Below are 57196 nucleotides of genomic sequence, written 5' to 3'. Positions count from 1 at the left end.
CATATTTTGTTAAAGATTAAAAATATCGAGTTAAAAATAAACAGCCTGTAAAACCCCGATTGGTTCAACTAACCATTAGCGGAAGGTCACCGCTAAAGGAAGTTTCACTTTATCCCGGTTTAACAGGCTGTAACATCATCACACATATTTTGTTAAAGATTAAAAATATCGAGTTAAAAATAAACAGCCTGTAAAACCCCGATTGGTTCAACTAACCATTAGCGGAAGGTCACCGCTAATGGAAGTTTCACTTTATTCGTAAATACTCATTTTTTTTCATTGAAAAGCTATCCAAAAACGGATAGCTTTTATTTTTGCCCTGAGTTATAAATGCTTGCTGTGAGGGCTACATTAAAGGTGTAGCCATTTAGGATTTGGAGCAAAAACGAGGGGAGTGAAAAAGATGTACCAACAATGGATTAAAAGAATCATCGGTGGAATTCTCCTTGTTTCGCTATTAATGTTAGGATTGTATCAACCATTACGCGAGTATTTTTTAATTCCTAAAAAAATCGTCCTTTTCGAAGGTGAACAATATAGCATCCGTAATAATTTGGCTGTTCATGCGACGACTTATTCAAATGAAAATGGGGTAACGGTTCAAGATGAACCAGGTTTGTTAACACTTGGTGCAGATAAACCTGGAACGAGCGAGTTACTTTTAGATGTTGCTGGCTTCCCGGTCAAGAAAGTGGATGTTCATATATTAAAGGATTTTAAGGTGACTCCAGGAGGACAATCTATAGGTGTCAAATTAAATACGCTCGGAGTATTAGTGGTTGGACATCATCTAGTAGAAACAGGACAAGGTAAGAAATCACCTGGTGAAACAGCGCATGTTATGATAGGTGATATCATTACGAAAATAAATGGCCAAACAATTAAGAAAATGTCTGATGTAACCCCTTATGTACAACAAGCAGGTGAAAAAGGCGAACCCCTTCAACTTGTGATATCACGTGAGAAAGAAATAATTGAGACAAAACTTTTACCATTAAAAGATGAAAATGAAGGCACGTACAAGCTTGGTCTTTATATACGCGACTCAGCCGCTGGAATTGGTACATTGACGTTTTATCATCCTGAAACAAAAAAATATGGCGCACTCGGTCATGTTATTTCAGATATGGATACGAAAAAACCAATTGTTGTAAAAGACGGACAAATTGTTCAATCAACTGTAACATCCATTGAAAAAGGAAGCAACGGAGATCCGGGTGAAAAATTAGCTCGTTTCTCGTCAAATAAAGAAGTGATCGGTAATATTAACAGAAATAGTCCATTTGGAATTTTCGGACAAATGAAAAAAGAAGTCGGTAATGGGATTGCTGATCAACCACTGCCAATCACTTTATCGCATGAAGTAAAAGAAGGACCGGCAAAGATATTAACTGTACTAGAAGGATCAAAAGTAGAGGAATTCGATGTTGAAATCGTTAGTACGATACCACAGAAATTCCCAGCCATTAAAGGGATTGTTTTAAAGGTAACTGATAAGAAGTTGTTAGAGAAGACTGGTGGGATTGTTCAAGGAATGAGTGGCAGCCCTATAATTCAAAATGGAAAATTAGTTGGTGCTGTAACCCATGTTTTCGTCAATGATCCAACAAGTGGATATGGGGTCCATATTGAATGGATGTTGAATGAGGCGGGCATTGATATATATGAAAAATCTGGTGCAAAGGAGAAAGCGAGTTGAACAAAGGAGCCTTAAAACCGGCTCCTTTTCCTATTTATTAAAAGATTGTCAAATATTTTGCCCGTTTTATTCATGTACTATGATAGAATAAAAGAAGAAATAAAGAATATTCGACAAAGTTGATGCTATATAGCGAACATGGTCGAAAATAAGAGAATTTATGAGAAAAATATTGATTTTGTATAAATTTTATAAAATTAAAAGGAATTTAGTTTCCTGTGTCGAAAATTTCAATTACAATGTTTTTAGAAATATAGAAAAAATGACCAATTGTAGTTGAGGAGGAATTTAAGCGTGAAGAAAATTAAAGTATGTATTGTGGATGATAATAAAGAACTGGTTACCTTATTGGACGAGTATATTTCTTCTCAGGAAGATATGGAAGTGATTGGTGTAGCATACAACGGACAAGACTGTTTAAACCTTTTAGAAAATATCAATCCTGATATACTTATATTAGATATTATCATGCCGCATTTAGATGGTCTTGCGGTTTTGGGGAAATTACGTGAAATGAAGCGCGGTTCGATGCCAAATGTCATTATGTTAACTGCCTTTGGTCAAGAAGATGTAACGAAAAAAGCGGTTGATCTTGGGGCTGCCTATTTCATCCTCAAGCCGTTTGATATGGAAAACTTAGGTGGTCATATTCGTCAAGTTGGTGGAAAAAGTAATCAAGTTACGAATACGTCTTCTCAACCAGCATATCGTCCTGTTGAGCCAAAGCCAAGAAATCTGGATGCAAACATCACCAGTATTATTCATGAGATTGGTGTTCCTGCTCAAATTAAAGGATATATGTATTTAAGAGAAGCTATATCAATGGTTTATAATGATATTGAGTTACTTGGGTCAATTACAAAAGTACTGTATCCCGATATTGCTAAAAAATATAATACAACTGCAAGTAGAGTAGAACGCGCAATTCGCCACGCTATTGAGGTTGCTTGGAGTCGGGGAAATATCGAATCCATATCATCCTTATTTGGCTATACAGTGTCCATGTCCAAAGCAAAACCAACGAATTCAGAATTCATCGCCATGGTAGCTGATAAATTACGGTTAGAACATAAGGCTTCTTGACAGGGTTAGAATTTTATTATTCTTGCCCTTAAGAAGTAATCCTGATAATAATAGGCAATTTCGAGTTATCGGGCTTATCCGATATTGGCGAAGCTGCTTTTTTTATTAGTACTAGGTGACTCAAAAAACTTTATACAATTAAAGCGAACCATTATTCTATTGGGGTGGATGGTGGTAGTAATGAGAAATATTTATTATAAAAAAGCAAGCGGTTGCAAAAAAATGTCTAAAAAGATTCATGGATGGTCCCTGATAAAATTTTTGCCTCATCCGTAGCTCATGTGCGGAAGATCTTCTCCTTTTGTGAATACCCCCCGTTTTGTCGCCGTGATTCTAGCTAAAGGTGCATATCAAAATTTTATAAAGTTGGAATTATGACAGGTATGTGAAAGTCAACGAGGTGGTTGTTGTCTTTACGATGTCAATGATATTTTGTAATGTAAAAATTCGTCTGATTTTAGAATTTAAGATTGGAAAACATTAACTATTTTAATGAAAGATACCTTCTAAAGTGGTAGCATTAACTTGCATGATAAATGAATTTAACTTGGGAGGAAATAGGCATGACTCAAATATTTGCTCATCGGGGAGCCGCTGGAACGCATCCTGAGAATACAATGATTTCCTTTTACGAGGCATACAGAGTAGGAGCTGATGGAATTGAGTTAGATGTACAACTTTCTAAAGATGGTGAAGTGGTCGTAATTCACGATGAATTATTGGATCGTACAACGAATGGTAAAGGAAATGTAAAAGATCATACGTGGAATGATCTGCAATTATTAAGTGCAGGGTATAAGTTTCGGAAGCAGTTCGCAAACGCAGCGATCCCTAATTTAGAGGAAGTGCTTGCCTGGATTCAAGGGACGAATATGATTTTGAATATAGAGTTGAAGAATAGCGTTTATTCATACCCGGGCCTTGAAGAGAAAGTGATCGCTTTGGTGAGGACGTACTCAATGGAAAGTCGGGTCATTTTGTCTTCTTTTAATCATTATAGTCTTGTCCACGCATACCGAATTGCCCCAGACATTGAAACAGCGCCTCTTTATCGAGACGGTTTATATATGCCGTGGGTATATGCTACTTCAATTGGTGCAAGAGCAATTCACCCTTCCATTCATATGGCATCTGATGCAATCGTTGTAGCTTCAATGAAAGAAGGTGTAGCGGTTCGTCCTTATACGATCAATAAAGAAGATAAAATGAGACATCTTTTCGAAATTGGCATCAGTGCATTTATTACTGATTTTCCAGAGCGAGCAGTAAAATTACGAGGTACGATCGAAGTACAATAACTTAACATGTACAAAGAAAGAGGATGTCCTAAAAAGTAAGGATTAGACCGACAACTAGTGCATACAGTTTGAATGAAGTGTAAAAATCACGATAAACTGTAGGTTAATAGTTGGGTCAGCCCGTTTTTTAGGACAGCCTCTTTTTCATACTTTAAATCTTGTTTGCACCTTTTCTTTCTTTCGGTCACGATGAAGCACAAATCCTGCGATAAACCCAATCCCGCCAATGGTTAGAAGCAACCCAACTAAAAATTGAACCCAAAGGGCTGGGAAGGGGAATTGAGAGATTCCAAACACCATGTCTCTCATTATTTTAATTCCGTAGGCGGCGAGTGCGCCGGGTATGAAAAGGATAAGAAAAGCAATGGCTCGTTTCATAAGTAAAAACCCCTCAAATTGAGAAATTTGGAACTAGGCTTGTGTCTTTTGTGATTTATGTCTTATTTTATATGATAAGGGAAGCATTAGATTTGTCAAGTGACAACTAATTCATTAAAATAAGAGAGTATTTGAAAAAAATTGCGTTTTTTATTGAAGTATTGTGAAGAAAATTGCAGATATAGCCGAGGTGGATATTCATGCAGCGAGTAATGATCGTTGGGGCAGGACCAAGTGGAACAGCAATTTTGCGAATGCTACATGAAAGTCAGTTGTTTATAGTGGCTTATGTAGTTGATATCAATGTAAATGCTGTAGGGATGGTTTATGCAAAAAAACTGTCTATTCCAACCGCTACTGATTGGACATCTGTAGATCTGGAATCGATTGATATTATTATCGAAGCAACAGGACATGAGCAGGTATTTCAAGAGATCAGGCAAGCTGGGCGGGGGAACTTTTTGTTAATTCCTAGTAAATTCGCAAATCTCTTATCTGAGCTTTTTCAAGAAAAAGAATTACGAATCGAAAAGCTTGAAAAACAATCATACAAGCATGACCTCATTTTCAATACGACAAATGATGGGATGATCGTTATTGATAAGCATGGCTATATCATTTTGTTTAACCGAAGTGCCGAACGAATGACAGAAAAGGTAAGGAATGACGTAATTGGCAAGCATATTCATGAGGTAATCCAAAATAGCAGGCTCCCAAAGATACTTCAGACAAATCGAACCGAGATAAATAAGGAACAAGTACTTGAAAATGGCCTAAAGATTATTACGACAAGAATTCCATTGCTCGATGAACAAAACGAAGTCATCGGGGCATTTGCAGTATTTAAGGATATTACCGAAGCTGTTGATTTAGCGGAGCAAATAACGGACCTTAAGGAAGTACAGACATTGCTTGAAGCAATTATCCTGTCTAGTAATGATGCTATATCGGTCGTTGATGAGGAAGGACGAGGGCTAATCATAAATCCGGCTTACACTAGAATTACTGGATTAAGCCGTGAAGAAATTATTGGTAAGCCTGCAACTGCGGATATTTATGAAGGCGATAGCGTGCATATGCGCGTTTTACAAACGAGAAGACCTGTCAGAGGCGTAAACATGAGATTGGGTCCCAAGCGGAAAGAAGTGATTGTCAATGTTGCGCCAATTATTGTCGATGGACGTCTGAAAGGAAGTGTCGGGGTCGTCCATGATGTCACAGAAATTCAGCAGTTAACGGCTGAATTATCCCGAGCAAGGCAAATAATTCGAACTCTGGAAGCGAAATATACCTTTGCTGATATTATTGGAAAATCAGAGGAGATGAATTTACCAATCGAACAGGCAAAGCTTTGTGCGAAAACGCCGGCGACCGTGCTCCTTCGTGGTGAATCGGGAACAGGGAAAGAATTGTTTGCTCATGCGATACATAATGCAAGTGACAGAAAGTATAATAAGTTCGTTCGCGTGAACTGTGCTGCGATTTCAGAATCACTTCTTGAAAGCGAGTTATTCGGATATGATGACGGGGCTTTTACTGGAGCTAAACGCGGTGGGAAAAAAGGCTTTTTTGAAGAAGCGAATAATGGCAGTATTTTTCTCGATGAAATTGGTGAACTGAAAACACATATGCAAGTGAAATTATTACGAGTGCTTCAAGAGAATGAAATTGTTAGGGTAGGAGGCACAACACCTATTCCGATAAATGTCCGTGTGATTGCAGCGACAAATATTAATTTGGAAAAAGCAATATCTGATGGTAGCTTTCGTGAAGATTTGTACTTTAGAATGAACCGGATGCCGATTCATATCTCGCCGTTAAGAAATCGGAAGGAAGATATTAAAGAATTGGCCATCCACTTAATTCAAAAAATCAATCAAGAATATGGTCGGACGATCGAGGATATTAGTGTAGGTGCGATTGAACGATTAAAACAATATCATTGGCCTGGAAATGTAAGAGAACTAGAGAATATTCTTGGACGTACGATTATCTTTATGAAATTAAATGAAACAATCATCGAGGAGCATCATATTCCTGATTTTATCGAATCCTATGAGAAAGCTATCCCGTTAAAAAATGAACATATCCAGTCTGAGAGTCAGTCACTTAGCGAACAGATGGATCGCTATGAGCATCAGCTCATTAAACAAGCTCTGATGAAAAACTCAGGAAATAAAACAAATACTGCAAAGATGTTAGGCGTTTCGGTCCGTAATCTTTATTATAAAATGGAAAAGCATGGACTTGAAAATATTGACGCGCAATAAATTTCATGTTATGCAATGATTTGCATATTATTTTATAATGACCGTCGTCCAAATAAGATATTAACACTCATATGAAGTTGGCATGCTTCTTGCAACTATATTGTGTTGAAATCAAGTGGAGTGTATGCGATGCGGTGAAAGTTACCCTTGCTTGCTTTAACTTATCGTTGGAAAATTCATTACGTTAGCACTTTCTATATATCAAATTCAGCTGGGAAAACCCCGTTTATTAGGAGGAACTATCATGGAAATATTTACTTACCTAGAGAAATATGACTACGAACAGCTTTTATTCTGTCAGGATAAACAATCGGGATTAAAAGCAATCATTGCGATCCACGATACTACACTTGGACCTGCTCTTGGTGGTACAAGAATGTGGACGTATGAATCTGAAGAAGCAGCTATTGAGGATGCTCTGAGACTTGCCAAAGGTATGACATACAAAAATGCAGCGGCAGGTTTAAATCTTGGAGGCGGTAAAACCGTTATTATTGGTGATCCAAAGAAAGATAAGAACGATGAAATGTTCAGAGCGTTTGGTCGCTATATTCAAGGATTGAATGGGCGTTATATTACGGCAGAAGATGTTGGCACAACAGTGGCTGACATGGACTTGATTCACGAAGAGACCGATTTTGTAACGGGTATTTCACCAGCATTCGGATCCTCGGGGAATCCTTCACCAGTAACGGCATTCGGGGTTTATCAAGGAATGAAAGCAGCGGCGAAGGAAGCTTTTGGCTCAGATTCATTGGAGGGGAAAACAGTCGCTGTACAAGGTGTTGGAAATGTGGCCTATACTTTACTGAAATACTTACATGAAGAAGGCGCAAATTTGATCGTAACGGATATTAATAAAGATGCGGTACAACGTGCAGTTGAGAATTTTGGTGCTCGTGTTGTTAATACGGATGAGATATACGGTGTAGAGTGTGATATTTATGCACCATGTGCGCTTGGTGCTGTGATAAATGATCAAACGATTCCACAAATTAAAGCAAAAGTTATTGCTGGATCTGCGAATAACCAATTGAAAGATCCTCGTCATGGTGATCAAATTCACGAAATGGGTATTGTTTATGCACCAGATTACGTGATCAATGCAGGCGGAGTCATAAATGTTGCTGATGAATTATACGGCTATAACCGCGAGCGTGCTATGAAAAAAGTAGAGGGCGTCTATAACACAATTGAGAAAGTTATTGAAATCGCTAAACGAGATGGCATTCCGACTTATCTTGCTGCAGATCGCATGGCAGAAGAACGAATTGAGAGAATGAGAAATTCTAGAAGCCAATTTCTTCAAAATGAAAAACATATATTAAATCGTAGAAAATAAACAGCGATTCGTTTGCTGAAGTTCATACTTCTTAAATTGAGCAATCGGTTTCGATGACTAGCGAAGACAGACTAACCCTTCTATTCATGAGCTTAGCAATCTGATGGGGAAAGAACACTCCCCATACAGTTTGCTCGCTTCATGTTAGTTAATAGCTTGAATAAGTTGTTTTTTGTTTTTCTTAGGAGGTTCATGATTTTGCAAGTATCTAGATATCGAATCCTTGTGATTAATCCTGCTTATACATCGACTAAATTTGGCGTATATGAAAATAATCTTCCTGTTATGGAACGAACCATTACGCATGATAAGGATAAAATCGCTGAATTTAAAACAATTAATGAGCAAGATCATTTTAGAAAACAAATGATACTTGCTGCTTTAGAAAAAGAAGAAATCAATCTTTCAAGAATAGATGCTGTATGTGGAAGAGGTGGATTATTAAGACCAATCGAAGGCGGCACCTACACGGTTAATCAAGAGATGCTAGAAGATTTAAGGAACGGCTATAATGGCCAGCACGTCTCTAATTTAGGAGGAATCCTTGCTTATGAAATCGCTAGTGGATTGAATATCCCTGCCTATATTGTCGATCCGGTCGTTGTGGATGAGTTAGAACCGATTGCGAGAATATCAGGAACTCCATTGTTTGAACGTAAAAGTATTTTCCATGCACTAAATCAAAAAGCTGTAGCAAGGAAAGCAGCTACTGAATTAGGAAAAAGCTATGAAGAACTAAACGTCATTGTTGTCCATATGGGCGGTGGAATCACAGTGGGTGTTCATAAATATGGTAAAGTGATTGATGTAAACAATGGTCTTGATGGAGAAGGACCTTTTAGTCCAGCACGTGCTGGGACCGTACCAATGGGCGATCTTGTACGACTTTGTTTCTCAGGAGGTTATTTCCATGAAGAAGTAATGGATAAATTAGTCGGACAAAGCGGACTTGTTGGTTATCTTGGTACGAATAACGCCATAATGGTTGAGGAAATGATTGATAAAGGCGATGAGCATGCAGAGCTGATCTATGAAGCCATGGCTTATCAAATCGCTAAGGAAATTGGTTCAGCTGCAACCGTGCTTTACGGAAAAGTTGATTGTATAGTCTTAACAGGAGGTCTTGCCTATGGGAGACGTTTTGTTAACAGCATTTCCAAGAAAGTTGGCTGGATTGCAGATGTATCCGTTCATCCAGGAGAAAATGAATTACAAGCGTTAGCAGAAGGTGCCCTAAGAGTACTCGATGGCAGGGAAACTGCAAAAGAGTATGTAGGAAAGAACCAAAATACGGTTAATATGCATAGATGAAATGAAGGAGGACTATTATGGCCAAAGAGTATGATCTCGTCATCCTAGGAGGCGGTACAGGAGGTTACGTCGCAGCAATTCGTGCAGCACAGCTTGGCTTAACAACTGCTGTAGTTGAAAAAGGAAAGCTTGGCGGAACTTGCCTTCACAAAGGCTGTATCCCTTCTAAGGCATTATTACGAAGTGCTGAAGTATTTTCAGTCGTGAAAAAAAGTGAAGAATACGGAATAATGACAGGTGAAGTGAAACTAGACTTCCTGAAAATACAAGAACGAAAGTCTAAAATAGTCGATCAGTTATATCGTGGTGTCCAACATTTAATGAAACAAGGAAAAATTGATATATATGAAGGGATCGGTCGTATTCTTGGCCCTTCTATTTTTTCACCTATACCAGGAACGATTTCTGTAGAAATGAATGATGGTTCTGAGAATGAGATGCTGCTTCCTAAAAACGTAATAATCGCAACCGGTTCAAGACCTAGAACTCTTCCAGGTCTTGAAATTGATGGGCAATATGTCCTTACTTCTGATGAAGCACTTCATCTCGAACAAGTCCCTCAATCAATCATCATTGTTGGTGGTGGAGTGATTGGCATCGAGTGGGCTTCGATGCTCTGTGATTTCGGCGCTGATGTTACAGTATTAGAATATGCTGATCGAATTATCCCAACTGAAGATGATGATGTTTCTAATGAAATGAAGCGCCTGTTAAAGAAGAAAGGTATAAAAATTGTTACAGGAGCAAAAGTGTTACCAGAAACGTTAACAAGATCAGAGACAGCATCCATTTCTGCAGAAATCAATGGTGAGACTACGGAATTTTCAGCTGAAAAAATCCTAGTATCTGTAGGTAGAGCTGGAAATGTTGAAGGGATTGGGATTGAGAATACAGATATTAATGTGGAAAAAGGATTCATCACAACGAATTCATATTATCAAACAAAGGAATCACATATTTATGCGATTGGTGATTGTATCGGCGGCCTACAGCTTGCCCATGCAGCGAGTCATGAAGGTATAACAGCTGTAGAGCATATCAAGGGGGAAAATCCAGCGTCGATTGACTATTCCCTTGTATCCAAATGTATCTATTCAAGTCCAGAAGCTGCTAGTGTCGGCTATACAGAAGCCTTGGCAAAGGAAAAAGGATTTGAAGTTAAAATAGGCAAGTTTCCTTTTAAAGCAATTGGCAAAGCGCTTGTATATGGCGAATCTGATGGATTTGTCAAAATTATTGCAGATAAAGCTACGAATGATATTCTTGGCGTGCATATGATTGGTCCCCATGTAACCGATATGATCTCTGAAGCTGGGTTAGCTCGAGTTCTTGATGCGACACCTTGGGAAGTCGCGAAAACAATTCATCCACATCCAACTTTATCAGAGGCAATTGGCGAAGCAGCTTTAGCGGTAGATGGCATAGCCCTTCATCTATAATAAGTAGCCTACATCTAGTTATAAGTGAATTAATTAATGGAGAGAAAAAAATCACACCCAAACAGATCGCTGTCTGCTGCCTGCTTATTGGTTAATCAATAATAGTGGTAATGAAACTGCGAGTAAATAATTTAAGTGTAACTAATCACCTGGCACGCTCGGACTATCACAGGATGTGAAGGACCTTAGTAGATGTTCGATTAAAGTCACCCTTTCGCAAATCAGTGAAGGTCCGTAAGACAAAATGCGTGTCTTTGGCTCATAAGTTAAAGTGAGAATAATATCTTTGGGTAGCCAAGAACAGGTGACGGTTTTTCTAATGAGGAGGTAAAATTATGGTTGAAAATCGTCATAAAGAGTTAGGTCTTAGTGATGAAAAAGTACTTGAAATGTATAAGGTTATGTTATTATCACGGCGTATTGATGAGCGAATGTGGTTATTAAACCGTTCTGGAAAAATTCCATTTGTTGTATCGTGTCAAGGGCAAGAAGCGGCCCAAGTCGGTGCAGCGTTTGCTCTCGATCGTGAAAATGATTATATATTGCCCTATTACAGAGATGTTGGCGTTGTCCTTACTTTTGGTATGACTGCAAAAGAATTGATGTTATCAGGCTTTGCTAAGGCAGAAGATCCAAATTCAGGGGGCAGACAAATGCCTGGGCATTTCGGACAAAAGAAGAATAGAATTGTAACAGGATCATCACCTGTTACGACCCAAGTTCCACATGCTGTTGGAATTGCCTTAGCTGGCAAGATGGAAGGTAAGGACTTCGTTACGTTTACAACTTTTGGTGAAGGTTCTTCCAATCAAGGGGATTTCCATGAAGGAGCAAACTTCGCAGGTGTACATAAACTTCCTGTAATTTTCATGTGTGAAAATAACAAGTATGCCATTTCTGTGCCGATTGAAAAGCAACTCGCTTGCGAAAATGTCTCAGATCGTGCTATTGGCTATGGAATGCCAGGGGTTACCGTTGATGGAAATGATCCATTAGCAGTATATCGTGCTGTTAAAGAAGCAGCCGATCGCGGTCGAAGAGGGGAAGGGCCTACCCTTGTTGAGACGGTTTCATATCGGTTAACTCCGCATTCAAGTGATGATGATGATATGAGTTACCGTACTTCCGATGAAGTAGCACAAGCAAAAACGAAAGATGCAATCATTACATTTGGTGCCTATCTAAAGGAAAACGGCATATTGAATGACGATCTTGAGAAGCAAATGAATGATGACATAATGAAAACGGTCAATGAAGCAACCGATTATGCCGAAAATGCACCATATGCAAAAGCAGAAAGTTTACTAGAATACGTATACGAAAAGTAAGGTAAGGGGGAAACAAGATGCCGGTAATATCATATATTGATGCTGTAACAACAGCAATACGTGAAGAGATGGAGCGTGATTCACGCGTATTCGTCCTCGGAGAAGATGTAGGGAAAAAAGGTGGCGTTTTTAAAGCTACGAATGGTTTATATGAACAATTTGGTGAAGAACGAGTGATCGATACCCCACTTGCTGAATCGGCTATAGCAGGTGTCGGAATTGGTGCGGCCATGTACGGAATGCGCCCGATTGCGGAAATGCAATTTGCTGATTTCATTATGCCCGCTGTCAATCAAATCATTTCTGAAGCGGCTAAAATTCGCTATCGTTCTAATAATGATTGGGATTGTCCCATCGTAATCCGTGCCCCTTATGGCGGAGGCGTTCACGGAGCATTGTATCACTCACAATCCGTTGAGGCCATTTTTGCCAATCAGCCTGGGTTAAAAATTGTCATGCCTTCTACACCGTATGATGTGAAAGGATTATTAAAAGCAGCAATTAGGGATAATGACCCAGTTCTTTTCTTTGAACATAAACGTGCCTACCGCCTTATCAAAGGTGAAGTCCCTAATGATGACTATGTATTACCAATTGGAAAAGCGGATGTGAAGCGGCAAGGTGAAGATATCACAGTTATTACATACGGGCTTTGCGTTCATTTTGCGCTTCAAGCTGCTGAAAAATTAGCAAGTGATGGCATATCAGTCCATGTACTAGACTTGCGAACAGTTTATCCATTAGATAAAGAAGCAATAATAGAAGCAGCTGCGAAAACAGGAAAAGTACTGCTTATTACAGAGGATACAAAAGAAGGCAGTATAATTAGCGAGGTGAGTGCGATCATTGCAGAAAACTGTTTATTTGACCTTGATGCACCGATAATGAGACTCGCAGGTCCAGATGTTCCAGCTATGCCATATGCTCCAACGATGGAAAAATATTTTATGGTCAATCCGGATAAAGTAGAAAAAGCGATGAGAGAGCTGGCTGAATATTAAAGGACATCGGTAAGGAGGTAAGGACTATGACAATTGAGCAAATGAAAATGCCTCAGCTTGGTGAAAGTGTGACAGAGGGAACGATCAGTAAATGGCTAGTTAAGCCAGGAGATACTGTAAGTAAATATGAGGCTATTGCCGAAGTGATAACAGACAAAGTGAATGCGGAAATCCCATCTTCTTTTACAGGTGTGATTAAAGAATTAAAGGCTTCTGAAGATGAAACATTAGCAGTTGGCGAAGTGATATGTTTAATTGAAGTTGAAGGCTGCGAACCAGACAAAGCACGAGAAAATGAACCAATCCAAAGTGTAGATAAAAATATAGGCACATCACAAGTAGCTGCTGCTGATGTAACTATCTCAAAAGCCAGATATTCTCCAGCTGTTTTAAAAATATCACAGGAAAATGACATTGATTTGGAGCAAGTTAAAGGAACTGGAAAAGAAGGCCGCATCACAAGGAAAGACCTATTAAAGCTGATTGAATCAGGTAATATTCCTAAAGCAGATGCAAGAAAGCCAGCTTCAAATCAAGTGCTAAATCCTGTACCAGATTTAAAGAAAGAGCAGCTAAACACTATGCAAGCAAAAGCAATTCAATCAGCTGTAGGAGACATTGAAATTCCTGTAACAGGTGTCAGAAAAGCTATAGCGGCAAATATGCAAAAAAGTAAGCACGAGGCACCGCATGCTTGGATGATGGTAGAAGTCGACGCAACAAACCTCGTTCGTTATCGTGAATCAATTAAGCAAGAGTTTAAGCAAACAGAAGGTTATAACTTAACGTACTTTGCATTCTTTGTAAAAGCGGTAGCACAAGGTTTGAAGGAATTCCCGGAAATCAACTCGATGTGGGCAGGAGATAAGATTATTCAGAAAAAGGATATTAATATCTCGATAGCTGTTGCGACAGATACAGCTTTATTCGTACCTGTTATTAAACATGCTGATGAAAAAACAATCAAAGGCATTGCCCGGGAAATCGCAGAGCTTGCTCAAAAAGTTAGAACAGGTAAGATAAAATCAGATGAAATGCAAGATGGTACGTTCACAGTCAATAATACTGGCTCATTTGGCTCGATTCAATCAATGGGTATTATTAACCACCCGCAAGCAGCGATTCTTCAAGTTGAGTCAATCGTTAAACGACCTGTTATTATTGATGGGATGATTGCCGTTCGAGATATGGTAAACCTTTGCTTATCATTGGATCATCGTATTCTCGATGGACTCGTTTGTGGAAGATTCCTTGCACGAGTGAAGGAAATTATTGAAACTACGACACCGCAAAATACAACTATTTATTAATAAATAGGCTTTATTAAAACCGGTTGTTGATTTTGGCACTATGTTGATTGGAGCGGAAGGCGTGAGGCTCATGCGGTGTCGAGGAAGTTACCGGACCGCCCGTGGAAAGCGAACGCTTGAAGTTGAAATAAACAGGCAAGCTATACAGAGCCAATAAATAAAGAGGATGTCCTATTAACAAAGAGTCAGATTCACATTTACGATAAAATACAAATTATGTATGGGCAATACAATAATCTATGTATCACGTAGTGGTCAGACCATGTGGGATATCCTCTTTTTATAGCGGACGGTTTTAAACAATTTCATGTACAATGACCAAATTTGTATTCGACGGAACTTTTTACTTATTGCGTGATAAACGGAAACAAAAGTAGTTCATACTGCGTATCAATCCTTTTTATTGAGATAATTTCATCTTTCAAAAAAAACGGATAGCAGAAGTTCTGCTATCCAAACAGGGAATAGGGAGTGGGTCTAGATTACTTATATGTTTCCCCGTTTGAAACAGTTTGAAACCACTTTATTATGCTGCATTAACACTCAAGGCTTAGAGGTAATGAAGAAGCATAAATGGTAAGAGCGTATGAAACCAATTGGTGAGATCTACTGAAACTTATTGATGCGTGAGCAGAGGTTTATATGAACCAATCGGTTTCTTACTTTTAATTGATCGAAGCGAAGACCTTAGCGATAGTAGAACTGGACTAACGAGAGCAAGGTGATGGATAATCCCACACTGATTTAAGTCTCGTATACATTTGAACACTTACCATAGGTATAAGACCTTCTCTAATTTTTGCTTTTCCATTTCATGCTTGTCTTTTGGTTTGAGTAGGTAAAAAGATTGAAACACTACCGTGCACTTGATATGATGGAAGAGTAGTTGAATAATGGAAGGGGAATGAAACATGAGCATGGATTTTAACTTATTTATGAATGATGTTGTCAGCCAAGCGAGAACTGAAATAAAGGCTGCTGGATATACAGAATTAAAGACACCTGAAGAGGTTGAAGAAGCGTTTGCCAAAAAGGGTACGACATTGGTGATGGTTAACTCAGTTTGTGGATGTGCTGGCGGAATTGCGAGACCGGCAGCAGCTCATTCGGTTCACTTTGATAAACGTCCAGACCAATTAGTTACCGTTTTCGCCGGACAAGATAAAGCAGCAACGGAAAAAGCACGTGATTATTTTGAAGGATATCCGCCGTCATCACCTTCCTTTGCTCTATTGAAAGATGGAGAACTCCTTACAATGGTTGAACGTCATGAAATTGAAGGACATGATCCAATGTCTGTCGTAAATAAGCTACAAGGCTACTTTGATCAATATTGTGAAGAAGTTTAATATTTTATGAAAAGACTCGTTTATCGGGTCTTTTTTTGAAAGCAAGTGTATTTATTAATGTATTTTGGCAAGAGCAGGCAGCCCATCTTCTAAAATTTTTTATTCTTGTCGGATTGCGTAGAGTGTATTTGATATTTGTCGAAGTTTTGTTTTGGTCAGATAAATGTTGCACCAGTTAATATAGGTCCTGCTTCTGATTCCAAACTATTGGAGTAACCTCCATTTCAAATATTGTTTGGCTGGAATAATTTTCAAAAAATATTAATCAATAGTTGTTCTGAATACCTCTCCTAAGTTTTGTTTCATTAAGATGGACAACCCCTTTTTATTGATTTAACCTTCACTACAAGTTTACTAGCACAATCATTTGCAAAGCCCGATAAAGAAAATGTATGGAATATCCGAACTATTTAAATTGGAGAGGTAGGTAGTGGCTTCCGTATATAAGCTACAAGTTTTAGTTTTAGTTTTACCAAAATAAAATTGGACCAGCTAGAGAAATAATAGTGGCTAGATGTTGATAGAAATTTGTCACACTAAAATTTTGAAATTACCTAAATATTCTAAGAATACTGTTGACTTTGAAAAAATGAAAGTGTATTATACTTAAAAGTGGTACTAACGTCAGTACGTCACGATGTTAGTTTTGCTCAGATGTTCAAAATAAACTCAATGGAGGAGGAAAAAAATAGGACAACATAAGGGCTGGATAATCGATACAGCTCTTTCAAAGAAATAAAATGAACACTATCTATCATTGTTGACTCTGGAAACATTGCTTGAATATTTAGTTTAATGGCGATTAGAAATTTAATGATTATTAGAAATAATTATGGATCTATAGGTAAGGAAAAAATCAGATTAATTATTTGTGAAATGTGTTCTTAGCTTAAGTGCCCACCTAATGTAAACGCTTACTTAATGGTAATTCCAAAAAAATACTGAAAGTTGGTGGAAGTTTGGAACATCAACAGGAAGAATTAAAACCTGGTCTTAAACAAAGACATTTAACAATGATATCTTTGAGTGGAGTCATTGGTGCTGGTTTATTCGTAGGAAGTGGTATTATCATTAGCCAAACTGGTCCTGGAGCTATTTTGTCTTACGTATTTGCAGGTTTAATTGTTGTTTTAGTAATGAGGATGCTTGGGGAGATGGCTACAGTAAACCCAAATACGGGATCCTTTGCTGTATATGCAAGGGAAGGGATTGGGGAGTGGGCAGGCTTTGCTACAGGTTGGTTATATTGGTTTTTTTGGGTAATTGTCATTGCACTTGAAGCAACAGCTGGAGCAGCAATCATACATGAGTGGCTACCTTTAGTTCCAGTTTGGTTAATAAGCCTCACATTAATTATTCTACTAACACTTACAAATATTTTTTCCGTTAAGTCATTTGGTGAATTTGAGTATTGGTTCTCTATAATAAAAATAGGGAGTATTATTGTCTTTTTATGCTTAGGAGTAGCAGTGATTTTAGGGATAATACCAACTTTAGAGTCACCAGGTACTACTAATCTTATAAATATTGGAGGTTTTATTCCTAACGGGATAGGCTCAGTTCTTGTTGGTATAGCGATTGTTTTTCATGCTTTTGTGGGAGTCGAGATCCCCGCTATTGCAGCTGGGGAGACAAGTGATCCAGTGAAGTCAGTAAGAGGAGCTTTAAATAGTGTAGTTTGGCGGATTCTCATTTTTTATATCGGCTCAATTGCTATAGTTGTGACTATTTTACCGTGGAATTCAGCATCCTTGCTAAAAAGTCCATTTGTTGCTGTTCTTGAAATACTAGGAATCCCCTTCGCTGCTCTTATCATGAATATAGTGGTACTGACAGCGTTGCTTTCTTGCTTGAATTCAGGACTTTACACGAGCTCTCGGATGCTATATTCTCTTGCCCAAAAGGGTGATGCGCCCAAGCTGATTTCAAAGGTGAGTAAAAAAGGCGTCCCTGTTTTTGCTGTAATAGCGAGTACGATATTTGCCTTTATCAGCACGATTTTTAGTTATACCTCTCCTGACAAAATATTTTTCTTTTTAGTAAATTCTTCTGGTGGAGTTGGAATTCTTGTCTATTTAGCCATTGCGATTTCTCATCTACGATTAAGAAGAAAAATGGAAAAAGAGAATCCTGGTGTTTTCAAAATTAAAATGTGGTTATTTCCGTATTTAACGTATGCAACCATCATCGGTATGGTATCGGTATTAACATTAATGGCTTTTATTGACTCACAACGTCCGCAGTTTATTTTCACAATGCTATTTAGTTTTATCGTTATTTGTTCTTACTTTTTCATTCGACGAAAAAAAGAGAAATATATAGAGAAAGAATTAAATATTGTTACTAGTCCTCCAAATTCTGAGAAGTTCTAACTTGAATAATACACTATCAAAATCTAATTAAGAAGTCTACACGTTTGCCATTCACCCAACTACATTGAACTAACTCCTTCAGAAACACTACTTCATCACAACAAAAAATCACATCATGCCATAGGTCTGTTTTATAAAATAAGGCTCTTTTCGTAAAGATTGTTGTTTTTAGCAAGAAACCAATTCGAACAGATGTTGATCTTCGTTACAGGTGCGAGACTCCTGCGGGAAAAGCGTGTTGAGGGAGACCCCGCAAGTGTAAAGCACTGAGGAGGCTTCTGAGACCGCCCGTGGAAAGCGAGTACCTGCAACGGAAATCAACCCGGGTTATTAGTGTAAAAATGATTGAAAAGCAACAAAGTATGTGAAAACAGCCTAAAATAAAAACGGGAATGAAAAAAGTAATTTTTAAGCCAATCATTTGAGGGTGTACGAATTTCATAAGTGAGGAGCCATACTCTTAAAATAGGATCGACAACTTTAAGTCTCTACCAAGTTGTATCAAGGGCTCATTAGGGTTGTTATGTGCGAAAGTTGAGTGAAACTATAATTGCAACATTATTTGTATTCAATCTTTTGTGTGGTTCTTGCATAAGTAAATTTAAATCTATAGTGATATAAAACCTATACTTTTGAGATGGATAAAAAACGAAGTGATTTTCATTCAAAAAAATTAGAAATGGGGGAGTACAATGGCTGTACTTGATTTGCCACGGAATATTTTGATTGAAAATGGTGCCATTAATCATTTGGCTAAAATCGTAGCTTCAAAAGGTGGTAGAAAAATATTTATACTTATGGATTCTTTCTTAGCTAAATCTCCTATAAACCTTCATCAAAAAGTAAAACAAATCTTGATGAATAGCGGTTTGGAAAGTAAGGTGTTCACAGAATTTTCAGGAGAACCAACAACAAAAAATGTGGCAGATGCCCTATTTCAACTAAATGCCTTTCAGGGTGACTGTGTCATTGGGATAGGGGGTGGAAGTGCTATTGACTTGGCAAAAGCATTGTCTGTTTTTGGTGAAAATAAGGATATGGAATGGGATACCATAACGCAATATCAAAAGTTGGATCGACTGCCACTATTTGCAGTACCTACAACATCAGGAACTGGTTCAGAAGTGACAAAAGTTATGGTGATTACCAATCTTGATACAAATATAAAAATGAATCCTAGTCATCCGAACCTTGTCCCAGATGTGGCAATTCTAGATCCAGAATTAACTTTAAGTCTTCCACCCAGTTTTACGGTCTACACAGGGCTTGATGCTTTGTCCCATGCTATTGAAGGATTTCTATCGAACAAAGCGTCAATAATGACCAATCTATTTTCCCTTGAGGCGATTAAAAAAATCGGTAATGCACTCCCTAAAGTTTATGAAAATGGCGCTGATATTGAATCAAGAAGAGATATGATATTGGCCAGTTGTTATGCAGGTATCGCTTTTTCGAATGCTTCCACAAATTTAGCGCATGCAACTGGAAGAGCGTTAGGCGCTCGTTTTCACATCCCTCATGGGCTAAGCGTAGCCTTACTAATGCCTTTTGTCATGAGATTCAGTCTAGATTCCTGCAGGGATCAGTTGGCAGAAATAGCAATGGCTTTAGGCGCAAACCCTTCATTGGGGGAAAATGATAAGGCATTATACGTAATTAGAACCCTTGAAGATTTTAATGAACAGTTTGGAATATGGCGTGATGGACTTAAATATATGGATTCCCAACAGTTGATTGTTGAAATACCAACTTTGGTTACCGATTCGTTATCAGGAAATGGTATAGCGACAAATAGGAAAGTTCCAACAGAACATGACATTCAGGTGATTTATTACTTATTGGCTGAAAAACTTTCTAAAATGGATTCGCAAACTGAACCAGAAATTATTAATAAATAAACGAATCCCAAAAGCTTTCACTAGAAGGAGAATTAAACGAATGATACTACAATAATAATACAAAGTTTATAATGACATCAACGAAATGAAGCAATTGTTGAAATTTTGTATGAAGGACATGGGGACGGGGGGCCGCGACTTACTAATATAGCCCCAATCTACTTAGCAGGTATCCTTTTTTATCGGAAAAGCATCCGAAATCCGGCTCCGCACCACCACCATTGGGATTAGGTGGGTGTAGCGTGCTACAGGATTAATCCTGCATGGAAAATGGTGGCGATTTAACGCCATACAGGTTTTGTATGTAGAGGGCATCAATCTAAGTTATGGAATTTTAGATTTTAGGTACCGCTTTTATGAAAATGCTCGATCTTACCCCACTAAAATAATTAAATGTAACCTTGTCAAGTATGACCTAAATGAAATTCAAAAGGGAGAAACTTGTATACGAGTGAAGGGGGAAGCTAAAGTAGTTCCCAAATATGCCAAAATGGATATTAGAAACAGCTAAATAAACGTTATATTTCTAGATAGGGAGGTCAACCACCTGGTTGGCCTACTCCTTCTTAAGATAAATAAAAATTACATTTGGTATCTCCTACAAGTATATTAATCATTTATGTTTGAAATTCGAATCTCTTATTTGATTAAATCACGATATCGGGGAGGGGAAATATTGAAAAAAGTAAAAGGAAATATGCTCTCACGTGCGGTAGGAGCTAGTCTCATTGGATCTACGATCGAATGGTATGATTTCTTTTTATACGGTGTAGTAGCTGGAATTGTATTTAATAAACTATACTTTCCTGCAGAGGACCCGATTGTATCTACCTTGTTAGCCTATATCACCTTCGCGGTAGGATTTGTGGCTCGTCCAATAGGTGGCATTATATTTGGACATTTCGGCGACAAAATTGGTCGAAAAAGCATGTTGATAATGACCTTAAGTATTATGGGAGGAAGTACGGTATTAATTGCTGTAATCCCTACTTATAACCAAATTGGCATTTGGGCTCCTATCTGTTTGCTTTTTTTGCGTATCTTACAAGGGATTGGGCTTGGTGGTGAATGGGGTGGAGCGGTATTAATGGCCTTTGAGCATGCTCCCCATAAAAAAAGAGGTTTATATGCAAGTTTTCCACAAATTGGACTGTCGATTGGTCTTTTGCTTTCATCAGGTATAGTAGGACTTCTTTCTTCTACATTATCTGATAGCCAGTTCATGGCATGGGGATGGCGTATTGCCTTCGGACTAAGTGCCATTTTGATATTCCTAGGTTTATGGATTCGCCTAAATGTTTCGGAATCACCGGAGTTTCAAAAAATTAAAGAAAGTAATAAAAAATCAAATATGCCTATAAAGGACATGTGGAAAAATAATACTGGTAATGTCCTAGCTGGAATGGGCGCACGTTTTATAGACGGTGTTTTCTTTAATGTCATGGGTGTGTTTTCTATCACCTATTTAACAAGTTCCCTTGATTTGTCACGCACAGATGCTTTACTTGGTGTTTCCGCAGCAGCGTTTGTTATGTGTTTTTTCATTCCTCTTTTCGGTAATGTATCTGACCGTTTCGGCAGGACTCGTACTTATTTGATTGGTAGTCTAGTAACAGGGTTTTCAGCGCTTCCTGCTTTTTGGATAATGTCGAACAGTGAGGGTAACATTCTTTTGATCTGGTTGTCTATCATCATCCCTTTTGGAATCTTTTATGCTTCCATCTATGGTCCTGAAGCTGCATTATTTGCAGAGTTATTTGATGCGCCGGTTAGGTATACTGGAATGTCTTTTGTTTATCAATTTTCAGGAATTTTTGCAAGTGGACTAACACCAATCATTGCTACTGCTTTGTTGGGTTATAATAATGGCTCTCCTGTCTTGCTCACTTTATATGTTCTATTTGCCGGTGTAGTAAGTGCAATTTCAGTCTGGTGGATCGGTAAGAATAAAGTTAATGTGACCCGAAATCAAAATATAAAATCAGAAATAAATTCAAGAAAAGCTTAGTTTCCAGGTTACTGGATATTATAATTTACTTAATAATATAAATATTCAAATTATTTCATTGACTTTTTTAGGAAGGGATTGTAATATAAAAAATATAACTGGTACGGACGTTCCAACGTCATTATCAGAAATAAATCAAGTTAGGAGAATGTACAATGGCCGAAACAAAAACGTTAAGAGGAACGAAAGTAAAAATGACACCAAGTGAAGCAATTGTTGAGACGTTAGTCGCAGAAGGGGTCAAACATATATCTGGAATTTTAGGTTCCGCTTTTATGGATATGCTTGATTTATTGCCAACAGCTGGTATTCGTTTTATTGGAGTTCGTCATGAACAAAGTGCCGCGCATATGGAAGATGCCTATTGCCGGGTTTCGGGCGTTGCCGGAGTTGTGATCGGACAAAATGGGCCTGGAATGACCAATATGGTGACTTCGGTAGCAGCAGCCAATCAAGCACATACTCCTATGGTCGTAATATCTCCTTCTGCGGGAACACCTACTGTCGGATGGGATGGATTTCAAGAATGTGATCAAGTTTCCGTTTTTAAAGCAATTACTAAAGAGACAGTGAGAGTGACTCATCCTGGCCGAGTAGCAGATTGTTTACGAACCGCTTTTCGCATTGCTTATGCGGAAAGAGGTCCTGTATTATTCGATATTCCACGTGATTATTTCTATGGTGAAGTGGAAGATCAGATTCTTAAGCCTCATCAATATCGAGTCGATTCACGAGGATGTGGTTCATCTGAATCCTTAGATCGAGCAGCGGAAATCTTAGCTAACGCTGAGTATCCTGTCATTATTTCTGGTAGAGGCACAGTTGATTCCGACGGTATTGAAGAAATTAGAGACATCGCTGAACATTTAACAGCTCCTGTGGCTGTATCATATATGCATAATGATGCATTTCCAGCTGATCATCCTTTAGCGGTCGGGCCAATCGGATATATGGGATCAAAAGCTGCTATGAATACTTTAAAGAAAGCGGATGTTATTTTAGCAGTAGGCACAAGATTATCCGTATTTGGCACATTACCGTGTTATGACATTGATTATTTTCCTAAAGACGCACAAATCATTCAAATTGATATAAATCCAAGACAAATTGCCAGAACTCACCCAGTGGAAGTTGGGATTATTGGGGATGCCCGCGAAGCTAGTCGAGAAATTATGAAGCGGTTAAAAGATATTAAACCTAACCCTAAACAAGAAAATCTGCGTTTAGGAGAAATTACAAATGAAAAACAAAAATGGGAACAAGAACTAGTAGATCTTGCTATGATAGATGGCACACCAATTAATCCCCGTCGTGCGCTGTTAGAATTAACAAAAGTATTGCCTGAGAACGCGATCGTTACTACTGACATAGGTAATGTATCATCAACTGCAAACGCTTACTTAAAGTTTAATCGAAGCCGTAGACATATCGCTGCACTTACTTTTGGGAACACTGGTTTTGCATATCCATCCGCTCTTGGTGCCAAATTAGCAGAGCCAAATGCTCCTGTTATCGCCATCGTTGGAGATGGAGCATGGGGCATGAGTTTACATGAAGTAAGTACAGCAGTTGAAGAAAATATTCCTGTCATTGCTTGCGTCTTTAATAATAATGCATGGTGTGCAGAGAAGAAGAACCAGGTCGATTTCTATAATAACCGTTTTGTTGGGGCCGATATCCAAAATCCTGATTTTGCTGAAGTTGCCCGTTCTATGGGTGCGGTTGGAATTAGAGTGGAAACCCCCGAAGAATTAGGGCCAGTTATAGAAGCAGCTATAAAATCAAACAAACCAACAGTCATTGATATTCAAGTTGATGGCACACAATTAGCGCCTCCGTTTAGGAAAGATGCGTTAAAGATGCCTACTCGATTATTAGCTAAATACTCTCATTTGGATCATAAAAATTGGGATAAATAAATGGTAAAGAGAAGATCTAACTAAAAATGTAGGCTCGATATCTTAATACATGAGTTATCGAGTCTATTATAGACAATCAGACATTGTGAAAAATGGTTGATTCGCCTGGTAATGTAAGAAAGAAAATACCAAAATTTATCCCTCATTAACGGGCAGTAAGATCCCCACCTCAAGGGCTTGGAGGAGTAGGAATCAAGAAGAGTAGGTGGAGACAACTGTCCGTAAAAGCCCGATTGGTTCAACTAATAATCAGTGGGAAAACCCCCCACTGTTTGAAGTTTCACTTTATCATCTAATAAAATAGAAATGAGTGATAGAGATGATTATAGGTGTTCCAAAAGAAATTAAAGATAGTGAGAATCGCGTAGGTATGACCCCTGCAGGTGTAACGACATTCAGAAATAGTGGACATGAGATTTGGATTGAAAAAGGTGCTGGAATAAACAGTGGATTTACAGATGAAGAATATCTCCAATCAGGAGCTAAAATCGTAGAATCTGCAGAGCAATCCTGGTTAGCTGATATGGTCATAAAAGTAAAAGAACCCCTTCCAGCTGAATATAAATTTTTTCGAGATGGATTAATTCTCTATACCTATCTCCATTTAGCGGCAGAACCAGAGTTAACTCAAGCCCTAATAGATAATAATGTAGTAGCAATTGCTTATGAAACTATTCAATTAGAAAATGGATCCCTACCATTATTGACGCCGATGAGTGAAGTAGCGGGACGTATGTCCATTCAGATTGGCGCCCAATTTTTAGAAAAACCAAAGGGTGGAAAAGGAGTTTTAATTGGTGGTGTCCCAGGTGTATCCCCTGCTGAAGTCGTGATTATTGGCGGCGGAATTGTCGGAACGAATGCAGCTAAAATGGCACTTGGATTAGGTGCAAGTGTCACCTTGATCGATATTAATGCAAATCGTCTCCGTCAATTGGATGACCAATTTCAAGGCAGGTTAAAAACATTGGTGTCCAACAGCTTAAGCATTGCCCAAGCGGTGAAAAAGGCAGATTTACTAATAGGTGCGGTTCTAATTCCTGGAGCTCGTGCTCCACGTTTAGTAACTGAAGAAATGGTAAAAGACATGCAGAAAGGTTCTGTTATTGTTGATGTAGCCGTTGATCAAGGTGGCTCGATCGAAACTATTGATCGAATTACGACACATAATAGCCCAACATATGTAAAGCATGGTGTTGTTCATTATGCAGTTGCTAACATGCCAGGGGCTGTATCACGTACTTCTACAATCGCCTTAACGAATGCAACTGTGCCTTATGGGGTAGAAATTGCAACGAAAGGATACAGGCAGGCTGCCCTTGATAATAAGCCTTTAGCTAAAGGGATTAATGTTGTCCATGGAAAGGTAACATATGAAGCTGTGGCCATTGCTCATGGTCACAATTATCATACTCTTGACTCTGCTATTTCCAAGGATCCTGTTACGACATAGAAACTAAATGATTTCCGTATGAAGGACAAGGGGACGGGACTTCACGGCTTACTAATACAGCTATTCTTCTTGGTAGATATACTTTTTAACATTTAGAATGTACCTTGAAATTCGGCTTAGCAGCGCCACCATTGGGAATTAAGTGAGTGTAGCGTACTCTATGATTAATTCTCATGGTAAATGGTGGGGTTTTAACCCCTTATTTATTTTGTATAGTAATAAATTTTTGAGGAGGGCTCTATATTGAAGGTAGAAACTGAAACGAAGGACCTCGTACAAATGGATAAAGATCATTTATGGCATGCGATGCATCGGTATAGCGAAAAGGCAACTCCTATGATTGCTGCGGAAGGCAAAGGCTCTTGGTTTACCGATACAAAAGGTGATAAATATTTGGATGGAGTATCAGGATTATGGTGCTTGAATCTAGGGCATGGTCGAAAGGAAATTGCTCAAGCAGCTTATGAACAAATGATGAATTTATCATATTTCCCACTTACCTTAAGCCATAAACCTGCTATTGAACTATCTTATAAAATAAGTGAACTTCTAAAAGGATCCTATACGACCTTTTTTGCAAACAGTGGCTCTGAAGCTAATGAAACGGCTTTTAAGATTGCTCGGCAATACCATTCTCAAAATGGCAACCCGGGAAAATATAAATTTATATCCAGATATCGAGCCTATCACGGAAATACCTTTGCTGCATTAAGCGCAACCGCTCAGGCAAATCGAAGAGTAAAGTACGATCCAGCCGTTCCGGGCTTTCTCCATGTGCCACCACCTTATAGTTATCGAAGCCCATTTGGAGAAAATGTTGAGAATTCTGACTTGTTAGCAGCAGAGTATATAGACCAGGTTATTAATTTTGAAGGTTCTGAAACGGTAGCTGGCGTGATTCTTGAACCATTCATTTCTGGAGGGGGAGTACTTATCCCTTCCAAGGAATACTTGACAAGAGTAGCAGAAATTTGTAAGAAGCACGATGTTCTTTTAATTGTAGATGAAGTGGTTTCAGGTTTTGGAAGGACTGGTAAGATGTTTGGATTTATGCACTCAGAAGGGGTTCAACCTGATATTGTCACAATGGCGAAAGGTTTAACAAGCGGCTACCTCCCTTTGGGAGCAACAGCTGTGAACTCTAAGATTTATGAGAAATTCAAGGAGAATGGAAAATTAAACCATTTTAGACATGTTTCTACGTACGGAGGTCATCCTGCATCTTGTGCTGTTGCCCTCAAAAATATTGAAATAATAGAAAACGAAGAGATTGTTAAACGGGTATCAGAACTTAGTAAATCCACTTTGAGTGAACTCTTTGAGTTAACTGCTCTTAATAAAGTAGGAGAAGTGCGCGGGATTGGGTTCTTATATGGAATTGAATTAGTAGAGGATAAAAAATCAAAAGCACCTGTTTCTGACGAGTTTATGGGAAGGGTTATAGGGGCTTGTAAAGAAAAAGGACTGATTATTGGCCGGAACGGTGATACTGTTCCTGGATTTGGGAATGTATTAATCATTGCACCTCCACTTTCTTCCACAGTTGAAGATTTACGCTTTGTCATAGAAACTGTAAAAGCTGTTTTGCATGAATTTTGTTAACAAAATAAGCTTGAATCACTCATATAAATAATCTATTTCACACTTAAAATAGCATGGGTATGATTCGTCTGGATATTTCGGAAATCATGCCCGTATTTTTATTATAAGATGGTAAAGCAAATGTTAATACAGCGGTAGAGAGGGGGAAGAAAGGCAAATGGAATTAGAAAAATATAAGCATCGTGAGGAAATGAATGAGGGGACCGAAATCGAATATTCCAACTTACCTGGTAAACAAAAGAAATCGAGTTTACTAATGTGGATAAGCGGCATTGCTTTTACATTTTTTATCGCTCTCTTAGGTTTAGGATTGTCGAAAATTACTGGGTTTGATCGGATAGGTCCGCTAGCATGTTCAATAATTATTGCGATCATGTATCGGCAAATTGCTGGATATCCAGAGAAATTCCGTCGCGGTATTGAATTTTCAGCTAAAAAACTCCTTCGATTTGCTATCATTTTATATGGTTTGAAATTAAACATTGACGTAATTTTTAATCAGGGCTTGCCTTTGTTGGTTCGTGATATAGGAACAGTGGTTTTGGCTATTATAGTAATGGTTCTGCTTGCGAAATGGTTAAAAGCTGACGCTTCGATTTCCCTTCTTCTTGCAGTAGGAACTGGGGTGTGCGGTGCAGCTGCCATCGCGGCGATATCTCCTATTGTGAAAGCAAAAGAAGAAGACACTGCCATAGGGGTTGGGATCATCGCTTTAATCGGCACCCTTTTTTCTATTGTTTACACTTTGTTACGGCCGATCCTTCCTATGTCTGCTTTGGATTACGGTATATGGTCAGGAGTCAGCCTACATGAAATTGCTCATGTCGCTTTGGCAGGGGCTCCTGCGGGTGAGAATGCTCTTGCCATTGCTCTACTTGCAAAATTAGGACGCGTCTTCTTACTAATCCCATTATGTTTTATATTTATGTTTTGGATGAAGAGACGCTCCTCGGAAAAATCGGGTTTAGAAGCTAAAGTCGATTTTCCATGGTTCCTCATAGGCTTTATTATTATGAGTTTAATAGGAAGTTATATACTAGGGACGTATATTCCCGTGTCCCAGATTGTTATGGAAGGTGTATCTACTACTAGTACATTTATTTTGACGATGGCGATGATTGGCTTAGGTCTTAATGTTAGTTTCCAGGCACTTCGTACAAAAGCTATGCGTCCTCTTGTGGCCGTAACCATTACCTCTTTGCTCCTTTCTGTCATCACGTTCTTCATTATCTAAAGAGAGAAAAATGAAAACCTAGGCAGTAGCATCTTCATTGCTTCTTATTAACTCAAAGGACGATTGTAAATCTTGCATAAGACACATACATTTTGTTTCAAGAAGAGAGATGTGGTCTGGCTCTTTATTAACCAATCTGATTGTAATAGTAGTTGGTTATAAAGTGGTTGCTGTTATCATTTTTTTAGAACCGTTTTCCATTGTATGTAAATGAAGGGAAATAGAGACGGATGTTTACCCTAGTTGATTAGGAATTGAAAAAAAAGTCTGTTTGAATATTATTAAAATTTCGCTTATACTAATGGAACTGATACGAACATCACTATGTTTTTTGTTTGGAGGAATTTTTATGGAGTTAGACTTTAATAATCCAATTCCATTACATGCTCAATTAAAAAATATTTTAGAGGATCAAATTTTACAAGGGTATTATAAGGACAAAATCCCGAGTGAAAGAGAACTTATGGATATGTATTCTGTTAGCAGGAGCACTGTAAGAGAAGCGGTTTCTATTTTAGTTCGCGAGGGAATATTAGAAAAAAGGCATGGAAAGGGAACTTTTGTATCACTTAAACCTGTACAAGAATGGCTTAAAATGATTAGTTTTACTGAGACTACCAAAAAAATGGGGATAAAATTACTAAATCATGGACCTGTATCCACTCCTGAAAATATAGCAGATGCACATGGATTTGAGGATGAGTCTTTCTATATTAAGAGATTAAGGTTACAGGATGATATACCAATTGCGATTGAATTGCATTATTACCCTATAGAGCTTGGCCAAAAAATCGCAGAATTTGATTTAAGTACGACTGTTTTATACGATGCTCTCGAAGGTGAACTCAACATTGACTTTTGCGAAGCAGAACAAATCATTACATGCGGCTTTCCATCAAAGGAAGATGCGGACCATTTAGGTGTAACCGATACAATGTGCTTATTAATAACAGAACGTATGATTTTTGACTCTGATGGAAACATGGTGGAATACTATAAAGGGTTATTTCGATCAGATATGTACTCATTTAATATGAAAATGTCTCGGAAAAACAACTAACGATCTTATCAAGTGTCAAACAAGTTCATGTATTACCGACCACATTAAATAATCCAAGTCTTTCTATGTTTGTAGGAAGGCTTGGATTATTTGCTTCCTAAATCCTTAAGTTTAATCTGATCCTATAGCCCCAAGTATGTTCATTCTTTTTTACTTGTAATAAAGAAAAATTTTACAGGCTACAATTAATATTAATGTAAATGATGTTCACAACTTATATATATAACTTTATAAAATGAAAAATGAAATGACCTCAATTGATCTCCTATCCACTTAGAATTGCTCTAGAATCCGTAGTTTACTTCGATATTTAGAAAACTGAACAGAAAGTTGTAAACATGAAAACGATTGTTGCCCTTATTCGAACCTTCCATTCTTTAAGATTCTACATACTTCTTTCGAGTGAAATCGTACCAATGTAATCCAAAAGACATACAGAAGAAATCAATAATGAAGATCAAAGCTTAAATACTTATTTCATATATCAGCTATAAACGAGCTGAAGAAAATCGACATTAAGATTACCGAATTGACACAATATCATCTCATTTTAACCATTTAATTCATTTTTGGGCCATTGAAATGCCGAAGATTAAAAGTAACTAGAACGAACCGGAATATATACAATTACAGTTGAATTGTGCTTCTACACCAGTTCTCAGTTATAGAAATTAAGAAGACAAAACTTCAAATTACTTATTTTGATGCTATTTGTTTGAACAGAAAGGTGGCCAATTTAATGAGGGATATTATTAAAATTATTGTAGGAAATATTTCGATGACTATTGCCTATGCTTACTTAATCGTACCAAATGAAATTATTAATGGTGGTGTGACGAGTTCTGCCTTACTATTAAATGCGTTATCTGGGTATAACATTGCTATGCTTGCTAATTTTGTAACAGGGCTTTTATTAATCATCTGTTTAATTTTCCTGGGAAAAGAATACTTCTTTAAATCGATAGTAAGTAGCATTTGTTACATGCTGTTTTTTAATCTTTTTTATTCATTGAATATAAGTATAGATATAAATATCGTAATAGTGATTCTCATTTCATCGATTTTGATCGCAATAGGCTACTATTTATGTATAACAGCTAATGCATCTACTGTTGGCTTTGATGTAATAGCGCTAATTTTAAATTATAAAAATAAAAAGATAGATATAGCAGTAACCATAAGAATTATTAACCTTATTGTTTTATCACTTGGTTTGCTCGTTTATGGTTATAATTCCATTATTAAGGGTGTTGCTTTTACGTTAATCTTTTCATTCCTATTAAAGAAAATGCTAAAAAGAAAACAGAAGAGTGTAATGATAGAGAAAACGGAAGAGAGTCGGAAAATAAACCTAAAGTGAAGACATAGTACCTGTCTCGTCGATGCTTTTTTTTTTGGAAATAATGTTTAATTATACTGAAAATTATAACTGAGTGGCAAGTAAATGGTCATTCTTCCTGGTAACATCTTAAATTGAAGGTTCATCACTAGTTGGAGCAGTATGGTCACAATAGAAATGACTCATAGAATATCAATAAATACAATACATAAAATCTAGCTACTGTAAGTATTAGTTGACATAATAAGGATAAAAAAGATAAAAAAAGCTGACAACATCTAAAATCTGTTTTTGCAATTATTTAAAAATTCTAAAAATGTTTTGACAATGATGAGAAACGATATATAATAAATTTAAGTTTAAATTTCAAAACGATGTTTTATATTATAAAACAACTAACTAGTGGATATTCAACATTGCTTAATGTTGAGATAACGGAAGGATATAATGACAGCGTTTACAAAAAACAAAGAGGAGGATTTAAATGAAAAAAGGAAAAGTGTTTGGACTTGCTTCAAGTGTGACAATTGCAGCGTCATTACTTCTTACAGGCTGTGGAAACGAGGGTGAAAAAACCAGTGGAACTGGAAATGAAACGAAAACGATTAAAGTAGCTCACTATTTTGCTGAAAATCATCCTCAAAATATCGCTTTAAAAGAAAAATTTAAAAAGATCGTTGAAGAGGAAAGTGATGGACAACTTAAAGTTCAAATTTATGCGAATAGTACGCTAGGTGCCGAACAAGAATTTTATGACGGGGTGAGAAATGGCACAATAGAAATGGGTGTTCCAGGACTGATCATGCAAGCAGATATTCCCAAAATGGGAGTTCCGGAATGGCCGTTTCTGTTTAAAGACTTTGACCATGTAAAGACAGTCCTTAACGGCCCTATTGGCGAAGAACTAACTGAAGATTTAGAGTCTAAACATGGTGTAAAGCCACTAGCATGGAGTGCAAATGGGTTTAGAATGTTTTCTAGTAATCAACCAATTCAGAGTTTGAAAGATTTCAAAGGTCTCAGACTAAGAATGCCAAACATCCCAAACTATATTAAGCTTGGTGATTCTCTTGGGACAAACGTTAGTCCATTACCTATTTCTGAAGTATTTTCAGCACTTGAACAACATGTAGTCGATGCTCAAGATAATCCTATTGCTACTTTGAGATCCTCTGGTTGGTATGAAGTTCAAAGTGACGTACTTGAATCTAAACATATGTTTAGTCCTAATATTTATGTGATTAACCATAAATTCTGGGAGCGACTTTCAGCAGAACAACAAGATATTATTGAAAGGGCATCAAAGGAAGCGGCAGCATATGAATTTGAGCTATTAGAGGAAAGTTATGAAGAAGATAAAAAGTTTTTAGAAGAACATGGAATCAAGTTTACCAAACCTAGTGAAAGTTTTGTAACAGATATGGAAGAGGCCTCAAAACCTTTATATAACGAAATATTTAAAAAGAATGATTGGGCAAAAGAACTGTTTGAAAAGATTAAAGCAGAGTAATGGAATAATAATATTTATTTGGATGGAGGAAGAAGTGTGAACAAAATCTCAAGAATTTTGGAAAATGTCTTGAATATTATTATGGTCTCTGCTTTAGCTTTAATGGTGATCCTTGTTTTTGGAAATGTCATTCTCCGCTATTTTTTTAACTCAGGTATAACGTGGTCAGAGGAAATGTCGCGATATTTATTCGTATGGCTTACATTTTTCGGTGCAATAGGAGCTTACAAAAATAAAGAACATCTTGGCGTAGACTTAGTAGTTAGACGACTGCCGAGAGGGGCAAAGAAATTTGTGAACGTAATTAGTGATTTGATTATTCTGTACATCCTGTATCTAATTTTAGATGGAAGCTGGAAGATGACACTGATGAATATGGATAGTGTAACGCCTGCAATTGGTATGTCGCTTTCACTCGTCTATGGAACTGGTATTTTAGTAGGCGTATCTATGGGGGTCATTACTCTTCATAATCTTTATAGAATCTTATTTAATAAAGTGACTGACGAGGAATTAAACCCGGTTAGCGAATCTGAAGAAATATTAAGTATGCATGCTGCTAGTATAGAAAAGGAGGAAATACAAGGATGATTGGAGTATTTGTTGGATCTTTACTTGGAGCAATGGGTCTAGGGATTCCAATTGCCTTTGCTTTATTAGTCAGTAGTGTAGCTTTAATGTTTTTTCTAGGCATATATGATAGTCAAATTATTGCGCAAAACTTAATAAATGGCGCGAATAATTTTCCACTTATGGCCATCCCATTCTTCATGTTGGCAGGGGAGTTAATGAATGCTGGTGGTTTGTCTAAACGTATTGTTACCATGGCCATGACAATGGTTGGCCATATTAGAGGGGGACTAGGATATGTTGCAATAATAGCGAGTATTTTATTCGCAAGTTTATCTGGGTCCGCTGTTGCAGATACGGCAGCTTTAGGGGCGATCTTAGTTCCGATGATGGTTAAAAGTGGCTATAATATTAACCGCTCGAGTGGTTTAATCGCAGCTGGTGGAATTATAGCGCCAATTATCCCACCAAGTATTGGCTTTATCGTATTCGGTGTAGCCAGTGGTGTTTCAATAACAAAATTATTTATGGCTGGTATTGTTCCAGGAATTTTACTTGGTGTTGGTTTAACGGTAGCGTGGACAATCATAGCACGTAAAGAAAATGTACAAGTTCAACCACGGAAATCGCTAAGTGAAATACTTCGATCACTACGCCAAGGAATATGGGCACTCTTTCTTCCGGTTATTATTATTGGCGGATTGAGAGGTGGATTGTTCACACCTACAGAAGCAGCAGTAGTCGCTGCAGTTTATGCATTATTTGTTGGAGTCGTGATCTATAGAGAAATAAAAATCAAAGATTTATATAATGTGTTTGTGAATGCAGCAAAAATGACCAGTGTTGTTATGTTTCTAGTCGCTGCAGCTCTTGTATCATCTTGGCTAATAACTGTTGCGAATTTGCCTACTCAATTAATTAGCGTATTAGAACCATTTATGGATCGGCCAATGTTATTGACGTTTATGATTGTTTTCTTAGTCATAATTATTGGAACATCAATGGATATGACGCCAGCCATCTTAATCCTTACACCTGTATTAATACCAATTATTACACAAGCAGGGATCGATCCAGTTTATTTTGGTGTTGTATTTATCCTTACTACTGCAATTGGTTTATTAACACCTCCAGTTGGTACCGTTTTAAATGTTATCTGCGGGATAAGTAAAATTAGTATGGAAGATATCATGAAAGGAATTTGGCCATTTTTACTAGTAGAAGTCATAGTATTAATTCTATTAATTTTATTTCCTTCTATTATATTGGTCCCTCTGGGATGGTTTACGTAAATTAAAGTAAAATTTTTAAAAAATAATTGTAAGGAAAAAAGAATGAGGGGGAAGAGATATGAATAAGTGGTTGAAACGAACGGTAATGGCGATGGTACTCCCGAGTATGCTAGTTATAAGTGGTTGTGGTGCAGATAGTACAAAGTCAGGAGGAAAAGTGAAAGAAGGCATACAGACAAGGACGATTAAAGCAGGGATTGGCAACAGTGAAAGTCATCCACAAGGTCAAGGGATGGTTAAATTTAAAGAGTTGGTTGAGGAAAAAAGTGGAGGGAAAATAAAAGTGCAAAATTATTTTGACGCCACTCTTGGAGATGACCTGAAAATGACGGAAGCCCTACAGGCAGGGATGCAAGAAATCACTGTACCATCGACTTCCCCTTTAGTTGGTATCATACCGGAATATGGGATTTACGATTTTCCATTTGTATTTAAAGAGGAGGAAGAAGCATATGCTGTACTCGATGGAAAAATAGGACAAACACTTTTAGACAAATTACCAGAGCACGGCCTAATCGGACTTGGATATTGGGAAAATGGATTCCGTCAACTGACCAATAGTAAACACCCAGTCGAAACAGCAGATGATTTTAAAGGACTAAAAATTAGGACGATGCAAAACGAGGTTCATTTAGATGCTTTTAATGAACTCGGAGCAAACCCTACACCAATGGCGTTCTCTGAAGTGTTTACTGCGCTTGAAAGTAAGTCAGTAGACGGACAAGAAAATCCACTAGCTACAATTGTTACTCAAAAATATGATGAGGTTCAATCCTATTTAAGTCTTACCAATCATGTGTACACACCATTCATATTATTGGTTAGCAAAAAATTCTGGGACGGCTTATCCGAAGAAGAACAAAATATTCTTCAAGAAAGTGCACAAGAGGCAAGAGATTATCAACGCAAGGTAAACCGTAAAGATAATGAGCTTGCCATTAAGAAGTTAGAAGAAGCTGGGATGAAAATTAATGAAGTATCTGAACAAGAGATGGAAAACATGAAAGAAATTATCCAACCAGTAACTGACAAATATGCAAAAAAGTTTGGAAAAGATCTTGTAGAAGAAATGAAGGCAGAAGTAGAGAAAGTTAGAGCGAATTAATTAGCTTAAAAGCCCGATTGGTTCAACTAACAATCAGTGGGGGATGAAGAAAACCCCCACTGATTAAGTTTCGCTTTATTACCATTAAATAAAATGTCTTCCGAAATAGTGAAGAGGGGTGCTAAAATGACTTACTTATATCCACTTATTGATAATGATGTAAACCCTTACCGAGATAATGTACAGGGAAAAGCAAATGAACCGATTACGGTTGCCGGTCTACTGGACCGCGCAAAGCTAACCCTTGGTTCTACATATGAAGGTGGCAAGCCTGACTGGACGTTGGAAGAAATTTATCTGCGACTAGAGCGGAATGCGCCGCGTATCGCGATAATTGGTGGCTCATCGGATCACCCAGCACATATTATGGATTATCAAACGTCTGCTAGGGCAGCGATTCGCATTTGGCAAAATGGTGGAGTACCGTTTTACTTCTCGACACCGGTTATGTGTGATGGAACTGCACAAAGTAATCAAGGGATGAGTTACTCATTGCAAAGCAGAAACGCTGTTGCGCAAATGGTCGTCAATCAGATTGAGGCACACAGCTACCATGGCGCATTCGTTATTCAAGGATGTGATAAGCAGCCACTTGGAGTTGTAAGCGCGCTTGCACATGTTGATCGTGTACGTCGTGACCGGGGGGAAGCACCTTTTTTCGCAACATTCGCACCTGCTCACGTGTTAGAAGGCGGCTCAATTCCAGATGACGTGATTAAAGAATTGGAAGCGCTGGCGAAAAAAGCAGAAAGTGAAGGCGCTGCGGATATAGCGGTTGATTTGCGAGATACGATGGCGTACATTTTGCAATGTTCATCCAATACAGCGTTTCAAGGCGTGTTTGAGCGAGCGTATGAACGTGGTATTTTGACGAAAGAACAACATAAATATTTTGAAATGCGCTTAGCTGTTGCAACATGTGATGGTCAAGGCGGCGTATGTGCCTTTAACGGAACAGGCAATAGTTCACGCCATTTAGTCGCAGGAATGGGACTCGTTCATCCAGCGGTTGAGTTATTGACAGATCCACCAACACAACGTCAGATTAATGCCGTTCTCGACAGCTTTGCTCTGATGATCAATGACGAAAAATATGGGGTCGCAAATATTGTAGCGGCGAATATTAAAAATGCAATTCGGATCCACAGTGCGTCTGGTGGCTCAACAAACTTGATGATGCATATTGTCGCAGGAATGTTATATGCTGGATACAAATTCAGCTTATGGGATCTGGATCGTATTCATCATGAGCACCCGATTCCTGACTTGTTTGATTATAGTTTGACAGAAGGACGAGATATTTACTCGTTGGCGATGCAGTGTTGTAGTGGAACGAGTCGTGGTATGGAAACGCTCTTTTATGAATTGCTTGAAAATGGTGTACCGATGGATCAAGATGCACCGACAGTTGCAGCGAAGACGTGGAAAGAGCGCCTGGTTATTACACGCAGTTTGCAAGCGGTTCATGTTAAAGAAAATCCGGTTATTTTATCTACACCGCGTCGCGCATTTAGCGGAGTCGATGTATTACAAGGAAACTTTTTTGAAAGCGCCGTTGTGAAAATTAGTGGTATGCAAACGCCTCAGCTTGAACAGTTCGATGACAAGCTTGCGTTCGTGCTTTATTTTGAAAATGAAGAAGAGGCGAATCGGAGTCTGCTAGATACAAGTTTACTTTCCCAAATTAAAGAACAAAAGTTGTTCTCACACGAGCTTCTGCTCGCGACACTTAAGTACAACAATGAGCAAGAATGGCTGCGTTTAAAAGATGCTTCATATGATGAATTGTTCGATGTGATGTCAGAAGAAGGAATATTGAAAATTGCGGTCATTATCGTGGGCCAAGGTCCAGTTGCTTTTGGTATGCCAGAGATGTTCACTCCCATGCAATATATTAACGCGAACCGGGTGATGAAAAAATTAGCCGCAATTATAAGTGATGGTCGCTATTCTGGTGTTACATATGGAGCTGCAATAGGTCATATGACACCTGAAGCATATGAAGATGGAGGCATCGGTTTTCTTGAGACGGGTGATGTTGTTCATCTGCAGTTACGCGGACGACGCATTGATTTTGTCAATCCAGAAAAACTTCAAAAAGGTGAAGTCGTTCATGATTTCTCGGATAGCGTGAAAGAAGAAAGACGCCAAATTGTGAAAGATCGTAAACAGCGAATGAAATCCCGTCAAAAAATGGTCGCTGCGAGTAATCGGATGTACGGTCACACCGATGCTGCAAAAGGTGTCGTGCCATTGGCGGTTTTAGAAGATGCCGTGCTTGATTATGAACAAGATGTGATACTTCAATCAGAAAATTCAGGAATAAAACAGGGCGCTCACTCAAAAAGTCGGGTATGATTAGACTAAATGAAGATTAGGAGTGAAGTACTATGCCCATTATTCAATCTGTGGAGCGCGCACTAAAAATATTAGATTTATTTGATGAGCGCGACCGTGAGTTAACGATTACTGAAATTAGCAAACGAATGAACTTGCATAAAAGCACCGTTCATTCATTATTAAAAACTTTGCGAGAACAGCGTTACATTGCACAAAATGAAGAGAATGAAAAATATTCTCTTGGGCTGAAGTTGTTTGAGAGAGGTAATATGGTCGCAAGTCATCTCGATTTACGTAATGTTGCAAGAAAACATCTTGAAACGCTGTCACAAATCACAAATTTAACGACTCACTTAGTTATATTAGACGGCCAGGAAGGTTTATACGTTGATAAAGTAGAAGGGAGTGGTGTAACTGTTTTATATTCCCGCATCGGCCGTCGTATACCAATTCACACGAGCGCTGTCGGGAAATCACTTGTCGCTACAAAAACAGACGGTGAATTAAATCAACTTCTAGAAGGCTATAAATATACGAAACAAACAGAAAAATCAATTAGCTCTAAAGAAGAGTTTTTAACGGAAATTGAACAAGTCCGCATCAATGGGTATTCAATAGATAATGAAGAAAATGAACCAGGGATTGTTTGTTTTGCTGTACCTGTCAAAGATTATTCAAGTAAAGTGGTTGCAGCAGTTAGCATGTCAATGCCAGCATCCAAGGTTAATGACGAAACGAATAAATATTATGTTGAACTATTAAAAGAGTGCTGCGATAAAATTTCTAAAGATCTCGGATATGGATATCAAAAAATATAAAAAATGACTACGTGTCAATCAGGAGGAATGGAAACATGAGAATTATTCGCTATGTAAAAGAAAATGGTAAACAACTAGCAGCTGTTACGAATGAAAATGAAGTATTTGATATTCCGTATGAAGATTTTATGTCGTTGATTGAAGCGGCACGAAGTAAAAACAAAACTGCGTTTGATATTATAAAACAAATTGCTGAAGTTGCCGAAAAACAACCGATAGATAGTCTTCAATTAACAACACCGATTGATGCACCGGAAGTATGGGCGGCAGGCGTGACGTACAAAAAAAGCAAAGAAGCACGAAACTATGAAGCAACACAAGGTAAGCTCGACCGTGATACGTTTTATGATAAAGTGTACGATGCAAAACGTCCAGAAATATTCTTCAAATCAACAGCTGCCAGAACTGTGGGTCCGAATGATCCTGTTTACTTGCGCTCTGATTCTAACTGGCAAATTCCAGAGCCTGAGCTTGGACTTGTAATTGATAGAGATGGTACAGTACTCGGTTATACTGCTGGAAACGACATGAGCTGCCGTGACATAGAAGGGGAGAATCCGCTTTATTTGCCTCAGGCAAAAGTATGGAAAAATTCATGCTCAATTGGTCCTGCTATTCTGTTAAAAGAAGCAGTGAGTGATCCGTATGAATTAAAAATTATTTGCCGTATTTACCGCAACGACGAAAAAGTATTTGATGGTGAAGCGCAGGTTAACCAGTTAAAACGGAAACTGGATGAGCTCGTACATTACTTAGTTCTTGATAACGAAATTTTTGACGGAACGGTTCTGCTCACTGGGACATGTGTCGTTCCACCAAATGAATTTACTTTAAACGACAACGACCGAATTGAAATTGAAATTCCGGGAATTGGTATCTTACAAAACCCAGTCGTCCAAAGTAAAACCGTACAAACCATTTAATAGCTAATAAAATGAGCGAATACAGTCAAGAAATATTCGTGTCAGCTATCGTTTAATTAAGGAACGATTCTGAATTAGCAATGAAAAATCTTTATAGTCGTTTATGAAAAAGGGACTTTGGCATAACGGAAAAAACTATTAAGAAATTCGAACAGGTGTCGAATGTAGTTGATATGCGAGACTCCTGCTTAGAGAAGCGTGTTGAGGGAGACCGAGCAAGTACGAAGCACTTGAAGGCTCCCGAGACCGTAGCCAGTATCTGTAACGGAAATAAGCCCAGGATAGTTGTGTGAAAATTATTTAAAAGCAATATAGTATACGAAAACAGCCTTTTAAAAAAAGAAGGAGGAAATCAATGACTTTTCATGGAATTATTCCACCGATTGTCACACTGTTTGACGAAGCAGGGAATTTAGATTTAGCGTTGAACAGAAGGTATATTGATCAATTGATTTCACGGAATATTGACGGTATTCTGTTAATGGGGAGTTCAGGAGAGTTCTCATCACTTACAACAGAAGAGCGTAAATTATACGTCAGGGAAATGATTAAGCATATTAATGGACGTGTGCCTGTTATGGTTGGCGTCGGGCATACTGTATTAAAAGAAGTACTTGAATTAACATCTTATGCAGAAGAGCACGGGGCTGACGGTGTCCTCGTCGTTAACCCATATTATTGGAAGCTGTCAGATGAGCAATTATTCCGTTATTATTCCATCGTCGCGAATCATACAAAACTGCAAGTGTTTATTTATAATATTCCGCTATTAACCGGACAGAATTTATCAGTCGACCTGATAAAAAAATTAGCAGAAGCTTATTCAAACATTGCTGGTATTAAAGAAACTGTCAGTGACTTCGGTCACATTCGTCAAGTGCAAACAGAAGTGAAAAAAGTGCGAAGTGACTTCAGTGTCTTTTCTGCATTCGATGAGCATATGCTCCCAGCGCTAATGATTGGCATAACTGGCAGTATTAATGGAAGTGCTGCCTTCATTCCGGAAATATCTGTTGATTTATATAAATCGTATCAAAGCGGTGATCTAGCTGAAGCTCAGAAAAATCATCAAAAGATTTCAAAGCTAATGGATGTGTACACATATGGACCGACATTTTTTTCAGCCATGAAAGAAGCCGTTCATCAGCGCTGGTTTGATGTGGCAGCTGGGCATCGTGCTCCTTGTGACATCATTTCGGATGATTTGCGTGATAATGTAGCATCTCTTTTAAGAAATAATGCAATAAATGAAGGCGTCCAATCATGAGCAAAAACATGCGACTTGCTCGAACAAATAAGCTAACGACTATCAGAAGGTCGGTTGTACAAAAAAAACTATATAAAAAATGTTGAAGTAATGGCAGAGCTTAAAGTAGAAATCATTCTGAAACAAAACATAGTGTCAAATTGTTTGTTTTAGGAATTTCTACGATATTATTGAAGGAGTGAAACCAAATGGCTTTTAAAGTATTATTAACTGATTATGAATTTGAGAATTTACAATATGAAGAAGCCGTGTTTCAAGAAAGTGGATTGGATATTGAATTCATTAAAGCACAATGCGAAACAGAAAAAGATGTTATCGCCCAAGCGAAAGAAGCAGACGCAATTCTAAATCAATACGCTCCTATCTCTCGCCACGTTATCGAGTCACTTGAAAACACGAAAATCATTTCCCGCTACGGTGTTGGGGTTAATACGATTGATCTCGATGCTGCGAAAGAAAAAGGGATTACTGTCACCAATGTACCGGACTATGGCATGGAAGAAGTATCAAATCATGCATTGGCGCTTTTGCTTTCATGGGCGCGTAAAGTGACGTTACTAAACAATGAAGTGAAAAAAGGCAACTGGGACTTTAAAGCATCTGTGCCGATTCATCGCTTTAATAAACAAACGATTGGTGTTCTCGGCTTTGGCCGTATTCCGCGCCGTTTCATTGAAAAAGTGAAACCGCTCGGCTTTAAAACTGTTGCATATGATCCATTCGTAACAGAGGAAGAAATGACTGCTGTGGGCGTTCACAAAATGGAGCTTGACGATATTATTTCAATAGCCGATTATTTGTCAATACACGTACCACTTAATAAAGATACGTTCCATCTCATTAACGACGAGCGGCTTAATCAAATGAAGAGAAACGCAGTCATCATTAATACAGCACGAGGACCGATAATCGATGAAAAAGCTCTTATTGATGCATTAGAAAAAGGAATTATTGCAGGTGCCGCATTAGATGTGACAGAAGTAGAGCCAGTCACAAGCGAAAGCCCGCTCCTCAATATGGACAATGTCATCATTACACCGCATAGTGCCTGGTATTCAGAGGAAGCGATGATTGAACTGCGTCAAAAAGCAGCCAAAAACATCGTTCACGTCTTAAGCGGTGAAAAATCACCATATGCGTTGACTTAAGAATGGGGCAAATGTTTTCTGCTCTTGTCACTCGCTACATAAAATTAAAATCGCAAATATAGTTAACTTTATCAATATTGCGAAGAAGATTAACATTTTTTTCCAAAAGAGGCTATCCCATAATGAAGGGTCAGACAACATCACTACTATATCGTTTAAATGACGTGTATATGACACGGTAAACGGTTATAGACTGATGAGATCAGACCTTTGGGAGTTGCCTCTTTTTTGCCATTATTTGAGGGATGCCCGAGGAACTATGAAGGGAGTGACATCTCATGCAACAAAGGCTATAATAATTTGGATAGGGATTTTACATAGGAATCAGATGGTTAGAAAGGAATATGCATGGTGATATCTTTACAAAATATAAGCAAAAGCTATCAGCAGCACCAATCAATTTTACAAGCCGTTCACTCGGTTTCGCTAAATATCGACAAAGGCGAAATACATGGAGTGATCGGTGCGAGCGGTGCGGGTAAATCTACACTGCTTCGTTTAATGAATGTGCTGGAAACTCCAGATCAAGGAACAATTGTGGTTAATAATCAAACGTTAACGACGCTACCAAACCGTAAACTTCGCGAAGCAAGACGATCGATTGGCATGATTTTTCAGCATTTTAATCTTGTTTCGAATAAAACGGTATTTGATAATGTTGCAGTACCACTTGAACTAACAGGCTACTCAAAAAAAGCTAAGGTAGATCGTGTCAATGAATGTTTGAAATTTGTTGGCCTTGAGCATAAAGCCGAGCAATATCCGGCACAATTAAGCGGTGGACAAAAGCAGAGGGTTGCAATTGCAAGAGCGCTTGCAAACAGGCCAGCTGTTTTATTATGTGATGAGCCAACTTCTGCTTTAGATCCACAGACAACAGCAGGCATTCTAGACGTATTGAAGACCGTGAATCAAGAATTTGGTGTCACGATTGTCATTGTCAGTCATGAAATGGATGTTGTGCGGAGTATTTGCGATAAAGTAACAGTTATGGATGGCGGAAAAATACTCGAAACAGTTTCAATTGAAACAGAGCCGTATATGATTCCTGACAATGATCCAAAATGGTTCCTTGAGCAATTAACTGAAAAAGAGAGGAATTCGAATGCCTGACATTATTTTAAAGTATCAAGCTGAAATTTGGCAGTCAATCGGGGAAACATTTGTGATGGTTGGTCTATCCATTGCTTTTGCTCTTTTAGTCGGATTACCTGTCGGAACATTACTGTATCTTTGTCGAAAAGGACAATTGCTAGAAAATAGATCGATATATTCTGGACTAAACATATTTGTCAATATTGTTCGGTCGTTTCCGTTCTTATTGCTTGTCGTATTCTTAATTCCTTTTACAAGATTTATTGTCGGAACAGCAATCGGTACAATGGCAGCTACTGTCCCACTTTCTATTGTGGCAATTGCTTATTATTCTAGATTAGTAGAACAGGCTTTGCTTGAAATTCCGCGTGGTATTATTGAGTCTGCGGTTTCAATGGGTGCTTCAGTCTTAGAAATTATTTTTAAGTTTTTGTTCGTGGAAGCACGTTCAAGCCTTGTACTCGGATTAACAACTTCAACGATTAGTTTTATCTCTTATTCAACTGTAATGGGGATTGTCGGCGGGGGCGGTGTTGGTGATTTTGCGATTCGCTATGGCTACCAGCGATTTGAAACCGAGTTAATGATTTATATAATCGTTATGATGATTATCTTTGTCCAAGCTATTCAGTTTACTGGCACAACCATCGCCAAAAAATTAGATAAAAAATAAAAGGAAATTTTTCATCGGGGGGGATGTTCGTCATCCCCACTTAATAGTTCGCCTTAATCTAGGATTGCTAACTTGAAAAGCAACAGTACGAAATAATCGAATATAGAAGAAAGTATTTCTTCCTGAGGTAACGTCTGTGTGGCTTTAATCCTGTGGACCTCAACTAAATCTCTACTTACACATCATTTCGCTATATCGCACCAAACAAAGGATATGGGCTGCTTATCCCACTTTACTCAAAGTTCCCAGAAATTCGAAGAAGGTGTAAGGCAGCTTGTAAACTAGGATAACATAATAGATTGAGAGGTAATCAACAATGAAAAGACTCATTATGCTATTAGCCTTAGCTATGTTCGTATTGTCCGGCTGTAGTGACAATGCCGAATCTACTCCTGAAGAAAAGAAACAAGTGGACTTAAAAGTTGCTTCATTGATTCCACCTATGACGGATATATTAGAAATTGCTAAGCCTTTAATGAAAGAAGAAGGAATTAATCTAGAAATCGTCGTGTTAGGCGATAATATTCAACCAAATAACGCTCTTGCTAACAAGGAAGTTGATGCTAACTTCTTCCAACATAAGCCTTTTATGGAGCAGTATAATGAAAGCAATGGAACAGAACTAGTACGAGTAGAACCAATTTATCACGCTATTTTTGGAGCTTATTCAAAGAAATATAAAACAATGGATGAATTGCCAGAAGGTGCAACAATCGCGATACCGAATGATCAAATAAATTTAGCTCGTTCACTTGTTATGTTTGCTGATCAAGGAATTATCAAGTTAAAAGACGGTGTGGGTCTTAAAGCAACCCAAGCAGATATCGTTGAAAATGTGAAAAACTACAAGTTTAAAGAGGTAGACTTACTTATGCTTGCTAGGATGATGGACGATGCTGATCTCGTTACATTGTACCCATCTTATGCCGAGCCGCTAGGCTTAAAACCAAGTAAAGATGCTGTGATTACAGAAAATGTGAACTCGACATTTGCTATCTCTTTAGTTGCTCGCAAAGACAATGCTAAATCAGAGGCCATTCAATTATTAGCAGAAAAAATGACAGGACCTGAAGTAAAGAAATTTTTAGAAGAAAATTTTGCAGATACATCTTTACCAGCATTTGACTAATTGTAATTATCACATTTTTTTATGAAAATGTCCCACACTGTATCCATCGTTTACTAGGTTATATTAGCGATGGATACGAAGTGTTGGGATTTTTTATATGATATTTAACGAGCAGTAAGCCCTCGAACTAAAAGCTAGTGGGGAACAAAGGAACGAGTAGGGAGAAACTTTACTGTGAAGGTCCGATTAGTAAGATACAGTAGTAAGTAGAGGTTTAGTTGAGATCCATAGTTTGTGATCGATAAATCGGATTCGTAGCTTTCCGATTTATCGATACGAAATCGTGAAGAACGATCTTAACAACCAGTGGGATGAGAAACTCTTTTTTTGCATTTACAGATTGTTAATTTGAGATATTTTTCACAAATTGTTCATAGCTTTTTGTAAGCGTTTGTATTATAATAATCTCATAAAGAAAACGTTTACTTTTAAGTGAACACAACTTTTAGTAAGTAGATGAGTGTATCTTTGGTAATGGATGTAAACGCATACATTATTTTTATAAAAATAACATAAACTTTAAGAGTGTAATTAAAACTCAACTAATAAAATAGACATCAAAGGAGGACTACATCATGAAAGATTATATTTTTATCTTAGATAACCAAATAGAAGCAGAAGAAATAATTATAGAAGCTAGTGGAATGATGGACGCATTTATGAAGGCAAAGGAATTGCAAAGAAAGAGGAAAATCGATAAAAAATCAAATGTAAACTTACTATTTAAAGGGATTAGTTATTAATTTAACTTTAGTGATAACACAGTAGTGAATCGGTTAATATTACGATATTCTCTGAATAGCGAAGCGACAAATTTTGGAACGTTTTATTAATACCTAAATTTGTCGCCTCACGGTTAAGCTTTATCTATACAATTACTTTTCTTAGTTTTATTGCAATAACATCCTTTAAAAATATCAATTGCTTGCTTTGTAATTTTCTATTTAAAGAATAAAGTTAGCAAAGACATATAATATGATCATACTATTGACAATACAAATATTCGCTAAAGTACCAATTAAGCGATGAGTAGGGTATTTAAATTCATGAGCAAAAGACAAAACTGATAGTCCGACTGGTAGTAATAATGCAATTAAGATAGTGGATCGGAACATTTGATCGAATGGAAGTAAAAAGTAAAAGGCCAAGCCAAATACAAGCCCAAAACCATATCGGAAAAGGACATATTTAATAGTTGGTCTTAAATATTGTTTTTCAAAATTGAAGTTTAAATATAAACCTAATAGTATGAGCGATAAAGGCAAGTTCGCTTTAGATATAATTGTAGCTAAATCAATGAATCCACTTGGCAAATGGATATTGCTGAAACTTAAAATACCCGCAATAATGTATGTCATTAATGGAACGGATTTGCTGAATTTTTTTACGACTCCAAGTGGTTTCAGGACTAGTCCTTCTTTTGAGTAATAGCTTCCCGCTATATAAGAAAGTCCAAAGACAATAAGAGAATTTCCTATATCGAACATTCCGAAATAAATGAGACCTTTTGCGCCCCAAATCGCTTCAACGAGTGGGAAGGCAAATAAGCCTACATTATATCCTGTAGCCATCATCATTAATGTTCCTTTAAGCATCCTCTCTTCTTTTCTAAATACAAAAAAAGCGAGAAAAATAGAAATAAACCCAATTATAAACGCTATTACAGGTAACATGATTAATGAAGGTTCAATTTTAACAGAATCAAGAGAAACAATAACGAGAGCAGGTAAGGTAATATTAAATATAATTCTAGAAATAGTTTCTCCATCTTTTTCTTTTAATAGATTAATACGTTTTAATAGATAACCAATACAAATGATGATTATTATATAGAGAAATTGTTGATTCATACTTGGTGATCTCCTCTGAATGTAGTTAAGAAAAATATATCATACTATTATAGTATTTATATACCTACAGATTTTAAAAAGATTTCTTACGTTTAAAATAAAGAAGATCTGTAACTTCTTTAGCAAAATTTTTTCATTCAAAAACCACTCGAATCTCTAGCCTTATGGCGAGACTTGAGTGGTTTTTTGATGCATACTTTAACCCTGCCAACGGGCAGTAAGACTAAGCATACTAAAAGAAAATAGGTGGGGACCAACTGCCCGTATAGGTCCGATTGGTTCATCTAAACCTTTGAAGACCACTAAGGGAAGTTTCACTTTATCTAGCTGAGCTCGTATGATTGGCTGTTCTTAATTGTTGTTTCTTTTTCTCACCGTTTGCCCATTTGATGCAAATAAGTAACGTCACAATGATGATAATTGCACCAAAAATATAAGGGAGCCCCATGTTTATATCAAATAGTGCGCCAGCAAGTGCAGGGCCGACCATGTTGCCGATACTCATATAAGCATTGTTCATACCAGCTGCAAAACCTTGTTCGCTTCCAGCCATTTTTGATACGGTCGTATTGATAGCAGGACGAACCAAAGATGTCGCGATAAAGAAAAAGGTGGATACAATCAATACAGAGACAAAACCAGTTGCAAACAAAAGACTGATTAAGGAAATCGCCGTTACGACAAGCATTGAATTCATAACGCGCACTTCACCAAATCGATGAAGTACTCGATCGAGAACAAACGCCTGAACGATGACCCCAATCGAACCGCCAACGACCATTAACATGGATATATCAAATGGACTGAACCCAAATTTTACATCTGTAAATAAGCTGATGGTTGACTGGTAATTTGCCAATCCGAATGAAAGAGTAAACATCATGAGTAGAAGGATGAAATACGGTTTTTTTACGGAAACAGCCAATTGATTGATTAGTGAAGTTCGTTTTGCTGGTTGTTCGGATATGGCTGAACGGGTTGGTTCTTTCAAGAAAAAGAGGGACAAAATTACGGCAATAGCGGCAACAGCTCCTGCAATGAAAAATGGCGCTTTCACTCCAAAAGCAGCTAAAAAGCCCCCAATACCAGGGCCGACAACGAACCCTAGTGACATCGAAGCTCCTAGACGTCCCATTCCTTTAGCCCGGTTCTCTACAGTTGTTATATCTGCTACAAAGGCCATCATGGATGGAATTAAAAAGGCTGCCCCCATCCCTCCAATCGCCCGTGAAATAAAGAGCAGGATGAGCTGTTGAGAAAAAGCAAAGATAAATTGCGATAAAGAAAAAAGAATCAAACCGAATACTATAATTTTCTTTCTGCCAAACCGGTCAGACAAATCACCGGCAATAGGCGAAAAGATAAATTGGGCTAAAGCGAATGTAGCAATTAAGAAACCAAAGGTTTTCCCGCCAGCTCCAAAATCATGGATAATCGTCGGCATAATCGGAATAACGAGTCCGATTCCTGTCATGACGATAAACATATTGGCCATCAATATGAGAAGGGGAAACTGTTGTAAAGTTTTTTTGGACATATATGAACCTGCTTTCTTTATACGTTCTATTTATTTAATGTGGTAATAGGCATTTGATTTATCGTTTTTTCCAGCTCTGTTGCAAGCTCGAAAAGGGTACTGCTTGCTTTCAAATTGTGGATCATTCCTGATAAAACAGCGGCACGTGGTTTTATTTCTAAAAGTTCTTTTTCTAAAATGTCCACAGATTCAATAAGAATATCTTCTGTAAAAGAGGCGATCGCTTCTTTCATTTTCCTGACAATATATAGTGGGTGAGTAGTTTCTTTTGGCTGTGATTGCAAAGGCGAGGTGATAAAAAACGGGTTAGGTTTTTTATCGATGAATGTGTGAACAATCGCATCAAGTTGGAGAAATAGAAAACGAGCAAGCTCATTAAGGTCACACTTCTTTCCATGCTCAATAATCCCTCGTACATAAGTAATTAACATACCTTTTAAAGTGGCCGTTAAATCGGTCGCATATGGTGCTACTTCTTGCCCAAAGACTAGCACGATACCTTTTTCTGTTTTTTGGAGCAGTTTGGTATGTTCTTGGTGTACAAATTGATTGAGTGATGGGTCTTCAAGCCCTCTAACTTCATTCATTTGCATTTTAAAAAACTCGTGAAATTCACAGTAATGTCGAAGTCGAATAGCAATTTCACGAATAAAGGCTTCTTTGGCTGAATCAACTTTCGTTTCTTCTGCAGCCATTTGTTGACTTAGCACATGATAATAATATGAAAAAATCTCCGACAAGAGTTCTTCTTTTGATTTGAAATGAGTATATAAGCTTCCTTTGGAGACTCCGCAAACGTCAGCAATTTGCTGCATGGAAGTTTGGTGAAAGCTTGTTTTTGAAAAAAGTTTCATTGCAGCGATTAATATTTTTCGTTTCTTTTCGTTCATCCCGCACCCCTATTAACCATTTGGTTTTTGAATTGACCAATTGGTCATCTCTTATTAAATTCTAACACATATCTCAAACACTTTCACCTGAATATTTTCGTATAGCGAAATTTTTAACACACATAATTTTCGTCATACAGAGAAGTTCTTGTTTATCATGATCAGTCTAAGGGAACAATCCAATCATGCGAGAAGTGATCAGTAATGGTGATAATTAGCTTAGTTTTTTATGAAGGTAGTGGGAACGGAGCTTCGCGACTTACAAATTAAAATAATCTACTTTCCCGGAAATACTTACTATATTAAGAAAGTATCCCCAAATCGGGCTCGGCACCGCCGCCATTTTGATTAGGCGAGTGTAGCGTTCTTCTTGATAGATCTTTCATATTAACGTCATATTAGTTTTGTATTGAAAATGAAAGTTGGAGAAATAATAAAAAAAGGAGCTGATTCATACCATTCACCAGATTTTGAACATGGATTTATCATTATAAATACTATTGAATAAATATAAAAATGTGTTAAAATACATTACAGTGCATGAATATTGAAAGAGAAAATTATATTTTCCTATAATAAATGTATGGAATGTTGATAGGGAAAAATCTATGAATAAGCAATCGGAGGAATATGGAATGAAGAATAGTAAACAACTTATGCTAATGTTCGCCATGATTATGATGATGACCATTTTAGCGGCTTGCGGTACATCAAATAATGATTCAGCAAACGATAAAGAAACTGCTAATGGTGATGAGAAAAAAGTATTAACGATGGGAACTTCAGCAGATTATCCGCCATTTGAATATGTTGAGACATCAAAGAGTGATGAAATCATGGGCTTTGACATCGATGTAGCCAAAGCAATTACACAAAAACTTGGCTATGAATTTAAAGTGAAGGATATTGATTTTAACGGTCTGGTACCTTCTTTAGAAAATGGAACAGTAGATTTTGTACTTGCGGGGATGTCTCCTACAGAAGAACGGAAAAAAACGGTAGATTTCAGTGATATCTATTATAAATCCAATCATATGATCGTAACGAAAGCAGATAGTAAAATTAAAGGTGCAAAAGATCTTAAAGGTGCTACGGTTGGTGTTCAATTAGCATCTATTCAAGAAGGAATTGCAAAGGACCTAAAAAAAGACGGTATCGACCTTACAATTGAAAATCGTAATCGTATTCCTGATTTAGTTCAAGAAATCAAAGCTGGTCGTTTTGATGCAGCCATTATTGAAGATACAGTAGCAAAAGGCTATTTAGAAGATAATCCAGATCTTGCAGGGTACTTGATTGAGACAGATACTAAAACAGAAGAAGCGGGCTCGGCGATTGCTTTCCAAAAAGACAGTGAACTAACTGAAAAATTTAATACTGAATTGAAAAAAATGATGGAAAACGGTGAAATGGAAAAACTTATATTAAAATGGTTCGGTGGCGAAACGGCTAAATAAATGTGCAAAGAAACGTTCAAAAGGGTGCGTATTCTCTTTTGAACGTTTTTCCGCGCTTTCTCGTATACGAACTAAAGAGAGGATGAATGTGGTTTGAACTTGGATTTTGAAAGAATTATACCCTCCCTTCCTTATATTTTAGAAGGGATCCCAATGACATTAAAAGTTGTTGCAGTAGCAGCAGTAATTGGGATAATTTTAGGAATTATATTATCGTTAATGAAAATTAGCCGTATTAAGCCATTAAATTGGATTGCGGACTTTTATACGTCAATTTTCCGCGGCACACCGCTTGTCTTGCAGCTTATGTTGATTTATTTTGGGTCTCCACAATTGTTCGGTGTGCAAATTGAAGCATTTGAAGCTGCTTTCTTGTCGTTCGGATTAAATTCCGCTGCTTATATTTCAGAAGTCATTCGCGGTGGAATTAATGCTGTTGATAAGGGACAAAGAGAGGCAGCACTTGCACTTGGTGTTCCTTATTCAAGTATGATGATAAGCATTATTCTGCCTCAGGCCTTCAAAAATATCTTACCAGCCTTAATGAATGAATTTATTACGTTAACAAAAGAATCAGCTATTGTAACAACAATTGGACTAGCAGATATTATGCGCCGTTCTTATATTGTTGGTGGCGACACATATAAATTCTTCGAGCCGATACTATTTGCTGGCTTGATTTATTATGTGATGGTCATGATATTAACAGTGATTGGCAAGTTGATTGAAGGGAGAATGAAACGTAGTGATTAAAGTAGACAACCTCCACAAAAGTTATGGAAAACTGGACGTCCTTAAAGGAATCAATACAAGTATTAAAGAAGGCGAAGTTGTAGCCGTTATTGGTCCATCAGGATCGGGAAAATCTACATTTCTTCGCTGCTTGAATTTACTTGAACAGCCGACTGAAGGGCAAATCTGGATAAAAGAATCGAATATTACCGATAATAAAACAAACATTATGAAAGTCCGCGAACATGTAGGGATGGTGTTTCAACATTTTCATTTGTTCCCGCATAAAACGGTATTGGATAATTTAACTTATGCACCGATGAAGGTGAAAGGACTTTCCAAACAAGAGGCACAGAAGCAAGGTAGGGAATTACTAAAAAAAGTGGGTCTTGCTGATAAAGAAAAGCAGTATCCTAATAAATTATCAGGGGGACAAAAACAGCGGGTTGCTATCGCCAGAGCGCTTGCAATGAACCCTGATGTTATGCTGTTTGACGAGCCTACTTCTGCACTCGACCCAGAAATGGTTAAAGAAGTGCTAGCTGTTATGAAAGACCTTGTTCATACAGGAATGACGATGGTCATTGTCACACACGAAATGGGCTTTGCACGAGAAGTAGCTGACCGAATTCTTTTCCTTGATGGTGGGAATCTTGTTGAAGATGCACCACCAAGTGAATTCTTTTCGAGTCCAAAAAGCAAGCGAGCACAAGACTTTTTGGAAAAAGTATTATAAGACAAACGAATATGGCGTTTAAACCCATTATTTAAAATAGCAAGCTACACCCACCTAATCTTAACGGGGGGTGTGGAGCTAAATTTTGTTTTTTTTACAACAAATATAGTACACCTGCAAAATAAATTGACTATATTAGGAGGTAGTGGAGATCCGTCTCCATATCCTTCATACTAAAAAGACGACATGATTGTTGTCTTTTTTTTTACGGAAAAATGTGAATACTTTAATTATGATAGTTGACTGTGCTTTCACTATAAATTGGTCGCGTTTGTTGGTAAGATGGGTATTATTATAAGAAAACTGGGTGATCTCGTTATGTTAAAAATCGGATATCGGACAATGAAAACGGCAGCAGGTACGACCCTCGCCATTTTTCTAGCACAATTAGCGGGGTTGGATAGTTTTCCGTCTGCAGGGATTATTACGATTCTCTGTACGAAGGTAACGAAGAAAAAATCTCTTGGGGCCGCCTATTCGCGATTCATAGCTTGTTTAGTTGCGATGGTCTATTCCACCATCCTGTTTGAACTAATTGGCTATAATCCAATGATCATTGGCATTATTTTATTACTTTTGATACCAACAACGGTTGCTTTAAAAGTAAATGAAGGCATCGTAACAAGCGGCGTCATTATCTTACATCTATATACAGCTGAACATATCACGCTTGATCTCTGGCTGAATGAACTAGGCCTCATCATAATTGGAATTGGCTCAGCCTTATTAATGAATTGGTATATGCCGAGTCTTGAGAATAAATTAATCGATTATCAGAAAAAAATTGAAGGTAATTTCAGCATAATTCTTATGGAGCTAGTAAATTATTTGCATACAAATGTAAGTAACTGGGATGGGAAAGAAATTACTGAGACACCTAAATTATTAGCTGAAGCAAAGACGTTAGCATTTCGAGATGTAGAGAATCATTTTTTGCGTGATGATGACGTGTATTATCATTATTTTAAAATGAGGGAAAAGCAATTTGAAATTATCGAGCGTATCTTGCCGCTCGCTACGAATATTCCGTCAAAAGTTAAGCAAAGTAAGATGTTAGGAGAATTTCTCATTGAACTAAGTAACAACGTCCATCCGCAGAATACCGCGATTATCTACTTAAAGAAGCTTGATGACATGGAGCAGGTTTTCAAAAAAATGGAACTACCTGTGACCCGTGAAGAGTTTGAATCGCGAGCAGCATTATTACAGTTAATGAAGGAAATCGAGCAGTATTTACAGCTTAAGCATTCATTTAAAGGGCTACCAGAACCAAAAAAACAGCATGAAAAGCTAAAGATGGGTGAAAACTAACGGAAAATGAATGGAAGGTTTGATCAGATGAAGATATTGCTTTCCTTAATCCTTACAAGCATATTATTGTCATTTGTAACGATGACCGCTTCTGCTGTTGTTGGAAAACCCTTTGTCATCGTAAATAAAGCAACTAACAAGGTGGCATTCATTGATGATAATAAAGTCCAGAATGTCTACCCTGCTGGTACGGGGAGAAGCAATGAGCTTACACCAGAAGGATTATTTACCGTTAAAGTGAAAGCTGTAAATCCGTATTTCCGTAAAAAGAACATTCCTGGAGGAGATCCTAGAAATCCTCTAGGTACGAGATGGATTGGCTTTGATGCATTAGGAACCGATGGGAGAATTTATGGACTTCATGGTACGAACAATCAAGCTTCTGTTGGAAGATATATCTCAAATGGATGTGTCCGCTTGAGAAAAGTCGACATCGAGTCTTTATATGAGCGTGTACCAATTGGAACAAAGGTTTTTATCACCCATTCGCCAAAAGACTTTGCAACATTGGCTAAAGAGCAGGGATTTATGAAATAAGAATGGCGAATTGCCTTAAAAAAATGTTAAAAAAAGGGTCAGACCTCACAGTTACTATCATCGTTTATTAACAAATAAACGATGATAGAGTGTGGGTCTGCCCCTTTTTGAATGATCTTTTTTATTCCGCATTAACGGGTAGTGAAGCCCCCACTGATTGAAGATTCACTTTATTGTAGAAAGAATGCAATGCCAGAAAGTAGACTCGTTAATAACATGGAAATAATCATTAAATAAACAACGATTTTTCTCGTTTTCTTGTTTTTCATTTTAATCTCTCCTCTATGTAAGGAGTATAGAATTCCTTACAGCATGCGTATATATATAGTTTAACTCGTCCATAGTAGAATCTCAAGGATATATTGTAGTAACGAATATAAGCAAGAATCGATTTGAATTTATTTAATATTATTATTCAACAATATTAAATGGGGGCTTTACATGATAAAGAGGATTGATCATATAGGTATAGCTGTCACATCAATAGCCGAAGCTTTGCCGCTTTATACGAATGTATTTCAATTGGAACTGGAAGGAATTGAAATCGTAGAGGATCAAAGAGTAAGGGTAGCATTTCTAAACGCTGGCAATACAAAGTTGGAATTAGTGGAAGCATTATCTAAAGATAGCCCAATAGCCCAATTTATTGAAAAACGAGGCGAAGGTATTCATCATATAGCTTTTAGTGTGGAAAATATTTCATCTCGAATTGAAGAAATTAATAATGGAGGCTTACATATGATTGATAAGACAGCAAGAATTGGTGCTCATCAAGCTCAGATTGCTTTCCTTCATCCAAAGTCAGGTGGAGGCGTTCTATATGAGTTGTGTGAGCATGAAGAGGAGGAGGAAAAATGACAGACATCTATGAACTTATCAATAAGTTGTATGATCGACGGCAGGAAGTAGAGCTTGGCGGTGGAGATGAGCGAATTTTGAAGCAGCATGAAAAAGGTAAGTTAACAGCAAGAGAACGAATACATCTTTTGGTCGACAAAGGGAGTTTCGTTGAACTCAATCCATTTATCGAGCATGGCTGTGTTGATTTTGGCCTAGATAAAATCAAAGGACCTGGAGATGGCGTAGTTACAGGATATGGAAAAGTGAATGGGCGTCCGATTTATTTATTTTCTCACGACTTTACAGTTTTTGGAGGAGCTCTCGGCGAAATGCATGCAAAAAAAATAGTAAATGTCATGGATTTAGCCGCGAAAAATGGTGCTCCGTTTATAGGGTTAAATGACTCTGGAGGAGCTCGAATACAAGAGGGGGTTGCTTCTCTGGATGGATATGGACAGATCTTTTATCGAAATGCAATTTATTCGGGGGTTATCCCGCAAGTTTCGGTTATTATGGGCCCATGTGCCGGCGGAGCCGTTTATTCACCAGCTATTACCGATTTCGTTTTTATGGTAAAAGATACGAGTCAAATGTTCATCACTGGACCAAAAGTGATTGAAACGGTGACAGGAGAAAAGGTTAGTGCTGAAGATCTTGGTGGTGCAATTGTACATACTAGCATTAGCGGAAACGCCCATTTTCAAGCTCAATCAGAAAAAGAAGTATTGGAGATGGTACGTCAGCTACTCATGTATTTACCGCAAAATAATGAGGAAAAACCACCTCTCTATGCTGTAGATGATAAAGAAGATTACCGACCAACACTTACAGAAATTATTCCATTTAATGGTTTGCGTCCTTATGATGTTCGTTTAGTAATTGGTGAGGTCGTAGATACTGATTCGTTTATGGAAATCCAAAAAGATTTTGCGAAAAATATTGTGATCGGCTTAGCGAGAATGAAGGGCGAGGTGGTCGGACTCGTCTGCAATCAGCCCAAAGTATTAGCTGGAGGGCTTGATATCGATTCTTCAGACAAAGCAGCACGATTTATTCGTTTTTGCGATTCGTTCAATATTCCACTTATTACCTTGGAAGATGTGTCTGGATTTTTCCCTGGAGTTAAGCAAGAGCACGGTGGAATCATTCGCCATGGTGCAAAAATCCTTTATGCTTATTCTGAAGCGACAGTACCAAAGTTAACAGTCGTTCTCCGTAAAGCATATGGTGGTGCTTATGTAGCGTTAAATAGTAAATCAATTGGTGCCGATTTTGTATTTGCCTGGCCTAATGCTGAAATTGCCGTCATGGGGCCTCAAGGGGCTACGAATATAATATTTGCAAAAGAAATTGAAACGAGTGAAAATCCAGAGCAGACACGGGCACAGAAAATTTCCGAATATCTTGAGAAATTTGCAAATCCGTATGTAGCAGCAAGTCAAGGAATGATTGATGATGTCATCGATCCCCGGGAAACGCGCATTAGATTGCTCCAATCTCTAGAGATGTTGCGTAACAAAAAGGAATCTAGACCATTAAAAAAACATGGGAATATTCCTTTATAATGGTGAAAATGAATCATGATTTCTTGCGGGTACCGAACTATTAGCGATATACTAGGGATGTGGAAGTAGTTAGACTTCATCAAAGGGGATATTTATCCCACTCTTGACGTTGAGCACGCTATGAGAAGATAGATGAGGATCAACTGTCCGTAGAGTCGATTTATCTACACTGCGCGGAGATATTAGCGGCTCTAGAACGGGACTAACAATCAGTGGGAGTACGAAGAAAACCCCCTACTGATTGAAATTTCACTTTATCTTCCTAAACTGATCGATCGTTAGCTAGGATAAAGTGAAGATTTCTCATCGGAATTTTACCGATCACGAAATGGATCTAAAATCAGGTTTATACATATTGGAGGTTTTGTAGAAATGGTGAACGAAGAACGTATTATAAAGGAATTTATTGAATTAGTCCAAGTCGATTCGGAAACAAAGTTTGAAACGGAAATTGCTAAAGTTTTAAAGGAAAAATTCACGGCATTAGGTGTAGATGTTTTCGAGGATGATACTACCGCTATTACAGGTCATGGAGCAGGCAACTTGATATGCACGCTGAAAGGCACGAAAGAAGGAGTGGATACGATTTATTTCACTTCACATATGGATACGGTTGTACCAGGCAAAGGAATTAAACCGTCCATTAAAGACGGCTATATCGTTTCTGATGGAACTACGATTCTTGGAGCGGATGACAAAGCAGGTCTTGCAGCGATGCTTGAAACAATCCGGGTATTAAAAGAAGAAAATATCCCCCATGGTACGATTGAATTCATCATCACCGTAGGAGAGGAATCTGGTCTTGTTGGGGCGAAAGCTTTAGACCGTACCCTCGTTACAGCTAAATACGGCTATGCACTAGATAGTGATGAAAAGGTAGGAAATATTATTGTGGCAGCGCCAACTCAAGCAAAAATCTTTGCAAAAATGTACGGCAAAACAGCTCATGCAGGAGTTGCCCCTGAAAAAGGAATTTCCGCAATTACAATGGCAGCAAAAGCGATTGCGAAAATGCCGCTTGGAAGAATTGATGAAGAAACAACAGCGAACATCGGCTATTTCAGAGGTGGGCAGCAAACAAATATCGTTTGTGACTTTGTGGAAATCTTGGCGGAGGCACGCTCTTTAATTCCAGAAAAAATGGAAGCTCAAGTTGAGAAAATGAAACAAGCGTTTGA

Annotated in this window: 46 protein-coding genes (1 of these 46 only partly in view); 41 read left to right on the top strand and 5 right to left on the bottom strand. The window is 37.8% G+C overall.

The genetic code is table 11. The features are described 5' to 3' along the window. Positions 1–403: 403 nt before the first annotated feature. The 3 genes from spoIVB (at position 404) to HNP81_RS12865 (ending at position 4080) form a co-directional block, all read left to right on the top strand. Positions 404–1699 (top strand): SpoIVB peptidase, encoded by a 1296-nt coding sequence (gene spoIVB, locus HNP81_RS12875; RefSeq protein ID WP_182502877.1) that lies wholly within the window; start codon positions 404–406, stop codon positions 1697–1699. Positions 1700–1993: 294 nt separating this feature from the next. Further along, complete coding sequence (gene spo0A, locus HNP81_RS12870) at positions 1994–2782, top strand: sporulation transcription factor Spo0A (RefSeq protein WP_182502876.1); 789 nt, start codon at positions 1994–1996, stop codon at positions 2780–2782. Positions 2783–3345: 563 nt separating this feature from the next. Next, on the top strand, positions 3346–4080 hold the full coding sequence (locus tag HNP81_RS12865; protein WP_028391722.1) for a glycerophosphodiester phosphodiesterase: 735 nt from the start codon (positions 3346–3348) through the stop codon (positions 4078–4080). 144 nt (positions 4081–4224) lie between these two features. On the opposite strand, the gene HNP81_RS12860 is transcribed toward HNP81_RS12865, so the two are convergent. After that, on the bottom strand, positions 4225–4458 hold the full coding sequence (locus tag HNP81_RS12860) for a DUF2627 domain-containing protein (RefSeq protein WP_028391721.1): 234 nt from the start codon (positions 4456–4458) through the stop codon (positions 4225–4227). Between the two features lie 200 nt (positions 4459–4658). Between HNP81_RS12860 and HNP81_RS12855 the strand changes: the two genes are divergently transcribed. The 30 genes from HNP81_RS12855 to HNP81_RS12710 all read left to right on the top strand — a co-directional run bounded on the left by HNP81_RS12855 (position 4659) and on the right by HNP81_RS12710 (position 45306). Further along, on the top strand, positions 4659–6728 hold the full coding sequence (locus HNP81_RS12855; RefSeq protein WP_182502875.1) for a sigma 54-interacting transcriptional regulator: 2070 nt from the start codon (positions 4659–4661) through the stop codon (positions 6726–6728). 244 nt (positions 6729–6972) lie between these two features. Next, the gene (gene bcd / locus HNP81_RS12850) at positions 6973–8070 is read left to right on the top strand and encodes a branched-chain amino acid dehydrogenase (RefSeq protein ID WP_028391719.1); all 1098 of its coding nucleotides are present in this window, start codon (positions 6973–6975) and stop codon (positions 8068–8070) included. 192 nt (positions 8071–8262) lie between these two features. Beyond that, a complete protein-coding gene (buk, locus tag HNP81_RS12845; RefSeq protein ID WP_376766747.1) occupies positions 8263–9381 on the top strand; it encodes a butyrate kinase in 1119 nt (372 codons plus the stop codon). Between the two features lie 17 nt (positions 9382–9398). Beyond that, positions 9399–10820: a dihydrolipoyl dehydrogenase gene (lpdA, locus tag HNP81_RS12840; protein WP_182502873.1), complete on the top strand. Its 1422-nt coding sequence runs from the start codon at positions 9399–9401 to the stop codon at positions 10818–10820. A gap of 335 nt (positions 10821–11155) precedes the next feature. Next, entirely contained in the window at positions 11156–12148 is a 993-nt protein-coding gene (locus tag HNP81_RS12835) for a thiamine pyrophosphate-dependent dehydrogenase E1 component subunit alpha (RefSeq protein WP_182502872.1), read from the top strand. 17 nt (positions 12149–12165) lie between these two features. Continuing rightward, positions 12166–13149, top strand: coding sequence for an alpha-ketoacid dehydrogenase subunit beta (locus HNP81_RS12830; RefSeq protein ID WP_028391715.1), 984 nt, complete (start codon positions 12166–12168; stop codon positions 13147–13149). Between the two features lie 26 nt (positions 13150–13175). Beyond that, positions 13176–14459: a dihydrolipoamide acetyltransferase family protein gene (locus tag HNP81_RS12825; RefSeq protein ID WP_182502871.1), complete on the top strand. Its 1284-nt coding sequence runs from the start codon at positions 13176–13178 to the stop codon at positions 14457–14459. A gap of 911 nt (positions 14460–15370) precedes the next feature. Then, on the top strand, positions 15371–15808 hold the full coding sequence (locus tag HNP81_RS12820; protein WP_182502870.1) for a BrxA/BrxB family bacilliredoxin: 438 nt from the start codon (positions 15371–15373) through the stop codon (positions 15806–15808). Between the two features lie 959 nt (positions 15809–16767). Next, a complete protein-coding gene (locus HNP81_RS12815) occupies positions 16768–18180 on the top strand; it encodes an amino acid permease (RefSeq protein ID WP_376766746.1) in 1413 nt (470 codons plus the stop codon). A gap of 692 nt (positions 18181–18872) precedes the next feature. Next, positions 18873–20078, top strand: coding sequence for an iron-containing alcohol dehydrogenase (locus HNP81_RS12810; RefSeq protein WP_182502869.1), 1206 nt, complete (start codon positions 18873–18875; stop codon positions 20076–20078). Positions 20079–20754: 676 nt separating this feature from the next. Then, entirely contained in the window at positions 20755–22086 is a 1332-nt protein-coding gene (locus HNP81_RS12805) for an MFS transporter (RefSeq protein ID WP_246399337.1), read from the top strand. 155 nt (positions 22087–22241) lie between these two features. Then, positions 22242–24005, top strand: coding sequence for a sulfoacetaldehyde acetyltransferase (gene xsc / locus HNP81_RS12800; RefSeq protein WP_028391695.1), 1764 nt, complete (start codon positions 22242–22244; stop codon positions 24003–24005). A gap of 319 nt (positions 24006–24324) precedes the next feature. Further along, positions 24325–25458 carry an alanine dehydrogenase gene (ald, locus tag HNP81_RS12795; protein WP_182502868.1) on the top strand — a complete coding sequence of 378 codons (1134 nt, stop codon included), beginning with the start codon at positions 24325–24327 and terminating at the stop codon, positions 25456–25458. A gap of 243 nt (positions 25459–25701) precedes the next feature. Then, on the top strand, positions 25702–27060 hold the full coding sequence (locus tag HNP81_RS12790) for an aminotransferase (protein ID WP_182502867.1): 1359 nt from the start codon (positions 25702–25704) through the stop codon (positions 27058–27060). Positions 27061–27316: 256 nt separating this feature from the next. Then, the gene (locus HNP81_RS12785; RefSeq protein WP_246399340.1) at positions 27317–28294 is read left to right on the top strand and encodes a YeiH family protein; all 978 of its coding nucleotides are present in this window, start codon (positions 27317–27319) and stop codon (positions 28292–28294) included. A 349-nt stretch (positions 28295–28643) separates the two neighbouring features. Beyond that, on the top strand, positions 28644–29354 hold the full coding sequence (locus HNP81_RS12780) for a GntR family transcriptional regulator (protein WP_182502865.1): 711 nt from the start codon (positions 28644–28646) through the stop codon (positions 29352–29354). A gap of 739 nt (positions 29355–30093) precedes the next feature. Further along, positions 30094–30714, top strand: coding sequence for a YitT family protein (locus HNP81_RS12775; protein WP_182502864.1), 621 nt, complete (start codon positions 30094–30096; stop codon positions 30712–30714). A gap of 463 nt (positions 30715–31177) precedes the next feature. Continuing rightward, a complete protein-coding gene (locus HNP81_RS12770; protein WP_182502863.1) occupies positions 31178–32203 on the top strand; it encodes a TRAP transporter substrate-binding protein in 1026 nt (341 codons plus the stop codon). Between the two features lie 36 nt (positions 32204–32239). After that, positions 32240–32794, top strand: a complete 555-nt coding sequence (locus HNP81_RS12765) for a TRAP transporter small permease (protein ID WP_028391689.1) — start codon at positions 32240–32242, stop codon at positions 32792–32794. After that, positions 32791–34065: a TRAP transporter large permease subunit gene (locus HNP81_RS12760; protein ID WP_182502862.1), complete on the top strand. Its 1275-nt coding sequence runs from the start codon at positions 32791–32793 to the stop codon at positions 34063–34065. Before HNP81_RS12765 ends, HNP81_RS12760 begins: the two co-directional genes overlap by 4 nt. A 58-nt stretch (positions 34066–34123) precedes the next feature. Next, positions 34124–35170 carry a TRAP transporter substrate-binding protein gene (locus HNP81_RS12755; protein ID WP_182502861.1) on the top strand — a complete coding sequence of 349 codons (1047 nt, stop codon included), beginning with the start codon at positions 34124–34126 and terminating at the stop codon, positions 35168–35170. A gap of 126 nt (positions 35171–35296) precedes the next feature. Beyond that, entirely contained in the window at positions 35297–37528 is a 2232-nt protein-coding gene (locus HNP81_RS12750) for a dihydroxy-acid dehydratase domain-containing protein (RefSeq protein WP_182502860.1), read from the top strand. A gap of 32 nt (positions 37529–37560) precedes the next feature. Beyond that, entirely contained in the window at positions 37561–38328 is a 768-nt protein-coding gene (locus tag HNP81_RS12745) for an IclR family transcriptional regulator (protein WP_028391685.1), read from the top strand. 35 nt (positions 38329–38363) lie between these two features. Continuing rightward, positions 38364–39251: a fumarylacetoacetate hydrolase family protein gene (locus tag HNP81_RS12740; protein ID WP_182502859.1), complete on the top strand. Its 888-nt coding sequence runs from the start codon at positions 38364–38366 to the stop codon at positions 39249–39251. Between the two features lie 355 nt (positions 39252–39606). Continuing rightward, a complete protein-coding gene (locus tag HNP81_RS12735) occupies positions 39607–40518 on the top strand; it encodes a dihydrodipicolinate synthase family protein (protein WP_182502858.1) in 912 nt (303 codons plus the stop codon). A 188-nt stretch (positions 40519–40706) separates the two neighbouring features. Further along, positions 40707–41666 carry a C-terminal binding protein gene (locus tag HNP81_RS12730; protein WP_182502857.1) on the top strand — a complete coding sequence of 320 codons (960 nt, stop codon included), beginning with the start codon at positions 40707–40709 and terminating at the stop codon, positions 41664–41666. A gap of 351 nt (positions 41667–42017) precedes the next feature. Continuing rightward, positions 42018–42779 (top strand): methionine ABC transporter ATP-binding protein, encoded by a 762-nt coding sequence (locus tag HNP81_RS12725; RefSeq protein WP_376766748.1) that lies wholly within the window; start codon positions 42018–42020, stop codon positions 42777–42779. After that, positions 42772–43434, top strand: a complete 663-nt coding sequence (locus tag HNP81_RS12720) for a methionine ABC transporter permease (protein ID WP_028391681.1) — start codon at positions 42772–42774, stop codon at positions 43432–43434. The genes HNP81_RS12725 and HNP81_RS12720 overlap by 8 nt, the downstream gene beginning before the upstream one ends. 316 nt (positions 43435–43750) lie before the next feature. After that, entirely contained in the window at positions 43751–44563 is an 813-nt protein-coding gene (locus HNP81_RS12715; protein WP_182502855.1) for a MetQ/NlpA family ABC transporter substrate-binding protein, read from the top strand. 575 nt (positions 44564–45138) lie between these two features. Next, complete coding sequence (locus HNP81_RS12710) at positions 45139–45306, top strand: hypothetical protein (protein WP_154664006.1); 168 nt, start codon at positions 45139–45141, stop codon at positions 45304–45306. A gap of 201 nt (positions 45307–45507) precedes the next feature. Here the strand turns inward: HNP81_RS12710 and HNP81_RS12705 are convergent, their stop codons facing one another. The 3 genes from HNP81_RS12705 to HNP81_RS12695 all read right to left on the bottom strand — a co-directional run bounded on the left by HNP81_RS12705 (position 45508) and on the right by HNP81_RS12695 (position 48840). Then, positions 45508–46413: an AEC family transporter gene (locus HNP81_RS12705; RefSeq protein WP_028391679.1), complete on the bottom strand. Its 906-nt coding sequence runs from the start codon at positions 46411–46413 to the stop codon at positions 45508–45510. A gap of 319 nt (positions 46414–46732) precedes the next feature. Beyond that, positions 46733–47950 (bottom strand): MFS transporter, encoded by a 1218-nt coding sequence (locus HNP81_RS12700; protein ID WP_182502854.1) that lies wholly within the window; start codon positions 47948–47950, stop codon positions 46733–46735. A gap of 26 nt (positions 47951–47976) precedes the next feature. After that, entirely contained in the window at positions 47977–48840 is an 864-nt protein-coding gene (locus tag HNP81_RS12695) for a TetR/AcrR family transcriptional regulator (RefSeq protein WP_182502853.1), read from the bottom strand. Between the two features lie 635 nt (positions 48841–49475). Between HNP81_RS12695 and HNP81_RS12690 the strand changes: the two genes are divergently transcribed. The 5 genes from HNP81_RS12690 to HNP81_RS12670 all read left to right on the top strand — a co-directional run bounded on the left by HNP81_RS12690 (position 49476) and on the right by HNP81_RS12670 (position 53613). Then, complete coding sequence (locus tag HNP81_RS12690) at positions 49476–50297, top strand: transporter substrate-binding domain-containing protein (protein WP_246399335.1); 822 nt, start codon at positions 49476–49478, stop codon at positions 50295–50297. Positions 50298–50390: 93 nt separating this feature from the next. Continuing rightward, positions 50391–51050, top strand: a complete 660-nt coding sequence (locus tag HNP81_RS12685; protein WP_028391675.1) for an amino acid ABC transporter permease — start codon at positions 50391–50393, stop codon at positions 51048–51050. Continuing rightward, positions 51043–51765: an amino acid ABC transporter ATP-binding protein gene (locus HNP81_RS12680; protein ID WP_182502852.1), complete on the top strand. Its 723-nt coding sequence runs from the start codon at positions 51043–51045 to the stop codon at positions 51763–51765. The genes HNP81_RS12685 and HNP81_RS12680 overlap by 8 nt, the downstream gene beginning before the upstream one ends. A gap of 318 nt (positions 51766–52083) precedes the next feature. Next, the gene (locus HNP81_RS12675; RefSeq protein ID WP_028391673.1) at positions 52084–53076 is read left to right on the top strand and encodes an aromatic acid exporter family protein; all 993 of its coding nucleotides are present in this window, start codon (positions 52084–52086) and stop codon (positions 53074–53076) included. A 27-nt stretch (positions 53077–53103) separates the two neighbouring features. Continuing rightward, on the top strand, positions 53104–53613 hold the full coding sequence (locus HNP81_RS12670; protein ID WP_028391672.1) for a L,D-transpeptidase: 510 nt from the start codon (positions 53104–53106) through the stop codon (positions 53611–53613). A gap of 170 nt (positions 53614–53783) precedes the next feature. Here the strand turns inward: HNP81_RS12670 and prli42 are convergent, their stop codons facing one another. Further along, positions 53784–53882, bottom strand: a complete 99-nt coding sequence (gene prli42 / locus HNP81_RS12665; protein WP_152534725.1) for a stressosome-associated protein Prli42 — start codon at positions 53880–53882, stop codon at positions 53784–53786. A 172-nt stretch (positions 53883–54054) separates the two neighbouring features. Between prli42 and mce the strand changes: the two genes are divergently transcribed. The 3 genes from mce to HNP81_RS12650 all read left to right on the top strand — a co-directional run. After that, complete coding sequence (gene mce, locus HNP81_RS12660) at positions 54055–54471, top strand: methylmalonyl-CoA epimerase (protein ID WP_182502851.1); 417 nt, start codon at positions 54055–54057, stop codon at positions 54469–54471. Beyond that, entirely contained in the window at positions 54468–56018 is a 1551-nt protein-coding gene (locus HNP81_RS12655; protein WP_028391670.1) for an acyl-CoA carboxylase subunit beta, read from the top strand. The genes mce and HNP81_RS12655 overlap by 4 nt, the downstream gene beginning before the upstream one ends. 372 nt (positions 56019–56390) lie before the next feature. Then, on the top strand, positions 56391–57196 hold the 5' portion of the coding sequence (locus tag HNP81_RS12650) for a M20/M25/M40 family metallo-hydrolase (RefSeq protein WP_028391669.1). It continues 316 nt past the right edge of the window; the window shows 806 of its 1122 coding nt (coding positions 1–806); it begins with the start codon at positions 56391–56393; its stop codon lies beyond the right edge, outside the window.

Origin of the sequence: Peribacillus huizhouensis (assembly GCF_014138605.1) — a bacterium.
Classification (GTDB): Bacteria; Bacillota; Bacilli; order Bacillales; family DSM-1321; genus Peribacillus; species Peribacillus huizhouensis.
The sequence above is the reverse complement of the archived record's forward strand: the minus strand, read 5'-3'. Positions and strand labels throughout refer to the sequence as shown.

Excerpts from the sequence above, each read along its gene's own strand:
- HNP81_RS12820 (WP_182502870.1), top strand. The coding sequence starts at position 15,371 with ATGAGCATGGATTTTAACTTATTTATGAATGATGTTGTCAGCCAAGCG.
- HNP81_RS12865 (WP_028391722.1), top strand. The coding sequence starts at position 3,346 with ATGACTCAAATATTTGCTCATCGGGGAGCCGCTGGAACGCATCCTGAG.
- HNP81_RS12750 (WP_182502860.1), top strand. The coding sequence starts at position 35,297 with ATGACTTACTTATATCCACTTATTGATAATGATGTAAACCCTTACCGA.
- prli42 (WP_152534725.1), bottom strand. The coding sequence starts at position 53,882 with ATGAAAAACAAGAAAACGAGAAAAATCGTTGTTTATTTAATGATTATT.
- HNP81_RS12775 (WP_182502864.1), top strand. The coding sequence starts at position 30,094 with ATGAGGGATATTATTAAAATTATTGTAGGAAATATTTCGATGACTATT.
- HNP81_RS12785 (WP_246399340.1), top strand. The coding sequence starts at position 27,317 with ATGTGGATAAGCGGCATTGCTTTTACATTTTTTATCGCTCTCTTAGGT.
- bcd (WP_028391719.1), top strand. The coding sequence starts at position 6,973 with ATGGAAATATTTACTTACCTAGAGAAATATGACTACGAACAGCTTTTA.
- ald (WP_182502868.1), top strand. The coding sequence starts at position 24,325 with ATGATTATAGGTGTTCCAAAAGAAATTAAAGATAGTGAGAATCGCGTA.
- HNP81_RS12715 (WP_182502855.1), top strand. The coding sequence starts at position 43,751 with ATGAAAAGACTCATTATGCTATTAGCCTTAGCTATGTTCGTATTGTCC.
- HNP81_RS12700 (WP_182502854.1), bottom strand. The coding sequence starts at position 47,950 with ATGTCCAAAAAAACTTTACAACAGTTTCCCCTTCTCATATTGATGGCC.
- spoIVB (WP_182502877.1), top strand. The coding sequence starts at position 404 with ATGTACCAACAATGGATTAAAAGAATCATCGGTGGAATTCTCCTTGTT.
- HNP81_RS12825 (WP_182502871.1), top strand. The coding sequence starts at position 13,176 with ATGACAATTGAGCAAATGAAAATGCCTCAGCTTGGTGAAAGTGTGACA.
- HNP81_RS12735 (WP_182502858.1), top strand. The coding sequence starts at position 39,607 with ATGACTTTTCATGGAATTATTCCACCGATTGTCACACTGTTTGACGAA.
- HNP81_RS12705 (WP_028391679.1), bottom strand. The coding sequence starts at position 46,413 with ATGAATCAACAATTTCTCTATATAATAATCATCATTTGTATTGGTTAT.
- buk (WP_376766747.1), top strand. The coding sequence starts at position 8,263 with ATGATTTTGCAAGTATCTAGATATCGAATCCTTGTGATTAATCCTGCT.
- HNP81_RS12690 (WP_246399335.1), top strand. The coding sequence starts at position 49,476 with ATGAAGAATAGTAAACAACTTATGCTAATGTTCGCCATGATTATGATG.
- HNP81_RS12760 (WP_182502862.1), top strand. The coding sequence starts at position 32,791 with ATGATTGGAGTATTTGTTGGATCTTTACTTGGAGCAATGGGTCTAGGG.
- HNP81_RS12655 (WP_028391670.1), top strand. The coding sequence starts at position 54,468 with ATGACAGACATCTATGAACTTATCAATAAGTTGTATGATCGACGGCAG.
- HNP81_RS12695 (WP_182502853.1), bottom strand. The coding sequence starts at position 48,840 with ATGAACGAAAAGAAACGAAAAATATTAATCGCTGCAATGAAACTTTTT.
- HNP81_RS12780 (WP_182502865.1), top strand. The coding sequence starts at position 28,644 with ATGGAGTTAGACTTTAATAATCCAATTCCATTACATGCTCAATTAAAA.
- HNP81_RS12770 (WP_182502863.1), top strand. The coding sequence starts at position 31,178 with ATGAAAAAAGGAAAAGTGTTTGGACTTGCTTCAAGTGTGACAATTGCA.
- HNP81_RS12720 (WP_028391681.1), top strand. The coding sequence starts at position 42,772 with ATGCCTGACATTATTTTAAAGTATCAAGCTGAAATTTGGCAGTCAATC.
- HNP81_RS12730 (WP_182502857.1), top strand. The coding sequence starts at position 40,707 with ATGGCTTTTAAAGTATTATTAACTGATTATGAATTTGAGAATTTACAA.
- HNP81_RS12835 (WP_182502872.1), top strand. The coding sequence starts at position 11,156 with ATGGTTGAAAATCGTCATAAAGAGTTAGGTCTTAGTGATGAAAAAGTA.
- HNP81_RS12830 (WP_028391715.1), top strand. The coding sequence starts at position 12,166 with ATGCCGGTAATATCATATATTGATGCTGTAACAACAGCAATACGTGAA.
- HNP81_RS12855 (WP_182502875.1), top strand. The coding sequence starts at position 4,659 with ATGCAGCGAGTAATGATCGTTGGGGCAGGACCAAGTGGAACAGCAATT.
- HNP81_RS12755 (WP_182502861.1), top strand. The coding sequence starts at position 34,124 with ATGAATAAGTGGTTGAAACGAACGGTAATGGCGATGGTACTCCCGAGT.
- HNP81_RS12670 (WP_028391672.1), top strand. The coding sequence starts at position 53,104 with ATGAAGATATTGCTTTCCTTAATCCTTACAAGCATATTATTGTCATTT.
- HNP81_RS12675 (WP_028391673.1), top strand. The coding sequence starts at position 52,084 with ATGTTAAAAATCGGATATCGGACAATGAAAACGGCAGCAGGTACGACC.
- lpdA (WP_182502873.1), top strand. The coding sequence starts at position 9,399 with ATGGCCAAAGAGTATGATCTCGTCATCCTAGGAGGCGGTACAGGAGGT.
- mce (WP_182502851.1), top strand. The coding sequence starts at position 54,055 with ATGATAAAGAGGATTGATCATATAGGTATAGCTGTCACATCAATAGCC.
- HNP81_RS12740 (WP_182502859.1), top strand. The coding sequence starts at position 38,364 with ATGAGAATTATTCGCTATGTAAAAGAAAATGGTAAACAACTAGCAGCT.
- HNP81_RS12810 (WP_182502869.1), top strand. The coding sequence starts at position 18,873 with ATGGCTGTACTTGATTTGCCACGGAATATTTTGATTGAAAATGGTGCC.
- HNP81_RS12860 (WP_028391721.1), bottom strand. The coding sequence starts at position 4,458 with ATGAAACGAGCCATTGCTTTTCTTATCCTTTTCATACCCGGCGCACTC.
- xsc (WP_028391695.1), top strand. The coding sequence starts at position 22,242 with ATGGCCGAAACAAAAACGTTAAGAGGAACGAAAGTAAAAATGACACCA.
- HNP81_RS12710 (WP_154664006.1), top strand. The coding sequence starts at position 45,139 with ATGAAAGATTATATTTTTATCTTAGATAACCAAATAGAAGCAGAAGAA.
- HNP81_RS12745 (WP_028391685.1), top strand. The coding sequence starts at position 37,561 with ATGCCCATTATTCAATCTGTGGAGCGCGCACTAAAAATATTAGATTTA.